Origin of the sequence: Paenibacillus sp. NRS-1760 (genome assembly GCF_050467785.1) — a bacterium.
Classification (GTDB): Bacteria; Bacillota; Bacilli; order Paenibacillales; family Paenibacillaceae; genus Pristimantibacillus.
Genome location: NZ_JBITPK010000014.1, coordinates 575432 through 633102, shown reverse-complemented (window position 1 = coordinate 633102; position 57671 = coordinate 575432). Strand labels below are relative to the sequence as shown.

63 protein-coding genes and 1 other annotated feature (2 of these 64 running past the window's edge) are annotated in these 57671 nt (G+C 43.5%); of the genes, 11 read left to right on the top strand and 52 right to left on the bottom strand.

Features of this window, described 5'->3' with window-relative positions; all coding sequences use genetic code 11:
* The 17 genes from ACIFSR_RS22155 to ACIFSR_RS22075 form a co-directional block, all read right to left on the bottom strand.
* Window positions 1-1063, bottom strand: the 5' portion of a protein-coding gene (locus ACIFSR_RS22155) for a copper amine oxidase N-terminal domain-containing protein (RefSeq protein ID WP_430060005.1). The gene continues 557 nt to the left of window position 1, outside the view; only the first 1063 of its 1620 coding nucleotides appear in the window; its start codon is at window positions 1061-1063; its stop codon lies beyond the left edge, outside the window.
* A gap of 144 nt (window positions 1064-1207) precedes the next feature.
* Window positions 1208-2389 carry a polysaccharide deacetylase family protein gene (locus tag ACIFSR_RS22150; RefSeq protein WP_430060003.1) on the bottom strand — a complete coding sequence of 394 codons (1182 nt, stop codon included), beginning with the start codon at window positions 2387-2389 and terminating at the stop codon, window positions 1208-1210.
* A gap of 96 nt (window positions 2390-2485) precedes the next feature.
* The gene (locus ACIFSR_RS22145) at window positions 2486-3829 is read right to left on the bottom strand and encodes a sensor histidine kinase (protein ID WP_430060001.1); all 1344 of its coding nucleotides are present in this window, start codon (window positions 3827-3829) and stop codon (window positions 2486-2488) included.
* Window positions 3830-3895: 66 nt separating this feature from the next.
* Entirely contained in the window at window positions 3896-4594 is a 699-nt protein-coding gene (locus ACIFSR_RS22140; protein ID WP_339204471.1) for a response regulator transcription factor, read from the bottom strand.
* A 155-nt stretch (window positions 4595-4749) separates the two neighbouring features.
* Entirely contained in the window at window positions 4750-6183 is a 1434-nt protein-coding gene (locus ACIFSR_RS22135; protein WP_430059999.1) for an ABC transporter substrate-binding protein, read from the bottom strand.
* A gap of 222 nt (window positions 6184-6405) precedes the next feature.
* Window positions 6406-8049: a putative polysaccharide biosynthesis protein gene (locus tag ACIFSR_RS22130; RefSeq protein ID WP_339204473.1), complete on the bottom strand. Its 1644-nt coding sequence runs from the start codon at window positions 8047-8049 to the stop codon at window positions 6406-6408.
* Window positions 8050-8069: 20 nt separating this feature from the next.
* Window positions 8070-8795, bottom strand: a complete 726-nt coding sequence (locus ACIFSR_RS22125) for a ThuA domain-containing protein (protein WP_339204474.1) — start codon at window positions 8793-8795, stop codon at window positions 8070-8072.
* Window positions 8796-8822: 27 nt separating this feature from the next.
* Window positions 8823-9305 carry a DUF456 domain-containing protein gene (locus tag ACIFSR_RS22120; RefSeq protein ID WP_076267515.1) on the bottom strand — a complete coding sequence of 161 codons (483 nt, stop codon included), beginning with the start codon at window positions 9303-9305 and terminating at the stop codon, window positions 8823-8825.
* Window positions 9306-9312: 7 nt separating this feature from the next.
* The gene (locus ACIFSR_RS22115) at window positions 9313-10065 is read right to left on the bottom strand and encodes a Cof-type HAD-IIB family hydrolase (protein ID WP_339204476.1); all 753 of its coding nucleotides are present in this window, start codon (window positions 10063-10065) and stop codon (window positions 9313-9315) included.
* Between the two features lie 177 nt (window positions 10066-10242).
* On the bottom strand, window positions 10243-11697 hold the full coding sequence (locus ACIFSR_RS22110; RefSeq protein WP_339204477.1) for an ABC transporter substrate-binding protein: 1455 nt from the start codon (window positions 11695-11697) through the stop codon (window positions 10243-10245).
* 141 nt (window positions 11698-11838) lie between these two features.
* The gene (locus tag ACIFSR_RS22105; RefSeq protein ID WP_339204478.1) at window positions 11839-12708 is read right to left on the bottom strand and encodes a metal ABC transporter permease; all 870 of its coding nucleotides are present in this window, start codon (window positions 12706-12708) and stop codon (window positions 11839-11841) included.
* Window positions 12705-13646 (bottom strand): metal ABC transporter permease, encoded by a 942-nt coding sequence (locus tag ACIFSR_RS22100; RefSeq protein WP_339204479.1) that lies wholly within the window; start codon window positions 13644-13646, stop codon window positions 12705-12707. The genes ACIFSR_RS22105 and ACIFSR_RS22100 overlap by 4 nt, the downstream gene beginning before the upstream one ends.
* Window positions 13647-13649: 3 nt before the next feature.
* A complete protein-coding gene (locus tag ACIFSR_RS22095) occupies window positions 13650-14456 on the bottom strand; it encodes a metal ABC transporter ATP-binding protein (RefSeq protein WP_076267510.1) in 807 nt (268 codons plus the stop codon).
* A 33-nt stretch (window positions 14457-14489) separates the two neighbouring features.
* Window positions 14490-15443, bottom strand: a complete 954-nt coding sequence (locus ACIFSR_RS22090) for a metal ABC transporter solute-binding protein, Zn/Mn family (RefSeq protein ID WP_430059995.1) — start codon at window positions 15441-15443, stop codon at window positions 14490-14492.
* 202 nt (window positions 15444-15645) lie between these two features.
* A complete protein-coding gene (locus ACIFSR_RS22085) occupies window positions 15646-17742 on the bottom strand; it encodes a peptidoglycan D,D-transpeptidase FtsI family protein (RefSeq protein ID WP_430059993.1) in 2097 nt (698 codons plus the stop codon).
* A gap of 32 nt (window positions 17743-17774) precedes the next feature.
* Window positions 17775-18938 carry a transglutaminase domain-containing protein gene (locus ACIFSR_RS22080; RefSeq protein WP_430059991.1) on the bottom strand — a complete coding sequence of 388 codons (1164 nt, stop codon included), beginning with the start codon at window positions 18936-18938 and terminating at the stop codon, window positions 17775-17777.
* On the bottom strand, window positions 18938-19387 hold the full coding sequence (locus ACIFSR_RS22075; RefSeq protein WP_339204484.1) for a hypothetical protein: 450 nt from the start codon (window positions 19385-19387) through the stop codon (window positions 18938-18940). The genes ACIFSR_RS22080 and ACIFSR_RS22075 overlap by 1 nt, the downstream gene beginning before the upstream one ends.
* Before the next feature lie 162 nt (window positions 19388-19549).
* Here ACIFSR_RS22075 and ACIFSR_RS22070 point away from each other — a divergent pair, with 162 nt between their 5' ends.
* Complete coding sequence (locus ACIFSR_RS22070) at window positions 19550-20713, top strand: MFS transporter (RefSeq protein WP_430059989.1); 1164 nt, start codon at window positions 19550-19552, stop codon at window positions 20711-20713.
* A 184-nt stretch (window positions 20714-20897) separates the two neighbouring features.
* On the opposite strand, the gene ACIFSR_RS22065 is transcribed toward ACIFSR_RS22070, so the two are convergent.
* Window positions 20898-21074 (bottom strand): hypothetical protein, encoded by a 177-nt coding sequence (locus ACIFSR_RS22065; protein WP_430059987.1) that lies wholly within the window; start codon window positions 21072-21074, stop codon window positions 20898-20900.
* Between the two features lie 45 nt (window positions 21075-21119).
* On the opposite strand from ACIFSR_RS22065, the gene ACIFSR_RS22060 reads away from it, so the two are divergent.
* Window positions 21120-21491, top strand: a complete 372-nt coding sequence (locus ACIFSR_RS22060; RefSeq protein ID WP_430059985.1) for a toprim domain-containing protein — start codon at window positions 21120-21122, stop codon at window positions 21489-21491.
* Here the strand turns inward: ACIFSR_RS22060 and ACIFSR_RS22055 are convergent.
* The gene (locus ACIFSR_RS22055) at window positions 21488-22093 is read right to left on the bottom strand and encodes an SCO family protein (protein WP_339204487.1); all 606 of its coding nucleotides are present in this window, start codon (window positions 22091-22093) and stop codon (window positions 21488-21490) included. The genes ACIFSR_RS22060 and ACIFSR_RS22055 overlap by 4 nt on opposite strands.
* A 24-nt stretch (window positions 22094-22117) precedes the next feature.
* Window positions 22118-22975: a heme o synthase gene (gene cyoE, locus ACIFSR_RS22050; RefSeq protein WP_339204488.1), complete on the bottom strand. Its 858-nt coding sequence runs from the start codon at window positions 22973-22975 to the stop codon at window positions 22118-22120.
* 261 nt (window positions 22976-23236) lie between these two features.
* On the opposite strand from cyoE, the gene ACIFSR_RS22045 reads away from it, so the two are divergent.
* Both ACIFSR_RS22045 and gerQ read left to right on the top strand, forming a co-directional pair.
* A complete protein-coding gene (locus ACIFSR_RS22045) occupies window positions 23237-23659 on the top strand; it encodes a cell wall hydrolase (RefSeq protein ID WP_076267501.1) in 423 nt (140 codons plus the stop codon).
* 36 nt (window positions 23660-23695) lie between these two features.
* Window positions 23696-24259, top strand: coding sequence for a spore coat protein GerQ (gerQ, locus tag ACIFSR_RS22040; protein ID WP_430059983.1), 564 nt, complete (start codon window positions 23696-23698; stop codon window positions 24257-24259).
* On the opposite strand, the gene ACIFSR_RS22035 is transcribed toward gerQ, so the two are convergent.
* Complete coding sequence (locus ACIFSR_RS22035; RefSeq protein WP_430059981.1) at window positions 24249-24557, bottom strand: hypothetical protein; 309 nt, start codon at window positions 24555-24557, stop codon at window positions 24249-24251. The two genes, gerQ and ACIFSR_RS22035, sit on opposite strands and share 11 nt — an antisense overlap.
* An 87-nt stretch (window positions 24558-24644) precedes the next feature.
* On the opposite strand from ACIFSR_RS22035, the gene ACIFSR_RS22030 reads away from it, so the two are divergent.
* Entirely contained in the window at window positions 24645-25631 is a 987-nt protein-coding gene (locus ACIFSR_RS22030; RefSeq protein ID WP_339204491.1) for a metal-dependent hydrolase, read from the top strand.
* Window positions 25632-25796: 165 nt separating this feature from the next.
* Here the strand turns inward: ACIFSR_RS22030 and ACIFSR_RS22025 are convergent, their stop codons facing one another.
* Window positions 25797-26009: an alpha/beta-type small acid-soluble spore protein gene (locus ACIFSR_RS22025; protein WP_054023438.1), complete on the bottom strand. Its 213-nt coding sequence runs from the start codon at window positions 26007-26009 to the stop codon at window positions 25797-25799.
* A gap of 132 nt (window positions 26010-26141) precedes the next feature.
* Between ACIFSR_RS22025 and ACIFSR_RS22020 the strand changes: the two genes are divergently transcribed.
* Window positions 26142-26318, top strand: coding sequence for a DUF5325 family protein (locus tag ACIFSR_RS22020; RefSeq protein WP_179089778.1), 177 nt, complete (start codon window positions 26142-26144; stop codon window positions 26316-26318).
* Window positions 26319-26354: 36 nt separating this feature from the next.
* Here ACIFSR_RS22020 and trpS read toward each other — a convergent pair whose 3' ends face one another.
* A complete protein-coding gene (gene trpS / locus ACIFSR_RS22015; protein WP_339204492.1) occupies window positions 26355-27344 on the bottom strand; it encodes a tryptophan--tRNA ligase in 990 nt (329 codons plus the stop codon).
* 60 nt (window positions 27345-27404) lie between these two features.
* Window positions 27405-27667, bottom strand: a binding site (T-box leader).
* Between the two features lie 120 nt (window positions 27668-27787).
* On the opposite strand from trpS, the gene ACIFSR_RS22010 reads away from it, so the two are divergent.
* Both ACIFSR_RS22010 and ACIFSR_RS22005 read left to right on the top strand, forming a co-directional pair.
* Window positions 27788-28825 carry a permease gene (locus ACIFSR_RS22010; protein ID WP_430059978.1) on the top strand — a complete coding sequence of 346 codons (1038 nt, stop codon included), beginning with the start codon at window positions 27788-27790 and terminating at the stop codon, window positions 28823-28825.
* Complete coding sequence (locus ACIFSR_RS22005; protein ID WP_339204494.1) at window positions 28822-29652, top strand: TIGR03943 family putative permease subunit; 831 nt, start codon at window positions 28822-28824, stop codon at window positions 29650-29652. The genes ACIFSR_RS22010 and ACIFSR_RS22005 overlap by 4 nt, the downstream gene beginning before the upstream one ends.
* A 56-nt stretch (window positions 29653-29708) precedes the next feature.
* Here the strand turns inward: ACIFSR_RS22005 and ACIFSR_RS22000 are convergent, their stop codons facing one another.
* The 4 genes from ACIFSR_RS22000 to ACIFSR_RS21985 all read right to left on the bottom strand — a co-directional run bounded on the left by ACIFSR_RS22000 (window position 29709) and on the right by ACIFSR_RS21985 (window position 31651).
* Window positions 29709-30113, bottom strand: coding sequence for an O-methyltransferase (locus ACIFSR_RS22000; RefSeq protein ID WP_076267494.1), 405 nt, complete (start codon window positions 30111-30113; stop codon window positions 29709-29711).
* 740 nt (window positions 30114-30853) lie between these two features.
* The gene (locus ACIFSR_RS21995; RefSeq protein ID WP_430060429.1) at window positions 30854-31162 is read right to left on the bottom strand and encodes a YolD-like family protein; all 309 of its coding nucleotides are present in this window, start codon (window positions 31160-31162) and stop codon (window positions 30854-30856) included.
* A 56-nt stretch (window positions 31163-31218) separates the two neighbouring features.
* The gene (locus ACIFSR_RS21990) at window positions 31219-31464 is read right to left on the bottom strand and encodes a hypothetical protein (RefSeq protein WP_430059976.1); all 246 of its coding nucleotides are present in this window, start codon (window positions 31462-31464) and stop codon (window positions 31219-31221) included.
* A complete protein-coding gene (locus ACIFSR_RS21985) occupies window positions 31457-31651 on the bottom strand; it encodes a hypothetical protein (protein WP_430059974.1) in 195 nt (64 codons plus the stop codon). The genes ACIFSR_RS21990 and ACIFSR_RS21985 overlap by 8 nt, the downstream gene beginning before the upstream one ends.
* A 126-nt stretch (window positions 31652-31777) precedes the next feature.
* Here ACIFSR_RS21985 and ACIFSR_RS21980 point away from each other — a divergent pair, with 126 nt between their 5' ends.
* The 3 genes from ACIFSR_RS21980 (at window position 31778) to ACIFSR_RS21970 (ending at window position 34591) form a co-directional block, all read left to right on the top strand.
* The gene (locus ACIFSR_RS21980) at window positions 31778-32662 is read left to right on the top strand and encodes a DNA ligase (protein WP_430059972.1); all 885 of its coding nucleotides are present in this window, start codon (window positions 31778-31780) and stop codon (window positions 32660-32662) included.
* Between the two features lie 248 nt (window positions 32663-32910).
* Entirely contained in the window at window positions 32911-33528 is a 618-nt protein-coding gene (locus tag ACIFSR_RS21975; protein ID WP_430059970.1) for a hypothetical protein, read from the top strand.
* Complete coding sequence (locus ACIFSR_RS21970; protein ID WP_430059968.1) at window positions 33512-34591, top strand: ImmA/IrrE family metallo-endopeptidase; 1080 nt, start codon at window positions 33512-33514, stop codon at window positions 34589-34591. Before ACIFSR_RS21975 ends, ACIFSR_RS21970 begins: the two co-directional genes overlap by 17 nt.
* Window positions 34592-34721: 130 nt before the next feature.
* Here the strand turns inward: ACIFSR_RS21970 and ACIFSR_RS21965 are convergent, their stop codons facing one another.
* From ACIFSR_RS21965 to ACIFSR_RS21845, 25 genes are all read right to left on the bottom strand, one after another.
* Window positions 34722-35411, bottom strand: a complete 690-nt coding sequence (locus ACIFSR_RS21965) for a DNA-methyltransferase (protein WP_430059966.1) — start codon at window positions 35409-35411, stop codon at window positions 34722-34724.
* A 99-nt stretch (window positions 35412-35510) separates the two neighbouring features.
* Complete coding sequence (locus ACIFSR_RS21960) at window positions 35511-36263, bottom strand: peptidoglycan recognition protein family protein (RefSeq protein WP_430059964.1); 753 nt, start codon at window positions 36261-36263, stop codon at window positions 35511-35513.
* Window positions 36253-36744 carry a phage holin family protein gene (locus ACIFSR_RS21955; RefSeq protein ID WP_430059962.1) on the bottom strand — a complete coding sequence of 164 codons (492 nt, stop codon included), beginning with the start codon at window positions 36742-36744 and terminating at the stop codon, window positions 36253-36255. Before ACIFSR_RS21955 ends, ACIFSR_RS21960 begins: the two co-directional genes overlap by 11 nt.
* A gap of 60 nt (window positions 36745-36804) precedes the next feature.
* Entirely contained in the window at window positions 36805-37011 is a 207-nt protein-coding gene (locus ACIFSR_RS21950) for a hypothetical protein (RefSeq protein WP_430059960.1), read from the bottom strand.
* A 68-nt stretch (window positions 37012-37079) separates the two neighbouring features.
* Window positions 37080-37613, bottom strand: coding sequence for a hypothetical protein (locus ACIFSR_RS21945; RefSeq protein WP_430059958.1), 534 nt, complete (start codon window positions 37611-37613; stop codon window positions 37080-37082).
* A gap of 41 nt (window positions 37614-37654) precedes the next feature.
* Complete coding sequence (locus ACIFSR_RS21940; RefSeq protein ID WP_430059956.1) at window positions 37655-39763, bottom strand: prophage endopeptidase tail family protein; 2109 nt, start codon at window positions 39761-39763, stop codon at window positions 37655-37657.
* Window positions 39764-39772: 9 nt separating this feature from the next.
* Window positions 39773-40288 (bottom strand): phage distal tail protein, encoded by a 516-nt coding sequence (locus tag ACIFSR_RS21935; protein WP_430059954.1) that lies wholly within the window; start codon window positions 40286-40288, stop codon window positions 39773-39775.
* Window positions 40289-40298: 10 nt separating this feature from the next.
* Window positions 40299-40430 (bottom strand): XkdX family protein, encoded by a 132-nt coding sequence (locus tag ACIFSR_RS21930; RefSeq protein WP_430059952.1) that lies wholly within the window; start codon window positions 40428-40430, stop codon window positions 40299-40301.
* Entirely contained in the window at window positions 40423-40767 is a 345-nt protein-coding gene (locus tag ACIFSR_RS21925; protein ID WP_430059951.1) for a hypothetical protein, read from the bottom strand. The genes ACIFSR_RS21930 and ACIFSR_RS21925 overlap by 8 nt, the downstream gene beginning before the upstream one ends.
* A gap of 11 nt (window positions 40768-40778) precedes the next feature.
* Window positions 40779-44972 carry a hypothetical protein gene (locus ACIFSR_RS21920; protein WP_430059949.1) on the bottom strand — a complete coding sequence of 1398 codons (4194 nt, stop codon included), beginning with the start codon at window positions 44970-44972 and terminating at the stop codon, window positions 40779-40781.
* 15 nt (window positions 44973-44987) lie between these two features.
* Complete coding sequence (locus ACIFSR_RS21915) at window positions 44988-45380, bottom strand: phage tail fiber protein (RefSeq protein ID WP_430059948.1); 393 nt, start codon at window positions 45378-45380, stop codon at window positions 44988-44990.
* Between the two features lie 14 nt (window positions 45381-45394).
* On the bottom strand, window positions 45395-45949 hold the full coding sequence (locus ACIFSR_RS21910) for a phage tail domain-containing protein (protein ID WP_430059946.1): 555 nt from the start codon (window positions 45947-45949) through the stop codon (window positions 45395-45397).
* Entirely contained in the window at window positions 45946-50721 is a 4776-nt protein-coding gene (locus ACIFSR_RS21905; RefSeq protein ID WP_430059944.1) for a phage tail tape measure protein, read from the bottom strand. The genes ACIFSR_RS21910 and ACIFSR_RS21905 overlap by 4 nt, the downstream gene beginning before the upstream one ends.
* A gap of 334 nt (window positions 50722-51055) precedes the next feature.
* A complete protein-coding gene (locus tag ACIFSR_RS21900) occupies window positions 51056-51367 on the bottom strand; it encodes a hypothetical protein (RefSeq protein WP_430059942.1) in 312 nt (103 codons plus the stop codon).
* 47 nt (window positions 51368-51414) lie between these two features.
* Window positions 51415-52197 (bottom strand): hypothetical protein, encoded by a 783-nt coding sequence (locus ACIFSR_RS21895; protein ID WP_430059940.1) that lies wholly within the window; start codon window positions 52195-52197, stop codon window positions 51415-51417.
* A gap of 28 nt (window positions 52198-52225) precedes the next feature.
* Window positions 52226-52402: a hypothetical protein gene (locus tag ACIFSR_RS21890; protein WP_430059938.1), complete on the bottom strand. Its 177-nt coding sequence runs from the start codon at window positions 52400-52402 to the stop codon at window positions 52226-52228.
* A 5-nt stretch (window positions 52403-52407) separates the two neighbouring features.
* Window positions 52408-52842, bottom strand: a complete 435-nt coding sequence (locus ACIFSR_RS21885) for a hypothetical protein (RefSeq protein WP_430059936.1) — start codon at window positions 52840-52842, stop codon at window positions 52408-52410.
* Window positions 52843-52846: 4 nt separating this feature from the next.
* Window positions 52847-53428, bottom strand: a complete 582-nt coding sequence (locus ACIFSR_RS21880) for a hypothetical protein (protein WP_430059934.1) — start codon at window positions 53426-53428, stop codon at window positions 52847-52849.
* Window positions 53425-53994 carry a hypothetical protein gene (locus tag ACIFSR_RS21875; protein WP_430059932.1) on the bottom strand — a complete coding sequence of 190 codons (570 nt, stop codon included), beginning with the start codon at window positions 53992-53994 and terminating at the stop codon, window positions 53425-53427. The genes ACIFSR_RS21880 and ACIFSR_RS21875 overlap by 4 nt, the downstream gene beginning before the upstream one ends.
* 6 nt (window positions 53995-54000) lie before the next feature.
* Entirely contained in the window at window positions 54001-54387 is a 387-nt protein-coding gene (locus tag ACIFSR_RS21870) for a hypothetical protein (protein ID WP_430059930.1), read from the bottom strand.
* A 43-nt stretch (window positions 54388-54430) separates the two neighbouring features.
* A complete protein-coding gene (locus ACIFSR_RS21865; RefSeq protein ID WP_430059928.1) occupies window positions 54431-54820 on the bottom strand; it encodes a Rho termination factor N-terminal domain-containing protein in 390 nt (129 codons plus the stop codon).
* Window positions 54821-54836: 16 nt separating this feature from the next.
* Window positions 54837-55853 (bottom strand): major capsid protein, encoded by a 1017-nt coding sequence (locus ACIFSR_RS21860; protein WP_430059926.1) that lies wholly within the window; start codon window positions 55851-55853, stop codon window positions 54837-54839.
* Between the two features lie 15 nt (window positions 55854-55868).
* Window positions 55869-56237, bottom strand: a complete 369-nt coding sequence (locus tag ACIFSR_RS21855; RefSeq protein ID WP_430059924.1) for a head decoration protein — start codon at window positions 56235-56237, stop codon at window positions 55869-55871.
* Window position 56238: 1 nt separating this feature from the next.
* Window positions 56239-57513, bottom strand: a complete 1275-nt coding sequence (locus tag ACIFSR_RS21850) for a hypothetical protein (RefSeq protein WP_430059923.1) — start codon at window positions 57511-57513, stop codon at window positions 56239-56241.
* 5 nt (window positions 57514-57518) lie between these two features.
* Window positions 57519-57671, bottom strand: the end of a protein-coding gene (locus ACIFSR_RS21845) for a hypothetical protein (RefSeq protein WP_430059921.1). Its footprint extends 1296 nt past the window's final position; the window shows 153 of its 1449 coding nt (coding positions 1297-1449); the start codon falls outside the window, past its right edge; it ends in the stop codon at window positions 57519-57521.

The window sequence follows — 57671 nt, the reverse complement described above, 5'->3', positions numbered from 1 at the left end:
CCGGCAAAATACCGTATTCTAGATCCACTGTTGGAACATAAGAAAGCTCATAGGCTTGCTTCCGAATATCCAGCTTATTATCGAAATAAACATCTGCTTTGATGGTTAAGTCCTTGCTGAAAATTTCATCTAATGTTTCATCCGGCTCTTCCTCTAGCAGCTTCAGCTCGCCCTGCAGCTCCGTTAAGAGAAGAGCGATAGCGTCCGTTGCTTCCTTGATCGCTTCCTTAGGATCCTGAGCATCTAATCCGCTGCCTTCAAATGGGTTAATCGTACCTGCAGCTGCCCATACATTTGGATTGCTCTGAAGAATCTCAAACACGCCTGTTATCATCTTGTCTAAACCAACACGATCAGCAACAAGTGCATCAACATATTTTTTCACCCATGCCCAAATTTCAGGACCATCGAGGTCAACATGCACTTTCATCAATGAAGTCGGTGAACCATTAATGGATTCATTTACTGGCTTCACTTCAATTCGTTCTGGATTTGGCAGGTTATGTATAACATACGAGCCAATGGTATCCAGCATCTGGTGGCCAAGCGCAGTTAGCGCCGCTTCATCAACAGCCGGAGCTTCAGCAGATGCTGCTCCCGCTGGCAATCCCGTCAAATCTGATACCCCTGTCAAACCAAGCAAGCCCTCGCTCGTCAAATCAAGCACAAAAGGATGCTTTGCTCCCTCAAGCTCCATCACAGCAAGTTTGTCAGACATTTTCAATGAAAATTTAATGCTTGCCGCTTCTCCAAAAACGAGGCTTCCATCCATGGAGATATTTGAGCTGTCCTGCGCTTTAACATGATCCAGCTGAAGCTTCATATTGGAAACCAGCTTCATCATGGCAAGTTCCTCTTCAGGAGCACCTTCATAGGCTTCCTCATCTAGCAAGAGCTTAAATTCTAGCGATTGCTTGCTTTCACTTGAAGTAACTTTAAGTGAATTTTTGAGCGCCGTATTAAAATCAAGATTGGAAACCGCTTGACAACCGGCAACGAAAATAAGTGTTAAAGCTAATAAAAGAATCAATAACTTGCTTGGTCTTGCTAAAAATGATTTCATCCACTCGTCTCCTTTGTTATCGAACATCAATAAGCAGGTTATTGTTATTCACAAACTCTACTCATTGTACAGGAGACTCTATTTGTTGTAAATGTATGGAAAGCACTAGTTTTGTCGAATTTTCAAGCCTTTTACAAGCAGCCATTACGACTGTTTTGTTTGGATTTCCACTTGCTTTGTATCACTACGCCAATAGATTTTCCAATCATAATAATTTGCAATGTCTCGCAACGCAATCATTTGCACCTCAGTACCAGATTTCTCGGAGAAATGGATGTCAGGAAACTCTTTCTCGTCAATAAACAGCTTAGCAGAATGATCGCCCTTCAACTTACGGAAAAGCTCATCTTCGGTTTCACCTGCTCTTGCCCCATTGATTCGGAAGCCATTGTGATGAAACTTAGAGTTAATGCCTTCTTTCGTCGTAAACGTAATAGGTATACCTACCGCTTTGGTCAGCTCCAGAACTGCTTCACTATAAGCACCATATGGAAACGCAAGCGTACTCACCTTATTGCCGAGTTCACTCTTCAGCCGATCCTCAGCCCTAAGCAAATCTTTTTTCAACCGTTCAACGTACTCCGCCTTTGTTTCCATCTTTTTCTTTTGTTTATCATAATTAAGCTTGGACATGACAGGCGCTTCATTTCCGTGTTCATTCACTGCTCCATAACGATGCATATCAAAGGTGTGGCTCATAAAGCTCATTCCCGCTTGCTGCATTTCCCTCATCTGATCCCAAGTCAGCTTGGGCGTTCCCGGCTTCGTACGGTCATCGATCGTCGAGACGATTACAAAATTGACAGCAGGATAACCGTATTCCTTCAGAATCGGATAAGCAAGCTTATAAAAGCTTTCATAGCCGTCGTCAAATGTAATCAACAGCGCATTGTCCGGCACATGGCCTTTTCCTTGCATGAAGTTAATATATTGTTCAATAGTAATAACTTGAAAGCCGTTTTGCTTCACAAGCTGCATTTGTTTTTTAAACCGCTCCACAGCAATTATGCCATCAGACTGAGGTTTTATTGCGATATCATGATACATAAGAACAGCGACCTGCTCTGAATAATAAACACTCTTGTTACTAGAAGACATATTGAATAAATCATACTGCTTGTCAAACGCTTGCTCCAAATATTGCGCCGACACCATCAAGCGGTCGTTTTGAATCATAGCAGGTGCTTGGCCCTCTAGCTTTGTACCATTTACTATCAATTGAACACTGTTTACCTTGTTCTCATTTGAACATCCGGTCAGCAGCCATCCAACCATCATAGCGACAGCAATGACGATTGCTAGCGCTGCTTTTTTCTTTTGATCCATTATGATTTCCCCCTCAACTACCCAACTAATGGATAGTGTAGAGGAGAAATCTTATCGACTGCGTTTATAGCCGCTTAACATATGCTTAAAGAAATCTTAAGTTTCAAGATGCGCCAACGGGAAGCTCATCTCGAATATCGTTTCCTTTGTGGAACTGCTAACCGATATTCGTCCATTTTGCGCTTCGATAATACTTTTGGTAATCGCAAGTCCAAGCCCCGTTCCTCCAGACCCCGACTCAGAAGATCTTGACCTGTCAACACGGTAGAAGCGGTCAAAAATAAATGGAACATCTTGTGCCGGAATTTGCTCGCCGTAATTAATGACTCGAATGACAGCTCGATCCTCTATATTCTCGATCTGCAAATCGATAATTTTGCCTGAGCTGCCATATTGAATGGCGTTGGTCATTAAATTATCGAAAGCGCGCGCCAGCATATTCCCGTCTGCCATAATGAACAATGTATTTTCCTTTGTTTGAATATTGCAGGTCATTTTCGCCTTCTCTAGGCTTGGAACAAACTCCTCGGTAAGCTGAAGTGCGAAGCCGACAATGTCTAGTTCATCAAGCTCCAGCGGCATGCCGTTGTTTAGCTTTGTGTATTCAAACAGATCATCGATCAATCGTTTCAGATGCTTCGATTTCTCATAAGCGATATTTACGAAATATCGAAGCTCTACCTCATCCTGATATCGATCCTGATCAATCAGCTCAAGGAATCCTAAAATGGACGTAAGCGGTGTACGCAGATCATGAGATACACCGGTAATTAAATCATTTTTTGATTTCTCGGCATTTCGCTCATCCTGCAGCAGCTGATTGAACTGCTTGCCTAATCCATTTATGCTGCTTGCTATTTCTCCAAGCTCATCCGACGCTTTGACAGGAATAACATAATCAAGCTCCCCAGCACCCAGCTGCTGCAGGCCAAATCGGATTTCCTTCAAATAGTTAATCATGTTCCTGCTTGTCCAGAAAAATAACGCTAGAAAAAGCAGACATCCAAAAATAGCAATGACAGGGGCAGAACCAATATTGTTTACGATCCAAATTAATGTACGATTATACGATGTGTATTGCATAAGAAAATAGGCAAGCAAATGTCCTGCAATGACGCAGCATAACATAAGACCTAAGCTTTGTAAGAAAGCAATGATAAAGGATAAGCGAATGGTACGGAAAAACTTATAACCCTTCTGATTATCACTCGCCCCGCGCTGGTCAAGCTTCCTGTAGCCAATTACAAAGATCAATAAACCCGCAACAGCTGCGATTGGCTTTGATCCGATGTTCTCAATTGCCCATATAATTGTCTTGTCGTATGGCTTTATATCTAACATAAACCACAGCAGCATCCAGCCAATCACAGCAAACAGCACCGCTGCTCCTAAACTTGCTGCAGCTGCCTTTAAGTTGAATTTTTTCTTTTTCTTCATCATTTCAGCACCTTCATTTGCGAGGTTTGCATCTAAATAGGCAGGTGGAAGACGTGGTTCACACGTTGCCTATAGCGCATCCATTTTATAGCCTATTCCCCAAACGGTTTTGATAAATCTCGGATTTTGGGCGTCCTTCTCAATTTTCTCTCGAATTTTACGGATGTGAACCATAACGGTGTTTTTGGATTCCATAAAAGGCTCATTCCAAGCGCTCTCATATATCTTGTCCATGCTGAGGACGATACCGCGATTGACTGCTAGCAGGGTAAGAATAGAAAACTCACGAGGCGTCAGTTTAATTTCCTGCCGATCAACGGTTACCGTATGCGTGGCTGTATTTATAATGAGATCATCGATGATGATTTCATTGTCATTATGACTCGCTTTCGAATGAAATTGCTTCGCTCTGCGGATATGAGATTTGACGCTGGCGAGCAGTACCAGAGGGCTGAATGGCTTCGTGACATATTCGTCCGCACCGAGGCTAAGACCCGATATTTTATCAATATCCTGCGATTTGGCGGACAGCATAATAATCGGAATATGGTTTTGCTCCCGAATTTTCATGCATGCTTCAAGCCCATCCATAACAGGCATCATCACATCAAGTATAATAAGATCCACCTTATGCGTATTAAGCTTCTCCAGCGCTTCAAGCCCATTGGATGCCTTTAGCATCGTAAACCCTTCATTTTTAAAATAAATTTCCATTAGGCTTAGTATTTCCTTCTCATCATCTACCATAAGTATCGTTTCTCTATTCATGTCTCTGTACTCCCTCCTGCGGTGTGCTACTTATTAAATATAACATGATCTGTATCCATTGGTTCATTTATGCATGTTACAGAGTGGCGCAGCAAATAAAAAAGGAGCAGACTTCGCTTAATGGCGTAAGAAAGCTCCCCTTTATCATTGATTCCTTACTCCGTTTTGGACGATGCCTCGCTGCTTTCACCAGCAGCTGCGCCATCCGCCCGTTCAGCATCTTCTTTAGCAAGCATTTCTTGGCCTTTAACCTGCAATATACTAAGTGCCGAGTTTAAATCCTGTGCGTCTTCCTTCACCTTTTTCATCTCTTCCTTAACCGCCTTTGTGAATTCCTCGTAGAAGGTGTCAGGCAGCTTGTCAAAATTTTTGTAGCCATTAAAAGAACTTGGTTTTAACTCATAGAATGCAGCATAATTATGCCCTTCAACATCCGTAATATATTTGGTGCGAACCGGCAAACCATTGTAATTGTTCGACTTTGATTTTACTCTCGCATAATCATCGCTTGTCACATAGTTAAGAAAATCCCATGCAACCTCCTTGTTTGGAGAGTCTGCTCGAATTGCAAATAAATTATTAAATGACATCATATTCGATTCATCTGGACTTTGCTGTCCGATTGGAGCTGTCGCGATGTCCCAATTTTTTACGATCTTATCTTTTAGGCTTGGATAGTCGCTTGCCTGCTTGATTTGGTTCGTGTAACCAACGTCTTGAATCGTCATCGCCAAACGACCGGACAGGAAAGGATCTGATAACAGGTAATCCTCATAGGACTGTGACATCGCTCCCGCTTGGCTGCTCATACTTTCAAAATAAAGCGCGTTTGAGTCAACTGCATCCAGCGCCTGCTGAAATACATTTTTCCACGAATCCGTATGTATGGTCATTTGCTTTTGCCCAGCATTCACATAGCTAACCTTTTCAGACTCTGCCAGCATGATGGCCAAATCAAACAGCTCCTCGCGATATCCCACTTTCAAACCGTATACCCGCTCCTTCATATCACCGCCCGTAGGGAAACGCCTCGCCAATTGTATCGTTTCATTCCAGCTCATTCGGTTTCGCGGAAGCTCAATTTTGTATTTTTCAAATAAATCCTTGTTGTAGTAAATAACCTGGCTGTAGAAGCTAGGCGCTAAACCGTATAATTTGCCGCCGCCCTGCTCCTTCAAATAGTCAAGCATACCAGGAATCAATCCCTCGGTTTCGTACTTTTCCTTCTCCATAACAGCATCGAGATCATACAGCTTGCCTTCTTGTGACAGCTTTTGGTACCTCTCTGCATCCAGCATTAAAATATCAGGCTGTTTTTCTTCTATAAATTTGTTAAACGCAGTATCGTAATCTGTATTTTCTTCACTATACATCGACTGATTGCTAATGACTTCAATTTCAACATTTGGATATAATGCCGAGAACACCATACCATAATCTTGAAAGAACATGCCTTCATCGTAATACATGACCTTCAGTGACGACTGCTTCATTTTATTACTATCCTTATTGTCTCCTCCAAAGCTGCAGCCAGTTGCCACTAATGCCAAAACAACGACTGATAAAACAAACCTTGACCTTGCTTTCATCTTCCGTTTCTCTCCCTCTCCGCTTATCCCTAATATGTATCCATATCCTACTGATTTATAGTCTAGAGGAAAAAACTTACTAATTCTCTCTGCTATTTCTTAACATTAGCTTAATGAATGCTTAAGTTTTTCAAAGTTTTCGAAGCAGTAAGGGAGCTCTAACGAAAAAAAGGACACATCCCCCTATAAGGGCTGTGTCCTTTCTTCCATAAAAACTTATGATTATACCGCTTTTTTGTAAAATGGCTTTAAAACAATCCCGAGTAATTTGCGGAGCGGCCCTGGGAACGAGCGCACATCCTCTGGTGTGATAACACGAAGCGCAGCGAGCAATATGAGATAAAGTGAACCTACAACAACAGATGCAACAGCTGCTGCCAAGAAATAGGAAAGCTTATCAGCCCATGCTCCCGTAATAGCCAGCACCCCGTACTCAGCTCCCCAGCCTGCGAGGGCAGGTACAGCAATTGCGATCAAATAGGCCATCCATTTGCCGCCTAGCACGTTCAAGTTAACGTCCTTATTAATGCTTCTTAAATTCAAGTACGTAATGACAACGAAACAAATCGTAGATCCAATAATAAATCCATAGACGCCAAGCAAAGGAGCAAGCGCCAGACTGAACACCACTTTAAGCGCCAAACCAATAAACGTATGGTTCATCGGCAGCTTAGGCTTGTTGAGTCCGTATAGGATCGAATTCGAAATCATCATTGTAATTTGGAAGATCGCTCCGGCTGTAAGCATCGCTACCGTCCCGCTTCCGCTTGGAGTCGTAAACAACAGTCCAGTTACGGAATAAGAGGCTACTGCCAGCAGCAGCGCAACCGGTACGCCTGTAAACAACACAATCCGCATGACGAGCGAGGATTGACGCTGCACTTCCTTCATATTATTCAAGGCAAATGCCGAGGAAATGATCGGTATAATAGACGCGCCAAGCGCAATCGCAAGAATCGGAGGTATACCTGCTATCCCCATCGCCTTCGTGGAGTAATCCGCCAACGCTTTTGTTGCTGAATTTTCATTATAAAAGGATTCCGTCAATCGCATAAATATCGTTATATCAAAAAAGTACAATAGCTGTACCGTCATCGCCGTTACGACAGCAGGAATGGAAGTGCCGAATATTTCTTTATAAATGGTCCGATAAGGTAGGTTGGAGCTTGTCTTTGCCGACTTATCCTTCACATTTATAGCGGATTTGGCATGCTCCGATTGATCTTGTTTTTTCAGCTTCCGCCAAAACCACATCATAACCGAAAATGCACCAATACTTCCGAGCACAGAACCAAACGCAATAGCTGCAGCGCCGTACTTATCTCCCCAGCCCCAGCCGAGTACGATCAGGGCTAGTCCAATTCCACCGATAAGCCTTAAAATTTGTTCCATGATTTGAGAAATACCGCCTGCGGACATGATCTGCCGACCTTGGAAGTAACCTCGCATCATCGCAATAATAGGAAATAGCAGCAGCGCAGGCGCTATAGCTTGCAGCGATAAAGCTGCATCCGGCACCTTCGAGAACCGTTCATAAGCTGGTGCAAAAACAAACATCGCAGTGGCAAGCAATATCCCTGTCACTGCTCCAAACATTAATGCCGCTCGATAAATTCGTTTGGCTTCATCGGGGCGGCCAAGCGCATAGCGCTGAGAAATCATACGACTAATCGATAGCGGTATGCCGCCCGTCGCAATCGTTAGCAGTAATAAGTAAATCGTATTCGCTGAGTTGAATGCCGCCTGTCCGGCAGCTCCCAGCATATATTCGAGCGGAATCCGCTGGAACAAGCCGAGAAACCGGACGACCAGCGCTGCGGCTGCCAGTATAATTGTGCCTTTAATTAATGAGTCTTTTTTTAGCATAATGGTCTGTCAAAGTCTCCCTATCCTTTATTTCCAATGGGCTCCAGCGGCTGATGATTGCCGCGTACGGGCACTGCTGCATGAGATGGAGAAGCCCAACGCACACCATTTTGAATCACTTGCAGCACTTGCGGGTTATAGTAGGTTGGATAAGTCTCATGCCCCGGACGGAAGTAAAAGATTTTGCCTTGGCCGCGGTTAAAGGTACAGCCGCTGCGGAACACCTCGCCGCCTTCAAACCAGCTCACAAAAACAAGCTCATCCGGCGCTGGGATGTCAAAATGCTCACCATACATTTCCTCATGCTCCAGCGTAATGTATTCCGGCAAGCCGGCTGCTATCGGATGCGCTGGATTTACGACCCAAATTCTTTCCTTCTCGCCCACTTCACGCCATTTGAGATCACAGCTTGTACCCATCAGCTTTTTGAAAATTTTTGAGAAGTGACCCGAGTGCAGCACGATTAAGCCCATGCCTGTGAGTACGCGCTGTTGAACACGATCTACAATGGCGTCATCCACCTGGTCATGCCCCATATGTCCCCACCATATTAGAACATCCGTATTGGCTAGGCGCTCTTCTGTAAGGCCATGCTCCGGCTCCTCAAGCGTTGCTGTCGATACTTCGATATCTCCACTTGCGACCCCTTTGGCTAAAGCTTGATGAATGCCATCTGGATATACATTTTTGACTTCCTCATGAATCTTCTCATGCAAAAACTCATTCCATACGGTTACTTTAATCATTGAGCTATCCACCTTTTATTCATTTCATTAAAAGACGAGCCATAGGACAAACACCACGATCATCGCCAGCTGCAAAATTACCTTCACGACTACGCTTGAAAACAATCCTACAACTGAACCTAAACCAACCTTGAGCGATTTGTCAAAACGTGTTCCGATAATCATCTCACCAATGACGGCACCCACAAAAGGACCGATAATAAGGCCAAGTGCTGGGATAACGAAAGGACCAAAGATAAGACCAATTGTACTGCCGATCACTGAGGCTCGCGAGCCTCCAAATCGTTTGACGCCCCAGGCGCTAACCGCATAATCGGCGACAAACAGCACGATTAAAGTTACCGTCTGAATGAACCAGAACCAAAAACCAAATTCACTAAACGAGAAAAATAAGCCATAAACAAAAAATGCGCCATAAATGGCAAGAGCTCCCGGAAGAATCGGATAAATAGCTCCTGCCATCCCTACTACAAATAATAGAATAACTAATGTCCAGCCTAAAATATCCATACGTTTCTCATCCCTTCAGAAGGTAACGTCTAATCACTTCTGCAACTCCATGCTCATTATTCGTAAAAGTAATGAAGTCAGCAGCTTCCTTGACCGTTTCCTGCGCATTGCCCATCGCTACGCCTAAGCCAGCTTCGCGAATCGCCGCAATATCGTTCAAGCTATCGCCAACAGCAATAACTTGCGACATCTCGATGTTAAGCAAGCCGCAAAGCTCTTGAAGTGCGCTTGCCTTTGAAACGCCGAGCGGATTAAGCTCCAAATTAAATGGAGATGAATTCGTAATCTCAAGCGCTCCCCAGCTTTGTACTTCAGCCAGCAGCTTCTCCCTGATGCTGTCATCCTCTGTGTAATAGCCGAATTTCAACCAGTGATGTGATGCATAATCATCAGCAGGCGTAATCCATTTCTCTTTATTGTAAATTTCATCAGCTGTATACGCCCAGAACCACGGCTCGCCATGTGCGAGAGCAAGCTCATGCAGCCTTTGCACGTAAACGTGGCTTAGATGAGTACGTTTATGAAGCACATGCGGACGATGCCAAATCTCACTGCCGTTTACTGTGATCATAGGTGTTTCCAGCTTCAATTGCTCAGCGTAAGGCAATGCACTGCGAAAACCTCTACCCGTTGAGAAACTGACAATAACTCCAGCATCAAGTGCTTTTTGAATCCATTCAGCATTTTCTGTACTAATTTCACTCTGTTCATTTAACAATGTTCCGTCCATATCAAGCGCAAGCAATTTATAATCTCCCAATATTGTGCCTCCTCGTAAATGCCGTATCGTTGTTGTACCTAACTAGTAAATTATTTTAGCACATTTACGACAGATTCCAAATGAAAGTCACTCTAAAAAACACGAATTCATCATACTTGCTCAGAAAAAAGGAGCAGCCTCCGCTAATTTGCGTAAGCATGCTCCCCATCTCTTAACTTACTCCGTTGTTTCAATTGTAGTAACAGAACCACTGCTTTCCGAAGTTCCAGCTCCTTCAGCACCTTCAGTAGGTACAGGATCTTCCTTCAACAGCATTTCTTGGCCTTTCACCTGCAAAATGTCAAGCGCCGCATCAAGTTCCTGTTCCTTTTTCTTCACTTTTTCAAGCTCTTGGCTGGCTGCGCCTCTAAATTCTCCCCAGAAGCTTTGTGGCAGCTTGTCAAAATCCTTATAGCTATTAAAGGTACTTGGCTTCAAATCATAAAATGCCGCAAAATTATGCCCTTCTGTATCCGTAATATATTTCGTGCGGACAGGCAATCCATTATAATTGTTCGACTTCGACTTAACTCTTGCAAAGTCCTCACTCGTTACATAGCTAAGGAATTTCCACGCAGCGTCCTTACTCGGTGATTCTGAGCGAATGGAGAAAATATTGTTGAAAGACATCATGCTTGACTGATCAGGATTTTGTTGTCCAACCGGAACTGTTACAATATCCCAGTTTTTCACGATCTTATCTTTTACTTTCTCATTCTCTGCCGCTTGCTTGATTTGATTGATGAAATTAATATCGCCCATCGTCATCGCCAATCGGCCCGCTATGAAGGGATCGCTTAACAAATAGTCCTCATAGGTTTGCGACATCGCTTCGTCGCCACCTTGATTACGCATGCTGTCAAAATAAAGCGCGTTCGAATCCAATGCATCAATGGCTTGCTTAAATGCATTTTTCCATGAATCTGTGTTTATCGTCATTTGTTTTTGCGAAGCATTCACATAATTAACGTTTTCTGAATTAGCAAGAATGCTTGCCATTTCAAATAAATCTTCGCTGTAGCCCATTTTCAGCCCGTATACGCGTTCCTTTTTGTCGCCATCAGTAGGGAAGCGGCGTGCCAATTGTATCGTCTGGTCCCAGCTCATGCGATTGGTCGGCGGCTCGATTTGGTATTTCTCAAACAAATCCTTGTTGTAGAACATAACTTGACTATAAAAGCTTGGCGTCATGCCAAAAACCTGTCCGCCGCCATTTTCTCTCAAATAATCAATCATGCCGGGAATCAAGCCCTCTGTATTATACTTTTCCTTCTCCATAACCGGATCAAGATCATAAAGCTTGCCGTCAAGTGCCAGCTTTTTGTATTGATCGGTATCAAGCATTAAAATATCTGGCTGCTCCTCCGTAATAAACTTGTCGAGTGCAGCATCCATATCCTTGTTTTCGCTTTGATACATTTTCCTATTTTCTACGACTTGAATTTCAATATTTGGATATAATGCCGAGAACACCATGCCATACTCCTGAAAGAAAGAACCTTCATCGTAATACATAATTTTCAGCGTTGACTGTTCATTTTCTTTTTGTTCGTTTTTGCCCCCAAAGCTGCAACCGGTTACCAATAATGTAAAAACTACTAGCGGTATGACGAATTTTGACAACACTTTCATGTTCAATTTTCTCTCCTCTTCAGTTTCCTCCTAATATGTACCAATTACATTACGTTTCTTTTTGGATAAAAGTTGCAGTTATACACCTTTTTTTGAAATAAATATGAAAAAAGCATCCATTAAGGATGCTTTTCGCAATTATTATGCTAACTTTCTTAGACGCAATTTCTTGATTACAATGCCATGTGAGGGCGAGAACAAAAATGCGATAACGAACAATAATGCAGCTGCGCACACCATACAGCCAGCGATTGAAGCATCTAATAAAACAGCTGTACCATACCCGATGAATGTACTAGCTACGCCGGCTGCTACACTCAAAACGATCATAAGGCCGAGCCGATCTGTCAGTAAATAAGCGGTAGATGCCGGGATAATCAGCAGTCCTACAACGAGTATAGCTCCAACGCTTTCAAAGGAGCTGACGGTAGCCATCGATACGAGACCCATTAATAAATAATGAAAGATAGCTACAGGTATGCCGATTGCAGCCGCAAGGGCAGGATCAAACGCGCATAACTTGAATTGTTTATAGAACAAAACGATAACTGACGTTATGATCAGCAGTGTTGTGCCGAGCAGCCAGACGGCTTTCGGGCCCATATTTACGCCGCCAAGCTCCCAAATATTCCAGTGTACATACGCAATCTCACCGTACAAAATCGCATCCTGGTCCAAATGCACCTGACGAGCATACAAGCTTACGAGAACGACGCCAATGGCGAATAATGCTGTAAAGACAACGCCGATCGAAGCATCGGATTGAATGCCGCTTTGCTGAAACATTTGAATAAGAAAGGTCGTCAGCAATCCGCATAATAGTGCTGCGAACATCATTAGCAGCGAATCGCGCGAGCCACTGAGCAAAAACGCGATAACGATACCAGGCATGACGGAGTGGCTAATCGCATCACCGATCATCGCCATTTTGCGCAAAACAAGAAATACACCTAGAATACCGCAGCAGCTTGCTACTAGAGCACCTGTAAGCAAGATCCAGAAGTCGCTCATAATGCCGCCTCCTTCTTCACTTTGCCCTCTAGCAGCATATCGGAGTCACGATTATAGCTTTGCTTCACTCTTTGGCGCACCAGCCTTTTTGCAAGTAATCCGCGCTGTGGACCAAATAGAATGGAAATGCAGAAGAGCAATGTTGCTGCCAGCACCGTAACAGGTCCCGTTGGCAAGTTAGACACCGATGCGCTAATCCAAGTGCCTGCAGCACCGCTAACTGCACCGAATATACCTGATAATACAACCATGAGCCCAAGGCGATCCGTCCAGTATCTAGCCGATACGGCCGGTGTAATAAGCAGCGCAGCTACGAGTACGACACCTACCGCCTGAATGCCCGCTACTACAGCAACGACGATTAGAAGCATGAGCAGCTGCTCAAGAAAGGCTACGGGATAACCGATGCCTCTTGCAAACCCGGGATCAAAAGAAATAATTTTAAACTGTTTAAAGAGCAGCGTGCAAACCGTAATAAGAGACACACATACGACCGTCATCGTAATAACGTCAGATGCAATCATGGATGCCGCCTGCCCAAACAGAAATTTATCCAATCCGGCTTGATTGCCATAGCTGCCATGCTGGATAAGTGTAAGCAGTACGATACCGAGGCCAAAAAATCCTGACAATACGATACCCATCGCTGCATCCTGTTTAAGCTTAGAGTTACGAGTAATATATCCAATACCGAACGTTGCGATAAGACCAGATATGCCTGCTCCTATGAGAAACAGTCCAATCGATTTAACGCCAGTAAGCATGAATGCAATGCATATGCCTGGCAATGCCGCATGGGCTAACGTATCGCCCATTAAGCTTTGTTTCCTAAGATACGAGAAGCAGCCGATCACTCCACTGCTTAAGCCAAGCAGTGTACAGCCTAGAAAAATCCATTGCATATTCGGATCGGTCAGCATCAACCATATTCTATCCATGAATTACTCACCCTTTCCGTCAAAACGTGACGGAGACTGCATGCTGCGATCAAGAAACGCCAGTCTGCCGCCGTAAGTACGCTGTAATTTCTCCTGGGTAAAGGTTTGCTCTGTTTTGCCGAATGCTTGAAGCTCTACATTCAGGAGCAGTACCGAGTCAAAATAATCTTGCACAGTCGCTAGATCATGATGGACAACGATAACCGTTTTCCCTTGCAGCTTCAGCTCCTGCAGCAATGTGATAATGGCTTTCTCTGTCGCCGCATCCACGCCTGCAAATGGTTCATCCATAAAGTACAGCTTCGCGTCCTGCGCTAGCGCACGCGCTAGAAACACCCGCTGCTGCTGTCCGCCAGAGAGCTGACTGATTTGCCTGCCCGCATAATCGGCCATTCCAACCTTGTTCAGGCACTCCAGCGCAATCGCCTTATCCTTCGCGCTTGGGCGGCGGAACCAGCCTAAATGACCATAACGGCCCATAAGTACAACATCAAGCGCATTCGTTGGAAAATCCCAATCCACCGATTCTCGCTGCGGGACATAACCGATCATTTTCCGCTGCTGCTTATAAGGCTTGCCATATACTAACACTTCTCCGCCAATACTCGGTATGAGGCCAAGAGCCGCCTTCATCAGTGTTGACTTACCTGCGCCATTGGGTCCGATTACCCCGACGAGCTCACCTTCACTTACTTCGAACGATACGTTCCGAAGCACTGGCTTCTTCTGATAAGCAACGCTTAGTCCTTTAATCGTAAGCGGTGCAATTTGTTTCGTATTTTGCTTGGCAGCTGTTGTAGATTGGTTCATTTTTATCACTCACTTTCCTTGCCTTTTTATGTGCTATTTCAAAGCGGCTACAATCGTATCCACGTTATGCTTCACCATTCCGATATAAGTGCCTTCAAACGTACCGGCATCTCCCATTGCGTCGGAGTATAGCTCGCCGCCAATTTTCACCTCATGGCCTAAGCTTCTTGCCCCTTCTATGACCGATTCAATTGATTTTTTCGGAACGCTGGATTCGATAAAAACAGCTTTTATTTTTTTCTCAACTAAGTAGTCGCGCAGCTTGCTAACATCCTTTGAGCCGTACTCCGACATCGTATTCATACCTTGCAAACCCGTGACAGTTAGACCATACGCTTCGCCAAAATATCCAAATGCATCGTGTGCTGTTACTAAAATGCGGTCTGCCTCTGGAATACGTGCAATTTGCTCTCTCGCATAATTGTCCAGCTCCTCCAGCTGCTTGATGTAGGCTGCTGCATGCTCTTTGTAGTAATCAGCATGGACCTCATCCTTCTCCATCAGTGTGTCGCGGATCACCTCTGTTGTAGAAATCCAAAGCTTCACATTGAACCAAATATGCGGATCATGCATGCCAGCCCCTTGCCCTGGGGCAGAGTGCAGCTGATCTTCCGTTAAATATTTGGAGACGGCTACCGTCGGCTTGCGCTTCTCCAATTTCTCGAACATCTCGGCCATCTTGCCCTCTAAGTGCAAGCCGTTATAAAAAATAATGTCCGCATTATCCAGCTTCCGCACGTCTCCTTGAGATGCCTTGTAAAGATGGGGGTCAATCCCTGCCCCCATCAATCCGCTAACATCGACATACTCACCGCCTACCTGCTGCACTACGTCCGTGATCATTCCTGTTGTTGTCGTAATTTTCAATTTCCCATCGCTCGTTCCTTGCTGCCCGCAAGCTGAGGTTACCATTGCCGTCATCGCCAGAAAAGCGATAACCATAATAAATCTCCGAAGAGCAGAATTTGTCTTGTACGTTTTACGCATTGTGCTACCTCCTTCATCCCTGTCATTTTTTATATGCTCTAAAGTTTGCCCTTATGAATCTTAGTTTACCTAATGCCTTTTTTTTAATAATACACAAAAATGTTTCACTAGTGCAACATTTATTTTAAAATGGGCGATTTTCACAGCAAAAAAGACAGATCGAAGTTGATGCTCCGACTGCCTTTTTGATGTTTTTACACTATTATTCGTTTGTCCCTGTACCGGTTCCCGTTCCTGTATTAGCATTATCTGTTGTATTATTAGCCGTGTTGCCAGCAGCATCATTTGTAGCTGGCGCCTTCTTCTTCGGCACGCCGTACAAACCAATTTCCTCGTCATAAGCGTCAAAAATCTTACGAGCGATTGGAGAGGCTCCGTAACCTCCGAACCCGCCATCAGGTACTACAACAGCTACAGCAAGCTTCGGCTTATCGGCAGGCGCATAGGCGATAAATACCGCATTTTCTGCAGTCCGGCCTTTTACTTGCTGCTCTGACGTACCTGTCTTACGGTTATAGGTGTAATCCACACCTTCAAAGCCTTGCGAGCTAACCTTCGACATGCCTAGCTCAATTTCTTTCCAATATTCAATCGGGTAATTTACTTCATTCAAAATAACAGGCGTATAGCCTTGAATAATATTTCCGTCTGCATCCTTAATTTCGTTTACAAATTGCGGCTTCATTCGTTTGCCGCGATTGGCAAGCATTGCAGTATATTGCGCGAGCTGCAAGGTTGTATAACGCCCTTGCTGACCGAAGGAGGCTTGAACGAGCGCTGACTGCGAACTGGCATTTTTCGCCTCGTTAAAGTACTCAATAACGCCCTTCGTTTCGTTTGGCAAGCCGCTTTCCGTCAGGACGCCAAGACCGAATTGCTTCATGTATTCGTCCCAAATTTCCACGCCGCTCTTACCATTTTTTAGGTCTCTTCTATAAAGCCTATCCCCAATCATAGCTCCCATAAACGTATTGGAAGAATGTTGAATGGCTTGGGCGCCATCAATGTAGCCGAACTTTTTGCCTTGGGAGTTGCCGATATAAGTCTCATATCCTTTTCTACCATATGAGAACCTCCCAGTGTCCGGGTAGGTATCTGTCGTCTTAAACAATTTCTCATTCAGACCGACTAATACGGATAACGGCTTCATTGTCGAGCCAAGCGGCAGGATGGAAGATGGATGTTGATTGCGCTCCTCTTCGGAATATTTGCCATAGACCGTTCGAATCGTACCGTTCGATAAGATATTCTGGAAGTTCTCGTAATCCTCTTTGCTAATACGGCCGCCTGACCAAATATTAGGATCATAATCCGGCATACTCGCCATCGCCACGATTTTACCTGTATCAACTTCCATCGCTACTGCGAATCCGGTTTGTGCATATTTGGCACGCTCATATTTGTTTGTAGACGTTGATATTTTTTTGAGCTGATCCATAATTGCTGTTTCCGTCGTTAACTGTACGTTTTTGTTAATGGTTAAATAAAGATCCGACCCCTTCGTAGGGTTCGTTATTTCCATAGGCCCGATAATACGCTCCGCGTTGTTAACGGGATAGGTTTTCAAACCATTTTTGCCGCGCAGCACGTCCTGATACATCCGCTCAAGACCGTCGAAGCCAACGTCCTCTTCATCCAAATATCTCAGCGTAGGATCTTCCTCAGTCGTCTTTTCCTTGTAGAAGTCTACGTTCTCTCGAACGGTATTAAACTTCTTCAAATACCCGACAAGCTGCACCGAAATCGAATCTTTATCATAGTTTCGAACGCTTTCCTCCATGATATCTACACCTTTGAACGCCGTGCGATTTTCCATGAAATAAGCCACTTCTTTATTCGTGAGGCCGGATTTAATCCGCCGCGGGGTCGAGATATTATTCCGCTTAAAATCAAGATCCATCTGGCGAATAATATCGTCAACCGTCATCGCCTTGGCAGGATCGCCAAGCTTTGTAAATATTTCATAAAGCTTCTGCGCCATTTCTTTTGCACTTGCAGTCGCTTTCTCCAGCTTAAGCTCGGGCTGAATCGTGAAATAAATAGACTGGGTCGAAGTCGAATACGCAATTGCATGACCCGTAGCGTCGTAAATATTGCCCCTAATCGGCGGAATCTTCACGCTGCGTGTACTTTTGCCGATCCCTTCAGCACTTAGCGTCGGCCCTTCTACAAACTGTAAAATGGCTAGCCTTACAATCAAAACACTAAACAATGCGAACGTAATAAAGAAAAATAAGTTCAATCGAAACGAAAAATGACGTCGATTTATAATTTCCCGTTTCTGCGGATCATCTTGCATGTCTAATCACCTCATAACCTTCTCATTTTAAGCTATGCATCACGTATGTGAGTATCGTCAAATGCCGGCGGATTAAACCAATTCCCGGTATTTGCCCAAGTAGCATCCAGTGGAATCCAGCCATTATCCCCTTCGCTGATTCGCACCTCATTCCAAGCATGTGGACCGAAGCCTCCCTTACCGTTAGCTCCCATTCCAGTTACAACCCGTACCTCTAGACCTGCTGACCTAGCCATTACAGCATATAAACGAGCTATATCTATACATACGCCTTTGCGCGTATCAAATGTTTCGGGAGGTGTCTGTTCCTTCCAAATTCCCTGCTCTTCATAATTCCGAGCTTTGTCCCAATCGTAAGCAATTCTTGTTCCAAGAAAGTCATATAGCTTTCTCGCCTTATCCTCATTCGTTTGCGCATCCTTGGTCACATAAAGAGCAGCTTTCTCAATCTCAGCTGGGATGGCGTAATCAATAATCTCATATTTTCGTTGTAAAATTTGTTTGAACTGCGCTTCAACCGCTTGGGCGAGCACGGGTCCTTGCCCTGCTAGAACGTCTCCGGCAACTGGACTCAGCCACGAAGCCGCTTTGGTATAAACCGTCGATTCGGAAATTTTGTCGACATACCAGCCATTTGGCACAAGGGACACATAAACGAATAAAAGAACGACGAATACAAATGAACGACCCGCTCCGTGAGCTGCACCAATTAAAGCCCCTATGGCACGGCTAGCACTTCGCCTGCCTTGCAAGTGAGCCATAGGCTCTTCCTTGCCGCTCCTCAGAACGCCTTCTACTGCTTTCTCCAGCAAAGGCTCAATAGAAGCTGCCAATGCCCGCAGCAGGAAATAACCCAGCAGGAACAAGACGCCATAGCGCAGCAATGCAAAATCCCTCAAACTCGTAAGCAGCGTGTACCATGCTTGCTCCACCCCGCTGAGGTCATGAAGAGGAACCTTCACCTTGCTAGTCAACCACTTCGCTACAGCTGGTGACAATGTATTCGTAAGCTGTGCTGCCAGTACCAAACATACGATAACTGCTAAACCTTCCCAAACAAAAAAGAAAAGACGCCTCGCAGATCCCGATGCGCCTCTCCTCATCCCCTGTATAAGAGAGCCAATTAGCAATAGAAGCACAATGATAGCAATTGGCTCCGGCTCTCTAAATAATTGATCCCAGCTTGTCATCGGCATTACCCGTTCTGCTTCGCTTGGTCGATGAAGGTTTGTATCGTATTATCGAGCTCCCACTTGCCGAGCGCCGTTCCACGGAATGAAATGGCAACCTCATTCGCACCCGGCTCTCCGGTAAGCTCTACATTTTTAGTTTTCACTGTAAAGGTTCCATCCCCGTTATTCACGAAAGTAGCATCCTTTGCTTCGCCTACCATTGCATTAACGGCTTCCTGTTTTACTGTATCTGCAACCTTAGTGCCAATCTCTTTCAAATCATCCATAGTGTAGCCGCTATATACGACAATACCAAGCACGATTGCCACCACAAGTGCCCATTTAACTACAGTTTTCACGATGCGGATAATAATTAATAACAAAATAAGCGCAATAACCAGCACAAGCCAATGTTCTTTAAAAAAAGCTGTCCAAGTGTCCCAATCATAGGTCGAAAAATTCAAAAAATCCAATTGCGATCCCCTCCATTATACCTCGTACAAAATCCCATTACAAAATATTATAACCTACGGAATATAGGGCGTAAACGCTCGTTTCCTTTTTATGCAGACATATCCTGTCCCAATTAGACGTACAAGTATATAAGAATGTAATTGGCAAGGAGGGTCAGCTCTGTGAAAACCGCGGTTTGGCTGTACTTATTTTTGTTTATAGCCTTTTTTGATTTGCATGCGCAATACCCCATTTTAACACCTTTTGCCATCTCTTTAGGTGCAGCGCCTTCCTTCATCGGACTCATGATGGGCATGTACTCCATTACGCATTTGCCTGGAAATCTCATTGCAGGCTTTGGCGTTGACCGTTATGGCAGCAGATTGTTTATCGTGTTCAGCCTTATGGCAGCCGGAATTGTTCTCCTGTTTCAATCACATGTAACTAATCCTTGGCAGCTGCTCGCGCTCCGCTCCATTAGCGGTTTTGTGCTTGCATTTCTGTCTCCGGCTTGCTTGTCCCTGCTTGCAAGAATAACGAGCGATCGAACGGAGCAAGGAAAGCTTATGGCTGGCAATGGACTCGTTCATACACTAGCATCAGTCGTATCTCCAGCAGCAGGAGCGTATCTCGTTGCAAAAATTGGATTTTCAACCGCTTTTACGCTGCTTGGATGGGTTCTGATCGTAACATCTGTCTGCGCTCTGTTCTTTATTAAAGAAGTTCGCCAGAAAGTAGAGCAAACGGAAGCTGAAAGCAACGACGGGAAAAAGAAAACGAAGCTGCCGCTTGAACCTGCAGTGCCTATTCCTTGGCTCGTCTACCTGCTGCCTGTTGCAATAAGCTGCGCGCAGGGTATCCTATCGTTCGAGCTGCCGCTGCTTGCCAAAACGCAGGAAGCGATGATGACGACTGGACTTTTATTTTCCGTTATCAGTATCGGCGCACTCGTCACATTAAGCATGCTGTTTCTGAACCGCGTATCCGCGTATTTGCGAACGTTGTGGGGCTCGCTCATTCTTGCCATTATTTACTTTGGCATTGCATCCGATATACCGGCACCTCTAACATTGATGCTGCTTTTTGTCGGTATGGCGAAAGGAGTCATTTTGCCCGCGCTGTCCACCTTATTAATTGAGCTTAGCGGCGGAGCACGTTACGGCCGTACTTTTTCCGTATTATCCATCGCCTTCTCCATCGGAGCGTTTATCGGACCGATGGCGGCAGGACAGCTTCGCAACTATATATCGCCTTACTACATAGCGTTTATTGCATTGATGATAGCAGTCGCTCTGCTCCCGCTGCGTATTTCCCGTTCACTTTCTTCCCGCACCCATTTTTCGTAGGCATAGGTAAATGCACAGGGCTAATTCCCCATCATGTCATATGCTGTACTATGACAGGTGACTAGTTAGAACAGCTAAGCTCAGCTGTTTGCATTCATCCTTCTAACACTACGGAAACGAGGTGACCCCATATATGTCTGCAAATGTAAGTTCAGAAAATCGTGGTTATGGCCACGGCGGTTTCTCAAACCTTGGCATTATCCTTGTATTGTTTATCCTGCTCGTAATCATAGCTTGCACTTGCCTCTACTAGTAAAATAATAAACGGTCTGCAAACTGCAGACCGTTTATTCATTTTCAAACGAAAAAACCGATCATTCCCGTTCTCGGTAAAATCGATGTTTGGTGGTAAACTATACATATGCTTCATGACCCTGCTCTACATTCACTACGCGAGGTGAGTTCCATGGATATAGCCATTATCGTAGAAGGAAAAAATGACAAGGCAAGACTTAAGCGCGTCCTTCATCAAGATGTACCGATTTTCTGCACCTTCGGCACTCCCGGTTCGGAGCAATTGGACAAGCTTAGAAAACAAATTGGCAAAAGCCAAGCTTATATTTTCACCGACAATGATTCCTCTGGAAAACGGATTCGCTTCTTATTGCGCGACGTATTTCCAGATGCTGAGCATATTTATACCCGCAGAGGTTATTCAGGCGTAGAGCATACGCCAGAGGAATACTTAATTGAGCAATTAGAAAAAGCGGGCCTCGATGCGCATATCCTGTACCCTGCGCAGAGTCCCGCTTCTATTTGGAGCAAAGATGAATTTTAAAGCACCTTGTTTAATTGATTTACAATTTCCTCAGCCGTCAAATCTTCTTTGCTGCCATCAATCCACTTGCGAATTTGCCCGTCCTTATCCACAATCGTAATGACATTGGAGTGAGAGAAGGAGCCATCCTCATTTTTAATGACGCCAATGCCAAAATCTCTAGCAATTTGCATCGTGTTAGATTCATCGCCCCGCAGGAAACGCCAACCATTAAGATCAGCAAAATTCCGCTTTGCAAAATCACGAATGACTTCAGGTGTATCCCGTACTGGATCAAACGTAATCGAGATGAGCTCTGCTTTAGTGCCGAGCTTGCCTTCCTCTTTAAGCTGCTCCTGTACCTGCGACAGCAAGAAGGTAGTAGGCGGACAAACATCTGGACAATTTGCGAAATAGAAATATACAATTCGCGCCTTACCATTTGTTGAAGCGAGTGTTACCTTCTGATCATCCAGATCTGTCAGCTCAAACGCTGGCGCAGCCTTCTCGATTGGAAGAGTCTGCTTCTCCGGCATGCCGTACGTAATAAATAAATAAATTCCCATTGCTGCGCAAAGCGCAAGTACCGCAATTTTGAAGCTATGCTTTTTGACAAAATCCACGCCAGTCACTCCTTAAGACGATAATTATGATCCCGTCGTATTAAGAATCATAACGATAAATATAACCATTAAATAATTGACCGAGATAAGAAAATTGGTTTTCGCCCATTTGTCGGTATCCTTGGCTTTTGGCCCACGCAACGTATGGATAAGCCAGATTAAGCCGCCTGCAACGGATATGACCAAGAAGAAAATACCAACGTAACCGTAGGAATAAAACAATATGCCCGTTGGCAAAAGCAATACGATGTATGGAATCATTTGAAACTTCGTACGTTTGATTCCTTTCACGACAGGCAGCAATGGAAAACCTGCTGCGCGATATTCTTCTACCCTTCTAATGGCAAGCGACCAGAAATGAGCAGGCTGCCACAGAAACATCAGAGCAAACAATATCCAAGCACCCGCATCGATTTCACCTGTTACCGCGCAATAACCGATAACCGGCGGCATCGCGCCAGAGATGCCTCCAACCGATGTACTCCAAGTTGAAGTACGCTTGAGCCACATCGTGTAAACCACAATATAAACACCCCAGCCTAGCAGTCCGAGCCAACCCGATAATGGGTTAACGAGCAGGAAGAGAACAGCTAGTCCAACAACCCCCAAAATAATACCATAAGCCAGAACAGAGCCTGGCGTCATTCGACCGGTAGGAAGCGCGCGATCCTTCGTACGTTCCATTTTCAAATCAAGTTCCCGATCCCAATAATTATTAATCACGGTTGCTGACGCTATCGTCAACGTTGAGCCGATAATCGCCCATATAAGCAATAGAACGTTAATGTCCCATTTGGAAGCAACCATGAAACCACCTATCGCAGCGAATACATTAAGTCGAAGTAGCCGCGGTTTTGTCAATGCAATCCAGTCTTTAAGCACGAAGCTAGCCTCCCAAGTTATGCGACAAGACGCTGATGGCGTCTATCATCCATTGATGAATCGTTTTTAATCATACCGAAAAAAGAACACGATGACAACGTTCGACGGTTTTGTTCATCATTTTGCCACGTAAATTGTGACAAATCATTTAGTAACCAAATGGGCGGGTGCACAATACAATAACTATGTAGTTTGATGCCTATGCCGAACAGCACATTAAACCGTCCTAAAGTCTACGAAAGGAAGTGATCTGTCAATTCCATGGCTGTCATCAAAACCAATTCCGAAGATACGAAGATGCTCGCTAGGCTCATGCGAGCGGAAGCAGAGGGCGAGGGCGAGCTCGGCATGCTTATGGTAGGCAACGTTGGCGTAAACCGTGTACTAGGAAATTGTATCGACTTTAGAAATCTTCGGTCCATCCCAGACATGGTCTATCAAAGTCCTGGCGGTTTCGAAGCAATCACCAAAAGCTACTTTTATCAAAGCGCTCGTGATAAAGATATTCGATTAGCAAAGCGGGTCATTAACGGCGAACGTCAACACCCGGCTTCTAATGCATTATGGTTTTTCCGTCCAGCAGGCAGCTGCCCTGATACGTGGTGGGATCAGGCTAACAGCGGAAGGTATAAGAAACATTGCTTCTTCGTTCCAACGCCAGAGGATTGTCCGGCCGTTTATTAAAACTATTCCTAATGTATGAAAGTGAGGAAATTCTAAATGTCTAATGGTTATGGTTACAAAAATCAAGTAAGCCCCGCAAATACAGGTCCTGTTCAAGGATTCGGCTACGGCGGATATGGTCAATATCAATATCCAATGGGCATGGGAATGCAGCAGCCGATGGGCATGCAACAGCCAACTACGCTCCCAGCCAACTTTCAAACCCAACAAGCACAAGTCATTCCTCCAAATGTGCCAAGCGGATCGTTTATTACGCCACAAGGCGGCACCATCGTTTCGATGCCTTCCGTTGAAGAATCCTATGTAGAAAACATTTTGCGTCTGAACCGCGGCAAAATGGCAACTTTTTATATGACTTACGAAAACAATCGTGAGTGGAACGCCAAGATTTTTAAAGGAATCATCGAAGCTGCTGGACGTGATCATATCGTTATTAGCGATCCAACGACTGGTATGCGCTACTTACTTTTGACGCTTAATCTTGATTATGTAACATTCGATGAGCCGATTGCTTATGAATATCCGTTCCAAGGCGGAGTAGTAAGCTCTTCCACTCCACTTGGCATGGCTACTCTCGGAACAGCAAATTCTAGCCGTTAATCGCTGCTTCGCCCTTTAGATGTGCTGGCTTAAACGTCCAAATGTGCATTTTCGCAGCTCCCCCAACAATAAAGTTCGAAATATGCATCCAAGAGGAACGCTCACTGCAGCGTTCTTTTTTGATTTGCTCTGCTTGCTCGCAGGTAGCTGCGTTCCATACCTCTACAAATAAACCCGGCTGATCTGTTCCTTCATATAATTGTACATCGTGTCCTTCCTTTAGCAGCGAAGCTGTGTAGTCAAGATATTGTGCCCGAAATTCTGGTGAAACACGATATTCTGCAAAACAAATGTACATTTGCCTTCAGTCTCCTTTAGATTATATTGATAAAGTTGCTCCCTTCCGCCGATACTACATCTAATTATCGATTGGGGAGGACTTGTCATGGACACAGGCACACATCTTATCATGGGCATCGGTTTAGGGGGACTTGCCGCAATTGATCCCGTGGTAGCAGCAAATCCAGCCATTCACACCGCTGTATTGCTCGGCACAGTTATCGGATCGCAAGCGCCCGATTTAGATGGCCTACTTCGTTTAAAAGGCAATGCGATTTATATTCGCAATCATCGCGGCATTTCTCACTCCTTGCCGGCTATCGCCATTTGGACTGCGCTAATTACCGGCCTCCTCCAATTGTTTTACCGCGGCTCGCTCCCTTGGCTGCATATTGGGGGCTGGGTGCTGCTCGCCGTATGCGTGCATGTATTCACCGATTTATTTAATACTTACGGCACTCAAGCGATGCGGCCCTTCACGGACAAATGGATCTCTTGGAACATTATACACATATTTGATCCCATCATTTTCACAACGCATGTCATAGCTATTTTACTGTGGGCAGGCGGATTCGTAAATCCAGCTTCAATATTCCCGCTTATGTACTTGTTTCTAGCCATTTATTTTGTATGGCGGACAGTTACCTCCAGAAGTACGCTGCAACGGATGAAGACGCTGGACACTGAATATCATGAAGGCGATGCTTATATCGTCATTCCAACGATTTCTCTAACGATATGGAATGTAGTCAAGCAAGTTAAAAATGGCGGATTCGCGATTGGAAATTTACGCAATAACAATTTAGTATGGATTGATTATGTGGAATGCTCTGATCACCCGGCAGTCGCCAAATCCAAAAACGATCCCGCCATTCGATCCTTTTTATATTTCACCAGCTTTGCCTGCGCAGACGTTCGGGAGCATTCATGGGGATATGAGGTCAGATGGTGCGACGTACGATATCGCCATCGCAAGCAATACCCATTCGTTGGCGTTCTGCTTATGAATAAAAAGGATGAGACCATTGGCTCTTATGTCGGCTGGCTTAGCGATGAACGTTTATTGAAAAGATTGCGCATGGATACTTTTTAGTATTGACGTTAGAAAGCCCTTTGCTTCAAAATAGAGGGGGCTTTCTTTTTTTGTTTTATATTATAGAAGAAAGTCGATCAGCCCTGTGCTAAAATGATGGTTACCATAATAAAAAGCCCAAGGATTACCCTTGGGCTTCATTTCATCACTGTGTATTAGAAGCGATTAACGGGAGCCGCCTGACAATTGTTGTTCAGCAATTTGAACAAGCTTTTTCGTAATATAACCACCTAGGGAGCCTGCATCACGAGTTGAAACATTACCGTAGTAGCCATCTTGAGGAATTTGTACGCCCAGTTCTTGCGCTGCCTCAAGTTTCATTTGTTGTAATGCTGCAGTTGCTTGTGGAACAACAAGTTGATTTCTGCTTCCTGCCATAATGTATTTCTCCTTTCGTCCTCTGCACTTTGATGTGTGTTGCAAGCTTGCAAGCTTATTATGCGCACCATCAAAGAATCTATTCTTAAACCATTAAAATATATTGACGATTTATTAAGGAGAGAAAACAAGATGTCCAAACCGCTTTCTTTGTTCTTTTCCGTACTAGCTATCGTATTTATGAGCGCTATGGCTATCTCCATCAGCTATAATGGCTGGTTTGTATTATTGTTTGGTTTGTTGAGCCTTTTCACAATAGGAGCCGGCTTTATTACAAAAGCTCGCTTGCGCAGAAAAAAACAAGGCTGACGCTATGGGGCGTCAGCCTTGTAAGTACCTAAAAGATTAGCCGCGAGGCGGCAGAAAACCCATAAGCTCTTTCACGTCTGCAAGTGTACGATCTGCGACCAAGGAAGCCTTTTCTGCGCCTTGCTTCAAGATTTGATGAATCTCGCCTGAACTGCGAATTTCATTATATCTAGCTTGCAGCGGTTCTATAACCGCAACCACCTGCTCCGCAAGATCCTTCTTGAAAGGTCCATAACCTTGCCCCTCATAACGAGCCTCGATATCTTCAATGCTCATATTTGCACAATGAGCATAAATACTCATTAGATTGCTAATCTCAGGTTTATTTGCTGGATCGTATTTCACTTCGCGGCCTGAATCTGTTGTCGCTCTGCTAATTTTTTTGCGAATCACATCTGGAGAATCAAGCAGCGCAATGAAGCTTCCTACATTTGGATTGCTTTTGCTCATTTTTTTGCTGGCATCATCAAGCGACATTACCCTAGCGCCTACTTTCGGAATATAAGGCTCCGGTATCGTAAAGTATTTGCCAAACCTTGTATTGAAGCGATGCGCCAAATCACGAGTAAGCTCCAAATGCTGCTTCTGATCGTCGCCAACTGGTACAAGATCCGCATTATAAACCAATATATCGGCAGCCATCAGCGTCGGATAGACGAACAGCCCCGCCCCAACAGAATCTTTGCCTGCAGATTTATCTTTGAACTGCGTCATTCTTTCCAGCTCGCCCATGTTGGCAAGCGTTGTAAACAACCATCCAAGCTCAGCATGCGCGCGAACATGCGATTGTACAAATACATTCGCTTTGAGCGGATCTATGCCTGCAGCAATAAATAATGCGGCTACCGCTTCCGTTTGTTCTCTTAAGGCAGCCGGCTCCTGTGGAACCGAAATCGCATGCAAATCAACGATCATAAAAAAGCATTCTTCTGTATGCTGCAGCTTTACGAAGTTTTGCATGGCGCCAATGTAGTTTCCAAGTGTAAGCTGACCGCTTGGCTGAATACCGGAGAGTACTTTTTTCATAATGCTTCGACCTCTTTCTTGTCAATTTTAGTCTAAAAAAAACGCAAAAAATCCCCCGCCGCAAGGGACGAGGGACCGTGGTGCCACCCTAATTCGCTTATGGTACGCTTTGTTATACAATCGAAGCGCATTAAAAATCCCATAAGCCTTGTTGCTCCGTAACGGGGAGCGTCCGTACAAACATCTTCGGCTGCTCGTGCAGCCAGTTTCCGTTCATAGGCTCCGGGGCCCATTCAGCATCGTTGTTTGCACCGGTTCGCAGCAACCACCGGCTCTCTGTACGCAATCCAATCGAGCTTACTTATTCCCATCATTGCATTTAAAACGATTATACATCTGTAATCGTTAATGTCAAGCGATACGAAAGTTGTCCTATCCCGCATCGATACCGCATAAGCTATAGTCATAATCGTAATCCTTACATAAAGAAAGGATATTGGACTATGGCAAAATTTCTATACCGCATCTGTACGCCATTGCTTGGATTAGGCTGCTTGATCATGCTCGCCCTTATCGTAACCAATCGAGAGCTTCCTACACATCTTTTTAGTATCGCTAATTTGCAATCCTTCAAAATATTATTTATAAGCATTATTTTAGAAGCATTTCCATTTATCCTGCTCGGGGTGATCTTTTCTGCAATTCTGCAAGTCTTCGTTTCGGACGAGCTCATTCAAAAATTCATGCCCAAAAACCCAGTAATGGGAGTTCTCTTTGGGGCGCTGCTAGGCATTTTATTCCCATTATGTGAATGCGGAATGATACCGGTTGTCAGGCGGCTTATTCGCAAAGGCATGCCTGCTTATATCGGAATCGTTTATTTATTGGCAGGCCCCGTCGTTAATCCAATCGTTTTTGCATCAACCTTTGCTGCTTTTCGAACGACGCCAGAAATGGCTTACGCACGAATGATATTAGCCTTTGTCATTGCCGTTATCATCGGCTTGCTCCTTTATAAATTTATGCGCAGCAGTCCGCTCAAATTAGCTCAACCGTTTCATTTAATCAAGCAGGGTCATACACATAGCCACAATCACACCCATATTCATGAGCATGGGACAAGCGGTACTGGATTCCGTGGAAGAGCCGCCTCAACCCTATCACATGCTTCAAACGAGTTTTTTGAAATGGGCAAATATTTTATTTTCGGAGCAATGTTGACCGCCATTATTCAAACGGTTATTGATCGCAGCACCTTTGAGGCATTTGCTGATCAGCCTTTATTTTCATATCTTTTCATGATGGGCTTTGCTTTTATATTATCAATCTGCTCCACTTCAGATGCTTTCATTGCTTCATCGTTCAGCGGCATGTTTGATTTTGGACCGCTGCTTGCTTTTCTTGTATTCGGCCCAATGATCGATCTTAAAAATACATTAATGCTGCTAACGACATTCCGTATTAAATTCGTATTTATTCTCATTGTACTAACCGCGGCGCTAACCTTCATCGGCGCTTGGATAATGGAGGCGCTGCTATGATTCATCATCTTTTACGTGCCGCCATTCTTACAGGTTTTGCTCTGTTTATTCTCTACTTGGATCAAACGGGTGAAATGGCCCTTTATATCGCTCCAAAAATGGAGGTATACGTAAAGCTGTCAGCGTTAGGCCTCTATGCAGCAGCTATTTATCAAGTCTATGCCGCTTTACAGAAACGTATCGGAAATCAAACGCCAAGCTGTGATTGCGAGCACGAGCCATCTCCATCCGTGTTCAAAAACATCATCATTTATGGGTTGTTTATTTTTCCGCTGCTGCTCGGTTTTCTCGTTCCGACCGGGACGCTTGGGAGCGATATTGCTTCAAAAAAAGGGATCAGCTTATCTGGAATTTCAACAGCTGAAGAGAATGGTGCCGGAATCGATGCCTTTTATCCTTTCGATGGCTATATGGAAGCACATACAGCATACGCGAAGAAGCTGTACAGCCAACCACTTATCCGTGTACCGGATACTCAATTTATTGAGACGTTGACGACATTTGATCTCTTTCGAGAGAAACTTATCGGTAAAGAAGTTGAAATTTCGGGGTTTATTTACCACGAGGACGAGATGGGCAAGGAGCGATTTGCGGTCAGTAGATTTGCAATGAATTGTTGTTCAGCCGACGCTATGCCTTATGGACTTATGGTATCTTGGCCAAAAGCGATGGATTACGCCGACGATGAATGGGTGACGGTGACAGGAAGGTTAACGACATCAACTTATATGAATCATGTTGTCATGACTTTAGAAGCCCAGCGGCTTGAACGAATCAAGGTTCCAGAGTCACCTTATGTGTATCCTGATCTTGATTTCGGACAATAAAATGAGGAGCTGACGGATGCCCGTCAGCTCTTTTTTTCTTCTATACGTAATTTTGTTTATTGTGAATCCCATAAATCATTTCTTTTCGGATAATAGCGAGAATTCCAATTGGCCATATTGTAATTAGATTCAAAAAGTATGCTTGCCGACCAAGAATTAGCGCTTGAACGAACGGAAAAATCATATAAAATTTCGCCATGCGACCAGTCTTTCCTAAACTTAAGCGATTCAATGGCCATTTGTTTAAATGCCTGTACCTGAACAGCTGTCAGTCCTTTATCAACACTCTCGAACTTTCCATTTTTGCATTCGATTGGATGGTGCCTAACCCCAAATTTACCCACCGCATTGTTCCGAATATGTATTAATACTGTACCAGCCGTAGCGTTTGTCAGTTCACTTTCAAGCTGACGAAACACGAATTCAACTTGACGAGCGAGAGCTGCAGATTCCGTTTGCATACTTATTATCCTCCTTTATGATTTATTAGGCATGAGTTTCCATTTAGGTCTCAACGCATATTATATAGTCCATTTCTATCATTATCAATATACTAAACAACATTATTTTTGTTTATTTGATATTATTCGACTCTCATTTAATGACTATATAACTTATTTTTACATAATTAAAGAAAGATCATTTCGATTCATCTAAATAAAATGAACCTTGCGAACTAAAATATTTTTTTAATTTAATTTTTCAATTCTAGTTTCTAGATGCTTTTCTTTCTTACTTAGGAGTTATGTACCATGCTATCTAAACCATCAATTAATAATAAAAACGATTTCTAATTACCGATAATGGTATCATTTTCTATTTATTGTTACACCGAAAACGTATTTAGTATTTTCCGAAGTGCCGCATGCGGTCATTATTTATCTATTTTTTATGAATCGACAATTATAGACCAATTTCGCAGCTGGTGCTATAATATGGATACTCCATTTGTTTTCGTGATTTTTCATATTTCATCGTATGAGCAATGGAAAAGATATATTTTTAATTTATTATCGTAAACACTTTCGCCACCTTTCGCATGCAACCGCCGTAATCGTGACTTTTTACGTGACTTTTTGTTGTCGAGTGGTTCTTAGCATATTCGACTCTGAAATCATGTGACCGAAATAACAAAGCCCGCTAACCATCAGGTTGGCGGGCTTTTATTATATTGAGTATTAATACATCGACTAGCCTCTTGCTAATCCGAATTCTGTACTTTCATAATATCTAGGAAGTGAACTTTCGTTGTCTCGCCTTTAAACTCAATATGAACTGACTTTGTTCGAGAGTCCATCTTTGTTATTTTCCCAATAACGGGCTGATCCCAATTCCAAACAATCAGCTTGATCATTAATTCTTCCTGCTGAGCTTCGACCAGGCGTTCTCCTAATTCTTCTAATTCGAACTCATCCCTAGTTGGTCTTTTCGGTCCCTTTGCTCTTGCCATGTCTAGATCCTCCAATTCTATACGCTGCTTATTTATTGCTACAACATGCTCAGGTAACATCATGCGGCTACTAGACCACATTTTATTGCTCTCTGGATCTAATCGATTAACCTTCTTCATTTAATCCATCCTCGAGGCATTACCGGCTTAGCTGCTTCGCGGTTATATAGCACTTTAAATGTATTAGCTTTTCTATCCCACAATACAAAACCTTCTTTGACCAAGATATTAATAGCATCTTTCACCTGATCTTCTGTCCGTTGAGTTTTTTGAATTAAATAATCCACATCTATAATAGAAGGATCGTTACGGTACACGTTCCACATGACTGTTAAAACCTTGCGTGCTGCATCATCAAGCATGCTGTTTAATCAACTCCACATCAATTATGCTTTCTACATTAAATACACGTGGCGCATTTGCACTTAGGCAAAAGGCTCTGACCTTTCCATTGCGCACGGATAATACCTGAATTGATCGAATTGATATATTCTTTTTTCGGTCGTTATAGATGATTTGTACTGTCTGGCCGATATATTTTTCAATCATGACCATCACTCCAATACGAATACTTGTTCTTATAATATACACGAACGCACGTTCTTTGTTCAAGTTGTTAGAATTATTTTTTCTTATGTGTCAATCATAATTGAAAATCAAGGAAAAGGTGATTTTATGAATCTCATGACTTTGCCAAAAGTCCCAATGGCTCCGATCACTTCCTCTGAAATACCTGTTGGACCCGAATGGGGATACCAAATAAAATGGGACGGTGTTCGAACGCTAGTCAGGCTTGATGGCAACGGCGGAGTAGAGATATTTTCGAAAAGGGTTGAACCTAGAAACGATCGTTTTCCCGAGATTGTTGAATTGTTAAGTCCGCTGCGGATAGGAGCCTGTGTGCTAGATGGCGAGATTGCATACTTTGACGGTAGTCGACCTAAATTCCAGCGGGTTCTAGTGGGTGTCAATCGCAAAAAATACGATGAGAATATGATATTTGTGGCATTCGATATGTTATACGATGAAGGCGAGGATATCCGGCCACTCCCATTTAAAGAAAGATACGCTCGTCTTGCTGCTAAATTTCCAGAAAAGCAACCGAGGGTCTTTGTCACTGACCTAGTATACGACGGCCCAGCTCTCTGGGAATGGGTAAACACTCGGGAATGGGAAGGAATCATCTCTAAGAAACTGGATAGTCCTTATGTCGAAGCAAAGAAACATAAATATTGGTTCAAGAAGAGAAAAGAAGTTCGAATTATCGCGGACGTTGTGGGTATTAAGCTGAAAGAAGGTTATGTATCTAGCCTTGTACTGCGTTACAAAGATAAATATGTTGGTCATGTCTCTGGGATTGATTCCGCATCTAAAAAAGTCCTTCGACAGTTCATGACTGATCACCCAGGAGAATGTCCCTTTCCTTCCCTGTCATCCGGTATAAAGAAATCTGATGTTGTTTGGCTTGCTGTGCCGTTTCCTTGTAGAGTAACAGCTCTCGAATTCACTGACACGGGGATTTTAAGGCAACCAAAATTAATTGGATTTGGCGGAGAATAAAATCCAAAATCCCAATCAGTTGGGATTTTGGAAAAAAGAGCCCAACACCAAAAATCGTCTAGCCCCAATAATGTATAGGTCAGTGGATTTTGTTTATTAAATGGTTCACCCTCTTGGCGCTGCAAACAGATTTCATGTATGTTTTCTAATTTAGGAATATTTTTAGGAATATTATACATTGATTTTGCCAAAGATTGAGTGTACAATTAATAATTATAGTTAAGAACAACTGAAATGAGGTTGAAACAATGGAGCCAATGAGTAAGGAACAGGCTAATGATATACTAGAACCTTATCTTATAAGATTAAGGAAATGTATTTTCGATGCCGTAAATGGTTATTATACAGGTCCAGATTACATAAATGTAAGACACAAGCATTCCCCTAGGTCTTCAGCTTCATTGTGCCACGATCACATTACAGAAGCTATAAGAAGTGAATTTGAAAATGAGACTGGGTTTCATGCTTCAAAAAAACGCGGTATATTCACTTTATCTGTGAAAGGTATCGTTGTACTCCGATTCAAAAAGTTTAATAATAACCTTTTGTCATCCGGCATTAACACGAAACAACTGAGAGCTTTTAACCTCCAAGATACTGTTCAATTAGAAATAGAAAATCTTGTTCCAAACGGATTATTGCATGTAGGTTATGTTATGAACGCTTTAGGGACCGAAGTCAAGGATGTATATATTACTTACCGATACGGAAACGTTAATGTTTGGAGTATACCATTGACCGGGGTCGACATCGCAGAACCTGAATTGTTCCCTGTTTCTGCAACTATTTCCACAACAAGAAAAAGAACAGTTAAAGCGAAAGGAATTACTGCAACAGTGGGTGATGAAAATGCAATCAATTCTTAACAACGAGTATAATCCACAACTATTTATCATTGGTAGGGAATCGCGTGGAATTAGTCAGAATGAAATGTCAAAACAATTGGGTATTTCTCAAGGTAAGTTATCTAAAATTGAGAATGGATTGTTACCTGTAAACGAAGAGGAGATTAATTTATTTTCTCAACTTCTAAATTACCCCATCTCTTTCTTCTCCAGAAATGAAAAGACATATGGTGTAGGTTTGAGTGAATTTTTCCACAGAAAAAAACAAGCCGTGCCTCAAAAGGTTCTTTCAAAAATATATGCTCGATTAGAAATAAGAAGGATGGAAATATTCAATCTTTTACGCTCGGTGGAAATTGGTGGAGATGATTTCCCTTATATGGACCCCGATCAATATAACGGTAATGTCGAACAAATCGCACAAACCATGAGAGCTTCTTGGAAATTACAAAGAGGACCTATACAAAATATTGTGGATATCATCGAAGAAGCCGGAGGCATTGTTATTCCATTTGATTTCGAAGGTGCAAATGTTGATGCCATATGCTTATCACATCCCGGATCTCCACCGTTGGTATTCACGAATTTTGATAGGCCGATGGACCGAATTAGGTTTACCCTAGCGCATGAAATTGGACATTTAGTTATGCATAGAAAACCACCTAGTGAAGATACAGATATCGAGGAACAGGCAGATAGGTTCGCATCTGAGTTCTTAATGCCAAAATCAGAAATTTCTTCTCAGTTAGTTGATATCAACTTAAAAAAGCTTGCCACATTAAAGCCTTACTGGAAAGTATCAATGGCTGCTCTTTTAGTTCGTTCACGTGATCTAGGAAAATTAGCTGATAGACAATACCGCCATTTTTGGATGCAGATGGGTCAGGCTGGATATCGCACAAGAGAGCCTGTCGAGCTTGATGTTCCTTTAGAAACTCCTTTAACACTGGAAGAAGTAATCGGCGTTTATCAAAATGATTTTAAATATACTCAAAAAGACATTTGTGAGGTCTTAAAGTTGAATGAGGTTGAAGCATCATATTACTATCCTATCTCGTCCTCTCACTTGCGAAGAGTTAAATAATACAGATAAAGCCGCTAACCTTCTGGAAAGCGGCTCTTCTTTTTTTCGAGGTTTATCCACTCTAAGTGGCTACTGATTAACATAGCCCCATTGTGCTTACAATAGAAGATAGCTTTGGTAGGAACTTGTTTTACTCAGAAAGATAAACTTTATCTAATCTCGCATTTGTAATTTCGAAATATGCTTGGTCTAGTTCAAATCCAATTACTTCACGTCCCAACTGTTTAGCAGCAACAGGCACCGGACCTGAGCCCACAAAGAAATCGGCAATTGTCTCTCCTTCAAAACTACTGTTCAAAATAATATCATCCATTAGCAAAGCTGGCTTTTCAGTTGGATGAACGGTTTTATTCCCAGAAATCCTTGGAATGCTCCAAATGTCTGTAGTTGAACGTGTTGGAATCCTTCTTGCCTTACCGTCACCCTTTACAGCAAATATAATAAACTCATGGCGGAAACGATATTGATGCCCCATTCCCATATGCACTTTGTCCCAAACAATGCAGTTTTTTATAACAAATCCACAACGCCTCATCCACAATGCCAATTGAGGGTACATACGCCAATCAATAAAAACGTAAATATGATGCCCTGGCTTTAAGATTCGATGAGCTTCACGCAGCCATTGAAAAGTAAATCTTTGATAGTTACGATCTGACAAGTTATCGTTTGCAATAATTGAAAAACGTGGTTTTTTTGATTTTGTTTGAGTCGTGCCTCCAAAACCCAAATTATAAGGCGGGTCAGTAACAATCAAATCTATACTCTCATCTTTAATGTACTTCTTTGAACCTTCTATACAATCCATATTATAAATCATTTCTCTTCTCCTATCGAACGTATGTTCTTTTTATGGGTAAAAAAAAACACCAGCCGAATGCTGATGTTTTAATTTTTAAATCTTAGTATAGGTATCTACCTACTTATTTTTATGAATAGCACGCAATGATACTGCTAGAGTGCGCCAGCCTTCAGCAGTGAATTTAGGATCGTGAATAATACTGCCTAAATCAATATACATGAACTCTTCACCAAACCATGGAGGAGCTGGCACAAGGCGCTTTGATTCCACAAGTTCCTCAAGGTGTTTTTCTTGCTCTTTAACTAATTTCGCCAAATCCTCATATGCCTTTTTTTCTGATGCTGTCATTGGTTGATCCTCCTCTTTAATAGGCTGCAGTTTTGCCGCAACTCTTGATTTAAACTCCGTCCACCCTGCCCATGTACCGTTGCTATACATTAGTCGAGGACAAATCTTACCGCTCCAGTCATAATGCCGACGTAGCCGATCCACGCCCCAACCGTACTGCTTCAGCAGTTTCGCAGCCAACTCTACTGCGTTACTCAGAGATTTGGAATAGTCTCCACTCTCACAAATCTCAATGCTAATCGACGTTCTGTTGCCACTTGCAGCGTTGCTCCCATCGCCCGCATGCCAAGCATTCTCATTCAGCGGCAAACACTCAATGACCTCACGCTCGTCCACAACAAGATGATAAGATGCGGTCCGGGTATTGGTCGGGTTCGTGAGCCACGACCTTTCATTTCTCGCTGTGCTTGTCGGATTCCCTGTGTTGTGAATAGTTATAGAGGTTGCTGCCATCAAAAGCGCTGGACGGCGGTTATTAGCCGTCCCTTTGGGTATGTGATCTTTTACGTAATTAATTGACATTCTCATTTCCTCCTTTGAATTCAGATTTGTTTTTGCTAGCACGATCCACTTTATTTTTAAGCTCCGACTCAATATGAGACATGACAGATTGTGGTATCCATTTACCCCAACCGGCACGATAAGCGTTCGCCGTTAACGATTGCCAAGTATGATATATGATACCGAGCGTAATCGCATAAAACAGTAAACCAGGTACGCCAAGCATTGCATCCAAAAGATTAGCGAGCGCTGGCAGTGCGAAAAGAAACAGGGTACGCGGTACACCCTGCCGTAATCCATACTCGCTTGAAAATGTTTTATCTTTTAGTGCCGCCGAAATGCCTGTTATCCAGTCCAAAGCGATGACAACAATTAAGAGCACAATCGGTATTAACCGACCATTCCCATAGATCAAAGAGACCCATGGAGCAATTGCAGCTCCTATTATTGCTGCAATTGCTCTACCTTCCGTTACATCTACTGATAGCCATTGTTTAAACATTGATGTTCATCCCCTTAATTTTCTGTTTATTTATCTTACCAAGATAAGAAAAGGACCTGATTACTCAGGTCCTTGTGAAGATTCTTGATTTTGTTTTTTGGATTCTGCGCCCTCAATAGTTTTGCCGAGCCACATTTCAATTTCCCTTAAAATGTTTACTTGTTGAGAACCATGGAACATTGAAATGGCGATGATACATTCCTTGATTTCTTCAACCGGATTATCTACATCTACAACCAATTCAAGCTTCTTTTTAATATCAGCCATTTGATACGACTCCTTTAATTAAAATAACCCCCGATGAGTATCGAGGGTAAGTTTTAAGTAATATTAATTCACTTTTCTAATTCATTAATTTGTTTATTTATACTTACAAGTTTTATTTTAAGTTCATTTAACTCCACTTTCATTTTTTCCGCACTTGCCTTTAATTCATTAATAACTATTAGAGAATCAGGCCGTAATTCACCAGTAACACTATCAATGCCACGTTCTTCTCGGAATGGGATGGTCTCAGTTTCAAGTGTGCGGATACTAAGTTCTAATTCCGCTATTTTCTTTTCTGTATATGATTTATCTACCTTCAACGCCCTTAACTTCTCAACTTGTCCATCATCCGGCAACGATGTTTCAATATTAATCACACCTTTTTTGTATGTTGCTTTCGCGCCTAGTGCTTCGGATATATCTCGTACAGGCGCATAACTTTTCCCTTCAGATATCACAGCACTACTCAGTTTTTGTCCATTAACTACAACAAGCGCTTCACCTTCAATTTTTTTACCAATTTTCGAAATACTATCAGCCAACACTTGTCCTGATGCCATAAGTAGCGCCCCTGCTACAAAGGATATAACAACTTTTTTCATTATTCGACCTCTTCTCCCAATTTTTGAGTTTAGTATAACACTCAGTTTTGGGCATGGCTATGACTAGCTGCTACAGACCAAAAAACACTTCCAGTGACTTCACCTTGACTATTAACAATTGCAAGCCTTGTTCCATCAGGGATACCGTGATTGTGTCCACCTGATAAACCTGTAGAAATACCTGATATCGCTTTAGCATTGAGGTCTTGCTGAAGTGTGCGATTTGTTTCCATGTTATTCAGCTGTGACCAATTATTTAAGTTCGTTTTATTGGAAAGATAGATACCACCACTTGCCTGTATTTCAAAATCGCTATTTGCCAAAATCCCCATTCCTGCCAGTGAAGCTACTCCGTGACCAATAGCTAAATTCGCATTACCCTGATTCATCACTAACGCTGGAGCAGGATTTGAACCAAAACCCCTTACCGAAGTAAACAATGCATAATTGCTAGCATTTTGATAAACTCCAAACAAATTACCTGTATTCGACATCTCGCTTCTTGGGTAAATGCCTGAATCCCTCGTTTGTATCTTTGCCCCTGTCATCGTTCCACCAGTTATAGTTCCATATGCTGATATATTCCCTGAAAACGATCCACTTGTTGCATGGATATCACCGGCTATTGTAGCTTTACTAGCTAACAATTCCCCTGCCATATTTACCCGAAATGGAGAGCTGCCGAAATCTTGATGACCTAGATGAATGCCTGCTTGGTTCGCTTTAAAGACATTGTTACCGATCCCGATTTCCATATCCACAAAATTACCTAGCGTCCCTATTACCTTCGGCGCCATAATTCCCGCTGCAGTTATCGCCGCTTCCGCAGTCTTACCGCCGTCACGGGTAACATATAACCCCTTAGATGAAATGACAACCTGGTCATTCGGAATAAACTTACTTCGTAGAACGATTCCTCGTTCATCATAAATGACTTCTGACTTGCTATTGTTAATATCATATACGGCTTGAGCTGCGAAGTTTTCAAACACTTCCGTCCTTACTTTTCCTCCGCTCATGATATTGTCTACAATCTTTTTCGAATCATTTAAGTCTGCAAGAATATCCTCATAGTCCCGTAAGAGATAGTTGGCTAGTACCATATCGGGTTGTTTGGCAGGATTAAACAATGGTTCCTTTAATTCAATTACCCTTGCTTCAATTCCGTTTACTTGCATTTCTGCATCAAACGTTTTAATTGTATCTCCTAAAAAAACCTCCGGCTCCTCCTGATCGATTCTGTGCAAGTCAGCTACATTAATAGGAACATCAATAGCGGGAACCTCTCGTTCTCTCATCGACTTACGTACAGCCTTAAGAAGCTCGATCGGGTCCTCGATTTCCTGATTAATATACTCCCCATCGAAATAGGTATTAGTGGTGTTGGACCAATAAGCTGCATAAGGAGAAATTAGGTAGTTCACCTTAATCACTCCACCAACAATCGCGCCTGGCACTGCATTTAATAAGGCGTACTCTTCACTCGTTAGATTTGATGCTGGAAGACCGATGAACGTCCTGCCGTCTTTCATCTCACTAAATAAGCGCGTTACAAGCGTACTTGCGCTGTCCTTAAAGTTAATGTTGATAATGTTCTTCTTCAGACGCGCTTGATAACCCCGATTCATACCGATTTGTTTTTTTATGTGAATCACAAAATTATCCGGTTCGATCTCGCAGCCATATGTGTTGATGATCTTATTAAGCGCCTGCAGGCAATCCCCCCTTCCAAAATCTTTAATATCTTTTAGGTCAAATGTGTCATCAATAACAAATGTGAATTTACCACCTGTAGCAGCTGAAACAGCGTTTAACAGGGTTGAGATATTAACGCCGAACGCTTCAGCGATATAAGACGAATAAGGGAATTTGAAATCAGCGAGCTTGAACATGATATGCGAACAAACATATTCAACCATACGTTTTACGCCTTCCCTTTTTCTAGCCCGCTCGTTAATGACATAATATTGCCCGCGATCATCTTTGACGTGTCCTTTTATCGGGATGATATCAAAATCCTCGCTGGACATGGGCAAAAGGAAAGATAGCTCATAATCACTATTGATACGGCGGCGGCGTTCAATTTCTGTTGCATCAGCAACCGCCCCTAAGTGATTTAGGTTTTTGTCGTATAGAGCCAGTCTTTTCAAGCCATCACCTCAATATAAATATTTATCTCGGAATGTTAACCTCATTTGAACCGATCGACCCGATGCCGGATCGGTGTATGTGATTTTATTACTCTCTGGGTGAAAGTCGAAGAAATCACCGTTATACCCGGTAATCACTCCGTTTTTCGTTACCTTAAGTTTTTGAGCATCGATAACTATTCGGTCACCAGGAGCAAACGCTCCAGCAATCTCGATATATTCCACGTGGTACCTGCTACCTGCTGCAATCATTTCTGATATGGCAGACATAACAGCACCGCCGCTTATGATGTTACGTATGAACGATGATTCAAACTCTGTAATGATTTTCATCTCAGCAGCTGCAGTAATAGCCCGCAAAAAAGACGCCTCCATTGCGGACAGCGTCTCCATCGTTGTACTCGTTTTTATCTGCCGGATTAAGCTTGCTGACATTTCGGTTGAAGACTCCATGATTGATCGACCATATACATTAACGGAGATCGATCGATTAAATGGAGTGCGGTTAAATGCTCCTCCGAACATAGATTACCTCCTACTCATAGTCCTTGCCGGATATTTCTTTGTATTGCTCTTGCGAGATCCAACCTTTCACGGCCACAGCTTTTCGCAATGCAGGCTCGTCTATTTTTTGAGTATCCCATAATCGCTTAATGGATTCAAACACTGCTTACACCCCCTAGTGCATCCATAACCAGTGTGTCGATTGCTGTTTGCTGTGCTGCTATCTGATTTAATAATTGTTCAATAAGTAACTGTTCATCAGTCTTAGGAAGAGGCGCATTCGCAGCTGCCTCTTCCTCTGGAGTCGCGCTCCTAGCAATGACGTCTATCAAAACACCGTCCTCAGCTACAAGCGTGAGATACGGCGCGTGTTCATTTAACTTTTGAAAGATTATTGCGCCATCTGGCGTTTTTTCATCGATTTTATAGCTGTTTGGATACATATCTTCTGTTATCCAATCAGCTAAATCGTAACTTCCATTTCTATGAACTGCTAACATGTTCATCCTCCTTATCTGTATGCAATATAAAAATAGACTTTGCCGGACTCATTAGTTTTTGGATACCCTAGCGTACTTACGTATGAAACACTAAACTTTGGTGATAGGTTGAACACTGAAAGAGGTGAACCACCCGAAATACTCGATGCTGTATAACTGTTTGATGCCATATGAATGGCTAGTTGTTCGATAGTGGGAGCAGCGCTTCTAGCAAACACAGTTACATAGCTCGCTTTAAAAGGAAGTTCTACATCGCGACCCATTGTCCCATCACCCATATATGTTCCTACAATGAATGGCATGTATCCAGCATGGTACACTTGTTGACTCCCAAGCGCTAAGAACATTTCTCCATCGTCGCGAAGAGTGGCTACGACTGTACCGTCTTTACGCTTAAATGGATATCGCCAGCCGGTTCCGTCTCCAAATCTTATTCCAGCAGCATGAGGAGATGTTCCGTTTTCGAATGTTATATCTCCAGTCATCGAACCGCCAGCCAAAGCGAGTTTTAAGTCTGCATAAGCTTTATTAACTACATCATCATTGGCGCTCGGAGCTGCTGTTTTAGTACGTCCGTTTGCGTCACGTTGCATAAGGGCATTTGCAGTTGCTGCGCTCGTTGCTCCATGTATACCAGTTGATGCCGCGATATGCAGGCTTGTTGCTTCTAGCGTTGTTGCTGGCCGCGTGAACCAATTGTCTTTCCCTGTTATGGCCTTGACCATATTTGCGAGTTTACTCCATAATCTTGTAGGCGTATCAGGCCCTGCGGCAGCTGCTACCATATCGTCAATCGTTCGATTACCTATTTTTGCATCAGTAACTGAACCGTCTGGATGATCTAGCGTTTCAGCTGTTCGATGTGTATTCAAATCATAGCGTGTATTGGCAGCGTAGGCTTCATCAAGCATAAGACGCCAGTCTTGTACGCTATCTTTTGTTTTAATATCCGTAATGTCCTGAGTGTTTTTAGCAACCGTACCACCTAAAGTGCTTTGGTAGGTTAGGGTTGTATCAATGATGTTTGTTGTCATTTTGTACTTATCTAGCGGCAGATAGGTGACGGTGTATTCTGCGGTAGCATCAAAATCCGCCTCTAAAATTTGTATTTGAGCAGTTACATTGCCGTATCCACCGCTCGGATTCGGGTACTTTGCTTTGCTATCGACAACTCCATTTTTATAAACACTCATGATCATTTCAGCTTTATTTTTAAACCACGAAGCCGGAAAAGCATTCGCATTTATATAATAAACTCCGCTGTTTAAGATTGGATTTGCTTTCTCTCGAATAACAACTCCCTCAAGCAGCACGATTTGATTACCTCCAGCTTGCAGCCCGATTGAACCCTCAGCTACAATCGTTTCTTCTACCGACGTCGCAAGCTGATAATCTAACATGTACGGTGTGTACGATAGTGATTTTGCAGTAGGTAGAACGCCAACATTTAGTTCAACGTCAAGCTCGAAATAGTCTGTATTGATCGTTGATGGAACAACTAAATTGTTATCGGATGGTCTACCTATCGTAGCGACTAAAGCAACTGTTTGTGTATAAGCCCCTGTAATATTGTTTGTATAACCTTGTTGCGCTCCTATGTTTGCGCTAGTACCTATGTGTACGGTCGTGCCAGTAACCCCCTTATCTAGAGGGGTTGCAGGTGTTGTTACGTTTATTTGTTGTCCCGCGGTAATAGTTATAGGAACCTCAGAGGAACATAACGTGCTACCTGCCGCATTCACCCATCTATAGGATACATAATAAGTCCCAGCTGCTAGTTGGCTCCCGCTACCCGTCGCCGTGACTATAGGCGCAACGGTTGGGTTCAGCAGAAGCCCCGCTGCGTCGGCGTAGGCCACAAAATGAATGAATCCATTCGCATCAATGTGCGAACCATTCGTCTGGATGCTCGTTTTAGTCGAAATGCTGCCTGTATTAGTATTAGCTGTACCCCAACCCGGCGTTCCATTGCCCGCTTGCCACAGCGCGAAATACGCTTTATTCCCTGCTGGACCACTACCAAAAATATAAGCATTTGCAAGTAACTTGGACACATTAGCTTTAAGCCACGCCACGCGCTCGGAAACCGTTACGGCTGAACCAAACAACCATGAACCATGTTTACGAATTACATGCTCGATTAGGTTTTTCGAAAACTTCATTTGCGCTATATTTGTATTTCCATTAGAAGGGTTATATACAATCCCGTCTAACGATTTAACTTTATCCAAATTAGCTTGAATCTCCGCGCTCCAGGATGAAGAGTTAGGAGGCAATAATGTAGGACTATAACCGTGTACTACGCTGTGCGGATTTTCCACAGTGCTTCCCGCGATTTTTCCCTCGAAGTCCGCTTTCGGACTAACCAAAGGTGTCCACTTTCTAGGCCCCACTAAATATTTAGTACCTACATTTCCGTTATTGATCTGCCAGCCGTTGAAGAAGGCTTGTATCTCCTGTGTAGTCGGCGTATATGCGTCATCAAATCCTGTTTCATTGTCTGAAATTATGAGGTCGTATCTATCATTGGCTACCGATCCGTATGTGTCCACTACGGGCGCATTAAACAATGTTGCAGCGTCGGCGTATGACAATATCTTGCCGTCGTACTTCGTCAGCGAGCTATTCTTTGATAACGATGCGCCGGGCGCGACGTATCTTTTCAATCCGCTACCATCGACATAAGTCCACGATAACGAGCCATCTAATACAACGCCTGTTCTCCATCTCCGCGTAACTGTCCCTAATGCGTCGTTGTACGTATCCTTAACGCTACCGTCAATGTTAGAAGCAAGGACGGTCGGCAAGTATAAGTAATCGTCGTTCTGTGGTTCGAATTGGGTTGCGACGTTGCCTAGTTCTAGTTGCGGGTTTGCAAATGTGAACGTACCTAAACTGCTAGACGCAATCTGTACATCCAAGAAAGCTGTAGTCGCCGATGTGGTAAATGTTCTGTTTGTTGTAGCTGGGTTACCTTGAAAAAACGTGATAGTCGCTAATGCTGCGTTTCGCTCTACAATATTGTTAAATTGACCCGCAACGTTACCTAGATTAATCGTGTACGTAGTAAGCGGCAATACAGGAATAAATATGGTGCTGTATTGGTAGTTAGCTGTAGCATTCAACGTCAACTTGTAAGGCTCCGTCACAACCGAATTTGCATGCACGATCCATTGCGTAAGCGGCGGCAATAGGTTCTTACCCTTCTTCCGAATAGCCGGATTGCGCAAATGTTTCACGCTGTCCACATAAGGGAATTTCTCTGCAAGCTTCTCACCTGTGTATTCTGGATCTACGTCGATTTTCGCGTACTCCGCTGCTGAAATTTCGTATAGTCGCAACCCGTCATATTGAACCCATCCCACCACCCCATTTGCGGCATTATTGTACAAGTTCACCCACAAATCAGCTGTCACGGTAGTTTTCACTTTTACATACAAGGTCTTAGACGTACTAGACTGTGCATTGCTCTGTATCCCGCTATGTTGTACGCGTAGTTCGCCCGGAGCACCATTTACAGTAAGATCAACTAGTGCTAGAAAATTCGTTCCTGCCGGTGCGCTTTTCACTGTGTTGTAATCCGAACTCCTAGATAACGCCCTATAGGTTGTGTCAGATGATTGCGATGTTATCCTTTGTGATTTAGTACCATAATTACTGGTAGGTTCTAAAGTAAATATCCCCACCCCGACTTTAGCCCATCCATCAGCCACACCGTCGCCGTTCGTGTCGTTCTCAAAATTACCATCACGACCAAGTAAATTAACTAGAGTTCGACCATTAATTGAAATATTTGCCCCACTTGCTTGAGACGTATTGATAACATTAGACCCTCGTTTAATTGTCTCAGGGATGGATGCAGCTTCAGACTGCATGGCATTTAGTGTATCTATATTCTGTCTTGCAGCATCCCAATCTGCTGCTGTAAACATGCGAGCTACCTTTGCCCCTGTCGGCCAACTTCTCGCTGTTGTGCCGTTGTACCCCCGCGTTACACCTGTAAGGGAATTTCCGGTTTTACCTGTATAAAGAATTGTCTCCGCTGTCTCATCCACACCAATAACTGCAATGTTCGGTGCATCAGGAAGGATCGAAACTGCTACGCTCTGCAAAGGTATTGTTGTTACGCTGGCATTGATAGCAGCTGACAGCTCCGTTTGATAACTATTTGCAACGCCTGGATACATCGGAAGTAAATTTGGCATTTTGTGTCCTCCTCTCTATTGCGCATATCTAATTAAAATCTTGTTAGCCTCGGCAATAAATCGATCGTTAGTTTGTATGGTCCTTGGATCAATTTCATTAAAATGTAACAAGTTACCTCCTGTTGCCGCGTCCAGTACGCCGACATGTGTAACTAGCCCCCAATTCGCTGTAGCTACAGGGTAAGGCGCATCTGCCATCAGTTTAACCGTCATCTTGCCGCCGTCTAAAGCAGCTGCTGACAAGGTGATAAGCTGCCTTGCATATGCTCCTCCATTTACCTCTGCACCTGTATTTGCTGCTGTGGGACTTGATGTATAGAGTGCGAGATACAATGCGTTGGGAGGCGTAAAAGAAACGCCCCGCAATGCATTAAGATTTCGTGCTGCTTGATAATTGGATATAGCCATGGTGGGTTCAGCTCCTATTCAAGTTTGTATTCGTTTTTGATCATGAATCCGTTAATGGTATTACTACCGATATTCGTTAAAACAAAAATCGGACTAGCGCTTAGATCGCCGTCCGATTCAATGGTTATCGTATGAGGTGATTGTGAAATCAGAAGCTCCTCTATATTTTCCTCGTCACTTTCTGGAAAGGGATTGTGCATCTTAAGCGGCAGTTGGAACATGCCATCATAGATTATTTTCTCTATGGATAATGTTCCGGCGTATCGCGCTCGATATCTTTTACCTGGTAGGTCGCTATACGTTATGGTGCGATCTCCGCGCTTAGCATCAAATATGCGAGCAATTTCTCTGACCTTCGCTTGATAATCCAGCGTCGCATCATCGGCCATCAATATACATTCATGTTCAATGATCCTTGAACCGTATTCCGATCCAAAATCCACATCACCATCTCTGCCGGCTATTTGTACCGTGTAATCCCTTGTTTCAGGTAGAGGAGGTATATCCCTCCTCTTAATCCCAATGCCAAGAGATGACCACGGGATGCCATCAACATATGCTTCAATCATCTTGATTTGCCTCCTCGCGACTGAAATCTCCGAACCACATTGTCCCGCTCCGTCCAGTACGTCTTAGCTGTGGAAGAATCATCAATGTTAACATCGCCCGTATGGGAAACGGTGTAGTAATTATGGTTCACAACGGATTCAGATGAACCAGAAGCCATTGAAAAGCTTGGCATGCTGTAGGAAAGGTTCGGCATCGCAAAATTCAAAAGTTTGAATAAATTGCTTTGTTGCCTTTCATTAAAGATAAGCTCGCCTGCATGTGCGATTACTGGAACAGCTGCTCCGCGATTACCAAGCACGGCGCCACCTTCTGAGAAGTGTTGAAGCTTGCCTGTATCTTGCTTGACGTTATACAAATCACGTATCTCTTTGTTGCGAGCTGCTAGGCTAGCCATTTTTGATTTATCACCGCTGGCTTTGGCAGCATCCCACAAGTCTTTATTGTTGTTGTATTCTTGTAGGTCTCGTTCTTCTTGTGACATGGAGATGCTGCTTATCTTACTCATTTTTGATTGATAGGCCGTAATAAAGGCGTCAAGCTGGGTTAGGATCTCGGCATTCTTTTCAGATTCTTTTAAAATCTGTATTTGTTTCAAAGTATCCGATTGCTTTATGGTATCGTCCGAGAAATCCTTAAAGGCACTAATCAAAGCATCATAATGTGTTTCAAGCGTTTTAACTTGATCCTCATACGCTGCAACTTTAATGGCCTTCTCTTCCTCTAACTTCTTCTTGTCCGCTTCTAAGCTTCGTATGGCTAGTTCGCGACCGCGATCCAGCTCCATCTTTGCGATTTCCTTGATTAAATCCTCGCGCTCTTTGATTCCTTCAGGACCAACAGCCGACTGCAGCAATAATAGCCTAGCTCGCTTTTCGGCTAACTGGGCTTCATAATCGTCATCGGCGTTCTGCTCTTTCATGGAGGCAATAACGGCATCGATCGTTTTAATCTTTTCATCTTGAGCTGCTATGAAAGCGTCCTTCTCATCGTTGATCCGCTGTATATTGTCCTTCTTAGCCTTTTCAAGCGCTTTGTCTTGGATTCCTATGAGCTTTGTGGTATCAGCGGTTTCTTTATCAATAAGCTGTTTCTTAAGGGCATAGACTTGCTCGTCAGACCGCTTCCGCTCCTCTGTGCCTTTCAGGTAACGTGCTTGCACCCGCTCCCATGCTTTCAGCTCCTCTTCAAGAGATAGCCTACCCATAGCCTTTTCATGTGCAATAAAGGACTCTGACAAAGCCATTGTCTCACGCATCGCGGCTTTCTTTGCTGCGTAAACCTGTTCGTCCAATCTCAGCCGAATTTCAGAACCTTTTTTATAGTGACTCTGTACGCGCTCCAGCCATGCCAACTCTTCCTTAGCTGATACTTCACGAATTCCCTTCTGATGGGAAATCCAATTTGATGACGCATTGTAAGAATCTTGCTCTTTCTTTTTAGCTTCCTCGATTAGTTGCAATTTGAGGGCGTATACTTTTTCGTCGGCAGCCATACGTTGATCGGAGCCTTTAATATATTGGGACTGCACTCGCTCCCACGCTGATAGCTCCGCCTGAGTAGATAAGCGTCCCATAGCCTTTTGATGCTCAATATATTTCTGAGAAGCTGCAAAAGCTTTAGCGAGTGGATCTTCTTCTTTTTTGCTACTCGATGGCGCTTTCTCTTTCGTTGACTGGACTCCATAGCTCGGATCAGCACTTAATTTGCTGAATTTTTCTCGGATAGCAACGATTTTAGCTAATTGGGTAACACTTTCTGGCACATATAGTGAGTGTACCCCGATGCCTTTTGTCATTTGTTCCATCGCAGATTGCGCTTCTGCAAGGCTACTGATTGAATCTAGTTCGATACCATAATACTCAAGCCTCGATTGAAGTCCGCTATACATAGAAGCAGTAATTCCAGCCTGTGCAAACCTTGACGTTTCAAGCAATTCCAGTTTTGCTTGTCTGACAGATTTAACAGCACTCTCTTCAAAGGACCAACCATCTACTGTTTGATAGATTTTGTCAGCCAATTGTGGGTACTGAGTGATTAAATCAGCTGCACTCTGAGCATTGAGCGACTGCCCACTAGCTAGATCAGCTAATAACTGGTTTAAATCCGCTATAGCAGTTCCGCTGTTATCAATCGCTTTCTGTAAATCTTCCATCGCACTACCAACATCAACAATGGCATCTTCGGCCATTTCTGTTTCATTTGCAGATTCAGTCATAGCTAGTCTAAATTCATCCGTTGCATCCGCTGTGTTGTTCAACTTACCATTCAGAACGTCTAGCGATTGCTGGCTGTTTTTTATTCTTTCGTCTAGTACGCCAATCTGCTCGCTTACTTCAACAATTTCCTTGGCCACTTTAGGATTAATTTTATTTGCATTAATAATACGGCCAGTTATATCGGCAACATCACCAGCAAGAGATTTTGCAAGTTCTTTATTCCCTGCTTTTTGAGCATCCATAAATGCGATCAAAATATCCAAATCGTTTTTAAGTGTTTCTCTTGACTTTTTAGACTTTCTTAACTCTTCCTCCTCTACCATTCGAAGAGCATCTGCATACTCTTTCCCAAATGATTTTATTTTTTCGGTGTTAATATCGATTGCCTTCCCGTTCTCATCCCATTGTGAGATCATGTCCGGCATGACTTTGCTCATTCGTTCAATGACATTCGCCAATTCCGCTTTGGCAGCAGTTATTTCCTTGTCCGATTGCGTGTTATCATCGATTACTGTTTTAAGTTCTTTGTATTTTTCAGTCAGAGTATAAGCATCTCTCTCCGCTTGTTTCGTTGTGTCAACTGCTTCATTTTGAACACCATTAAAAGCACTCCATGCAACAGTTGCCGCGCCTAATGCAAGCGATATGCCAGTCAATACTATACCTATAGGTGTAGCAATGAATCCACGTTGTGCAACAGTAGCTGCATTTGTAGCTGCCGACATACCAAGCATTGCTCTTGCTCCACTCGCAAGCCCAGTAACCATGGATACAATGGACTGACCTGTCATAAGGCGCATGCCAGTGTTTAAGGTCATGATTCCAGCGCCAAGCAACAATGTAGCTGTTAACGTATTACGGATCGGACCAGGAATAGAATTAAAACCATTAATCAAGAGTTTAGAGGTATCTACAACTGCTTTTAGCACCCCAAGCAAGCCGCTATCGCCAATTGTCACGATAAGTTGATCCCAATTTGCCTTAAGTTGTTGGGACTTCTTTTCTAATGTTTCCATAGCCAGTGCATTCTCGCGCTGAGCAGATCCAAATGAGTTCTCAGCCGTTTCAGCAATCTCCATCACTTTGCTGTAGTTGTTCATCAACGCAATAAATTTAGACGCCTGGTCACCGCGGGCTATCGCTTGTGTAATTTCATGACGCTGTGAATCTGCAAGTGTGTCCCATTTAACGGAAATGCGACTTAAGATCTCGCTGAACGGCATCATTTCGCCATTTGCTTGTTTAATGACACCTACGTACTTTTCGAGCTTATCTATTGCAATGTCACGACTCGAAAATGATATAAATGATTTAATGGCGTTACCAGCATTAGCTCCACTAAAACCCGCTTGATTTAGAACAGTGAGATAACCAATAAGCTCGTTAATAGGTACCTTTGCATTTTTAGCTGCTGCACCAACCCGGTTCATACCTTCGAGAATCTTTTTTGAAGTCGTCGGGTAATTATTAGATACCTCATTGATTCGATCCAATAGCCTCGCTGAATCCTCAGCTGCCAAACCGTAGTTAAGTACGGCTCCTGTCATTAACTCTTGCGCTTGCGCGGCGCTTTGAAATGACTGCTCTACGTTCTTCGCCATGAGAGCTGTCGTTGTTAGAGCTTCTGTTTCTCGTTCGTTAAATCCGCTTTGAGCGATAAGAGTGTAGACGCTTGATGCTTCTTTCAACGCGTAACCATATTCCTTTGCTGAATTGATCATAGACTCCTTAACAAAAGCAACGTCTGCTGTGTCGCCCATAACCCTTTTCACATTTACAAGCTCATACTCAAAGTTCTTTAAGACAGCAATTGCTTCATTCCCACCTCTAACGACTGCTGAGTACATCGTCTGTGACAACATATATTGAGATGATCGATTGAGCATTCCTTGGTTATTTAGACGTCTAAGTTGTTCAGCTTGCATGACTTCTTGCCGTGCTATTTCCCTTCGTACACGTTGCTCATATTGCAAAGATCGTTCTCGATCAGAGGTAACTCGTTGCACATTCGATCGTTCTTCAATTTCGAGCTGCCGGCGCATGCGGTGCTCAGCCTGCAGCACTCGTTCCCTTGTTGTATCATCTGTTCCCGTTGATTTAGCAGATGTAGCACTGGTTGATATCACTCTGTTTTGCAATACTTGCATTCGCTTTTGGTGTTCGAGCTCTTGCTGTTCGATTGCATCACTTCGCTTTTTCACTATGGCTTGTTGCGCCTTAAGCTTTTCGTCAACGATTTGGTTTGTTTTGTTAAGAGCTGCTGTTTTGGCAGCTAATAGTTCCGCTTGCGCTTTACGCTGAGCAACAAGGGCATTTGATTCTGCAATCATCTTCTGTCGGCGTTCATCAGAGTTCATTGCGATTTTGTCGGCTGCTTTCGCTAAACTTACATAACTTTTTTCCGTTTGGGCTAGTTCTGTATTTAGGACCTTAAACGACTCTGCATTTTTTCTTGCGCCGCCGTCAATGACTTTAAAGGCTGGCGTCATCTTGGTTATGTCTAGTTTTAAACTAGCGCCTACAACATCCTTATTTAAAGCTTCTATTTCTTTCACCGCCCTCTCACATATCTCTCAAAAATAAAACAAGCACACCATGAGCATGATGTGCTTGTTTTATTTGGTAAGGGTTTTTCCTTACCGATTAAAATAACCAAGAATCTCTGAAATCCCTGATTTGGATAGTTTTTTAGGTTCTTCGATTGTGCCACCATGAAGACGAATTTGTTCTTTCATTTCTTCGTTTAAATCGTCGAAGATGGCTGTTATTTCATACCAATTGTGATCATACCAAGCCTTGATTAGCTTGCGGCGCGATAATCGCCCATAAAGCTCTTGCGTAGTTAATGGCTTACCATCACCGGATGAAGCTGGCTTATCCGGTCCCTTACTAACCGAGTAGAAATCGTTCCACAGCGGATTCCATTAATTCGGGAATGCTGTTTTCGAATTCCTCCTTTGTGAAGCCTTCGATGCAAATGATGTTTAGAATCTCAATCCATTTTCCTGCTGCTGCTTCATTTTCTTCAGGGGTTCCAATTGCAATAGAGTATTTAATTTTAATTAGTCCATCATTATGCAATTCGTTTACTTCTTTGATTTGTTTAACCGTACCAACCCGTACCCGCTTCTTGATATCTGATGAGAATTGTACTTCTGGACCAATTCCCATAATTAAATTCATTTGTTCTTCTTGTTCCACCTTTATATCCCCCTTAAGGAGGGGCTACAAGAGCCCCATTTATTTTACTAAGTAGCGATAATGTCAATGACTTTGCCGTCTGCTCGCCCCGCATCCAGAATCGCTAGATCGATGGAATTGGCTGTTGCGGATTTCCGTTGCTGGTCGATGGTGAATGTACCAAGCATTTGCGCCTTATAGATGACAATAATGCAATCAAACCATTCATTGGTTTCATCATCGAGGGCTTTACCATAAGCTACAAACTTATATGCTTTGTTTCTCGATGTTGTTTTTAACGATGCAACAGACGCAGTAGTTGAGTTGTAATCATAAAACACCCGAATATCCTTACCTACCAACGCAGCATCACCAAGCGTAATGACTCCAGCTGCAGTAATGCTATATTGCAAAGCAGTTGGTGCAGAAGCAACACGAGTTAATTGCGCCCCGGAGTTAGTTAATCCTTTTGTTGCGACAATAATTTTATCTGATCCCGCGACAAGTGACGCTCCTTTGGAGAGCGTTACTGTCGAACCGGTTAATACAGTCAACTTCTCCACATGCGGAACAATTGTTGCCGCTGTTGTTAACGTCGCTCCTGTTGCTGCTAGCAACTGGTTGTAATCCAACAATGCATTTTCGATTTGGATGCCCGATTCCGCATCTTGCTCCGTAAGGTGAAATGAATATTTACTTGTACCGCCGTAGACCCTTTGCTGCTTGGCGTCGATGTTGAGCGTCAGTTTATTCAATCGTTCGAAATACGCTGACGGATCGCCATTTACGATATCAAATAGTGCGGCATTTGAAATATCATCGACAACCCATTGCTTTGCTGACAGTGACATGCTTATTTCCTCCTTTAAATAAAAAAGCCTAACCGTTAATGATTTCGGCTAGGCGTTTGTCGATCTCTTCTATTCGCTTGAATTCCTTCTTGGTCTCATAACCGTCAATTGGGTTAAAAGATTCCCAAATCCCCAGCTTCTTAGCGAGTGAAATTTTTTCTTGCGTCAGTTTTTCTTCCTCACTCTGCTCTGCTTGCTCTTTCAACGTCCTCACCTCCTGACATAATCAACATCATAAATAGCCATATACCCTTTAACACCTGTGATGCCTGTAGTCATATCGTCGTCAAAGGCTAAGTGGCATTTAAACGATTTAAACGACTCATGAGAAATGTATTTGTCATGCAGGAGTTCAAAAGCGCGCTGCGCAATGTTTCGCACTTGAACAGCTGTTGGTGCGTAGAAATCCAAACAAAACTTACCCTGAAATACAAGATGGTTGCGGCTGCTGTATTGCCCCGGTTTCACATACATCATGATTTGAGGTACGTTTTTACTTGTTATTGCCTGGTCGGGTTCCTTGCTTTTTATAAGTCTCAAGCTAGCATCTTTTGGAGGAGAAAGCGGCGTAAGACCAAAGAACGCCATAAATGCTTCATCACGCTTTAAAATGCTGTATAGTCCATCTATTAGCGATTGGCTCATGCCGTCACCTCATCCTAAAATATCTATGATATGGAAAGTCATCAATCACTCGCTGTAATCCATCAAGAATTCGTTGCCGATTTGACTGCAAAGCAATCCGTAAGAAGAATGTCGGCGGTGTAGGTCCAAAACTACGATCTATTTCACCGCGAGCTGCCAGCTCCTCCAAATCCACGCCAGCATATGAACCGCCTGACTCTCGCATCGTGCCATCAATCGCTTTATACTTCCCTTTGCCGCGTCCCGCAACAGCACGATTCGATTTAGATCGGTACCTATTCCATAACTCTGAATTCATGTACCGACTTAAACCTGGATTGTCGCTTTGTCCTGCCATTAGTGACCCCTTACCGAACTGCTCCAGCCACGCTTGCCAGTAATCCGCCGTAATATCCAAGCTAAACATGTTTGAAGCAAGCACTTCAAGTTCTTGTCTGACATGATTTCGCACTTCCGGATAGTAACGTACATTACCCTTGGCTGTCTCAGCCACTAAATCTGCAAGTTTGATGATCTCTGACAACATAGCATTTTTTAAATCTCGTTCAGCAGCCACCGAATCATAACCTGTGTACCCGTTACTCATCGTATATCCTCCGATACTTGGATATTCAATAAGTTCGGGTACTTCATACCATCTACAACGTCCACCTGAAAGGGACTTCCATCTATAATCAATCTGTCGGGCGAAGGTAATTCTTGCGGTCGCATTACATCGACAGAGGTTTGAAAAATGACTACGTATTTAGTTGTCGGGAGCAATCCTTGATCCTGTTGCCTTAAATCAGCTGTGACATATTGAACAAAGCTAACAACTCCCTCTTGCACTGTAATAAAGTCCGGCGCGCCTACAGGGTTATCGTTTACATCAAACTCTTGTCCATAACGCTGAACATCAATAGCTGCGTTTGATTTGAGCAATGAGCAATATTTATCCCGCTCAACTATCTGCCGCATAGTTAGGACCATATAGGACGCATCTACTTCCACGATATCGCCCAGCGCAATGATAGATTTCGGAGCAAACAAACCATTATAGACGTATTCTTTGCCCATTACCGTCGTTGCTTTAGTTTCACGGGATAGAATTACCTTTTCTGACGTCCCGTTGATTAGACAAGCAATTTGGCGCTCTGGGAATTCATTGAACACATTCCCTCACCTCGCCCTGTGTGAATCTATCAAACGTGTTGGTCCCGAAACGCCGAAAACAGGGATAGTCGATTGTGCACTACCCCCGTCTTCAATTAAACCAATATGCTCAAATGCTTCATCGACCAGTGCAATTGAGACCACTTGCCAATCTACTATCTGGTTTTCGATAGACCAATCAAAATCTTTTTTTGACTTTTTGATTCTCGCTGCCATGGAAGGAGCTAGCATCGCGGCCACCATACAAATAGCCGCAGCATAGAGGTAATTGGCATCATCGTCTACTAACTCTGAGTATTGCGGCACGTTTTTAATTACTTTGGCTTCTGCGATCGGTAACACAGAAGGAGCGTCAATGCTGGCGTTGGATAATATTTCTTCACCAACGCCCAAGCGCCACCTAATTTCGTCGTGATAGGTTTCGGTTGTCAGAATCCTATTCGGCAACCGAACCACCACCAGCAGCCGCAATTGCTGCCATCAGCTCATCGGCGCTCATCTTGGTATAACCCGAAATTTTCAATTCTTTAGCGTTTGCCTTAAGGTCTCTAAGAGTATTCTCCGCTATAAGTGCGTCCAATTGCTCTTGCAATACCTCTTCGCGCTCCTTGGACTGTTGAAGCTCTGACTGAAGCTCCAGCTCCCGATTTGAAGGGTTTTCGCTAATCACTTCATCGCTTTCAATAATCACGGCTAGCAATTCACCCGATGCTGCATTACATATTTTTTTCTTTGCGATCTCAACCAAGCCGTCAGGGGCATCAGTTACGATATCCCCAGCGTTGTATTCGCCAACAGCATCCACTAGCACTTTTACAATTGTCACGGTAGATTCCTCCCTCTTACGCTACTGTAGCGAAGATATGCCAGTTTACATATTTCAGTTTTGGTAGTACCGTTGCGCCGTTGATGACTTGCCATTGGTCAGGATCGCCTTTAATTAGCTTTGGCAGCGCAAACTTGCCCGGGTGACCAGTGAAAATGTCCTCGTAGTTGTTCGGGCTGGTTACAAGATCCATCATCGAACCAGTAACGCCTTGTCCGACGATGATAACTGCATTGTCCGGGATAAACGGAAGGAATGTCCCTGTATCATCGATATATCCACCATCATAGACCTCGTATTGCAGCCCGTTGAGGTTCTGATCGATGATCGTTGCCAGTGAGTCCGCAGTCACGATGTTTTTACCGTGCGTATTTTTCAATAGATCACGAATTTTTTCGTTTTGCTTAAGGTACGTATCGACCTTTTTATTCGCAATGACTTTAACAGCTCTTGCACCGCTTCCACGGAATCGAAGAACCCAGTCATCTAGATCCTTAAGCGGATCGGCAGTTGCCGTATTGCTCCACAGAACGGATGCAGTAGGCTTATTGTTTGCTGGAACACCATAATCGATCGTAAAAGAGGGCTTAGTAGCCGTCGCTGGAATGACTAACTTCCCAGTCAGTGGCTGCCAACGCATCCATTCGAACCTCGTTTCAAGTCGAGCGTTAAGGTTAATCATGCGCTCGATCATGTACTCCTCTGCCCATAGCTGATCCAGCTTCGAACCCGGTTGGCGCAAGACTGCCATTTTTTCGCGATCAATAATAACTTTTTCCCGCCATTCCTGATTCGTGAAGCTCATTGACTTGACGAGTGGAGGCGTGTGAATTGGTGATGGATCGTTAAGGCCGGTTGGCGGCGTCATGCCTGTATCGTCATACGTGATATCGTATTCGATCGTAAGTCCGCGCTCCGTTTTCAGATCCACGCCTCCAGTGAGCAATTGGGCACCTCGGAATGAGTTGATATCCGTACGGATATTTTGAACGACTTCAGTTAGAAAATATGGATCTAGTACGTTAACTGCCATTATTGTTTATCCCCCTTATGCGAAGTAGCATAGACGCAACGCTGTTTTAGCAGCTGCATCAATGCCCGTCAGTTTTGATTCTGTAAAAATGCCTGCGATCCATGCGGAAGCTCCAATATCTGAAGTGGATGTATCCTGATCATTATCCAAAATACAAACAGCAACCTGAGAACCGTCAGTAGCTGCAGGCTTGTAAGGGATGAACTTTTTGGATGCCGTTATTTTCCCAAGCACCGTCCCTTTCTTCACAACGCCATTTCCTTGAGCCAGCAAAACGCCACCCGGAATCTTAGCTTGAAGATCGGTTGATGCAAGCACCTCAGTGAATTCTTGCGTATAAATCGGTCCCGGACCCGGAGCGCCATTGTACTGAGCATGATTCATATTATTTGTCCTCCTTAACTAGATGACCATTACCTGAGCTTTTAAGAGCTGCCCTAGCCTCATCACGAGCCAATGCTCTGATCTCATCAGGGGTCTTTTCTACTCCAGTGTTTTGCGAATTACTTGGTGCAGCTCCACTCAAAGCACCAGCTGGCAAATCAATATTAGCTCCCTGTGTATGTTGGCCGCCCCCGCCCAGCGCCGCTTGTGCATGCGCTTCATACGAAGCATTGATTTTTTCAATTTCCGAGACAGGCAAATGAGATAGCGCCGTCTTCATTGCTTCAACGTTAAATGCTGCACCCAGCGCACGAATGCCTGCGCTACATGCCTGATCAGTAACTTTCATTTTATACGCTTCGCCATCTGCCGCTTGTGCGCTTAATGATGCGATCTTGCCAACAATGTCCGAGTCATTCGTTACACCTAACGCTGTACGAATCTGACCAAGTAAACCGCCTGTTGCTGCAAGAGCAGCTTTTTGTTCATCTGTCACTGTTCCATCTCCTTCGGCCAATGCGTTGGCCTGTTCTTTATTTTGATGTTTCTTTGATACGAAAGCAGACATACCGCCTTTGTTCCCGAAAAAATAAAATACGCGACCATCGCCATCGAGCGACTTCGCATCTAAGGATAGAGGCTCATATTCGGTTTTTGATTGCTGAATGTCCTCTTCTTGCGAATGCTCCGACAGAGACCCGCGAGTAATGCCTGCGCCTTCATACCCTCCGTCGAATACAATGGAGTTTTCCATGATATAACCATCATCCGCTAATACCAGGCATTCTTTACCGTCATATTGCTGACCGCGCATATGGGAGCAATCTGCACTTCTGAAGTAATCCCCTCCGCATATGCTGCATGTATGCTTGGTGGATACGAAACCCGCTGAAGTATCAAATATCGTGCCGGAATCAATACCTATGGCTAATTGATCAGCTGAAATCCCGTTTGCTTCCAAGCCCTTAGCCATATAATGATCACCATAAAGCTCCAGCTCACCATTTTCCTCAACGATACGACTATCGAATGTCCTGCCATAAGGGAACGATAAAGCTTCCCATTTCTGCCAAGGATGATCCACCAACAAGGCGATGCCTTCTCTGACTTGATCCCCCATTTTTCGAAGAAAGTTAGGCGTAATCTTCATTTTGTACTTTTCAATCCGTTTGGTCCCGATGATTTTAGCTTGAAACACATGCACCTGCTCGTCGGTTAATTGAACCAATGCCTTTTGATTAATCTTTGATAGCTGTTCCGTTGTCGGTTTTGCCATTTTTGTTATTCACCTCCTTCCTCTGGCTCTTTTGCCTCGATTCGTTTATGCTGCAACATTTCTACCAACTCAGCAGGAATCTTGGCGTTCAAACCAAGTGTCCAACGCACTTCCTCTGCTGCCTCTTGTGGTGTGATATAAAGTTCCTTCTCAGCCAA

Bases quoted from the DNA above. Each gene is read 5' to 3' on its own strand.
- ACIFSR_RS22125 (WP_339204474.1), bottom strand. From the start codon at position 8,795: ATGATTAAAGTAACCGTATGGAATGAGTTTTTGCATGAGAAGATTCAT.
- ACIFSR_RS22135 (WP_430059999.1), bottom strand. From the start codon at position 6,183: ATGAAAGCAAGGTCAAGGTTTGTTTTATCAGTCGTTGTTTTGGCATTA.
- ACIFSR_RS22080 (WP_430059991.1), bottom strand. From the start codon at position 18,938: ATGCCGATGACAAGCTGGGATCAATTATTTAGAGAGCCGGAGCCAATT.
- ACIFSR_RS22060 (WP_430059985.1), top strand. From the start codon at position 21,120: ATGGATATAGCCATTATCGTAGAAGGAAAAAATGACAAGGCAAGACTT.
- ACIFSR_RS22010 (WP_430059978.1), top strand. From the start codon at position 27,788: ATGGCAAAATTTCTATACCGCATCTGTACGCCATTGCTTGGATTAGGC.
- ACIFSR_RS22035 (WP_430059981.1), bottom strand. From the start codon at position 24,557: ATGTACATTTGTTTTGCAGAATATCGTGTTTCACCAGAATTTCGGGCA.
- ACIFSR_RS22130 (WP_339204473.1), bottom strand. From the start codon at position 8,049: ATGCTAAAAAAAGACTCATTAATTAAAGGCACAATTATACTGGCAGCC.
- ACIFSR_RS21855 (WP_430059924.1), bottom strand. From the start codon at position 56,237: ATGAATCATGCTCAGTACAATGGCGCTCCGGGTCCGGGACCGATTTAT.
- ACIFSR_RS22020 (WP_179089778.1), top strand. From the start codon at position 26,142: ATGTCCAAACCGCTTTCTTTGTTCTTTTCCGTACTAGCTATCGTATTT.
- ACIFSR_RS21880 (WP_430059934.1), bottom strand. From the start codon at position 53,428: ATGAGTAACGGGTACACAGGTTATGATTCGGTGGCTGCTGAACGAGAT.
- ACIFSR_RS22005 (WP_339204494.1), top strand. From the start codon at position 28,822: ATGATTCATCATCTTTTACGTGCCGCCATTCTTACAGGTTTTGCTCTG.
- ACIFSR_RS21955 (WP_430059962.1), bottom strand. From the start codon at position 36,744: ATGTTTAAACAATGGCTATCAGTAGATGTAACGGAAGGTAGAGCAATT.
- ACIFSR_RS21915 (WP_430059948.1), bottom strand. From the start codon at position 45,380: ATGGCTATATCCAATTATCAAGCAGCACGAAATCTTAATGCATTGCGG.
- ACIFSR_RS21910 (WP_430059946.1), bottom strand. From the start codon at position 45,949: ATGATTGAAGCATATGTTGATGGCATCCCGTGGTCATCTCTTGGCATT.
- ACIFSR_RS22095 (WP_076267510.1), bottom strand. From the start codon at position 14,456: ATGAACCAATCTACAACAGCTGCCAAGCAAAATACGAAACAAATTGCA.
- ACIFSR_RS21975 (WP_430059970.1), top strand. From the start codon at position 32,911: ATGGAGCCAATGAGTAAGGAACAGGCTAATGATATACTAGAACCTTAT.
- ACIFSR_RS21895 (WP_430059940.1), bottom strand. From the start codon at position 52,197: ATGTCACTGTCAGCAAAGCAATGGGTTGTCGATGATATTTCAAATGCC.
- ACIFSR_RS21985 (WP_430059974.1), bottom strand. From the start codon at position 31,651: ATGATTGAAAAATATATCGGCCAGACAGTACAAATCATCTATAACGAC.
- gerQ (WP_430059983.1), top strand. From the start codon at position 23,696: ATGTCTAATGGTTATGGTTACAAAAATCAAGTAAGCCCCGCAAATACA.
- ACIFSR_RS22025 (WP_054023438.1), bottom strand. From the start codon at position 26,009: ATGGCAGGAAGCAGAAATCAACTTGTTGTTCCACAAGCAACTGCAGCA.
- ACIFSR_RS21920 (WP_430059949.1), bottom strand. From the start codon at position 44,972: ATGCCAAATTTACTTCCGATGTATCCAGGCGTTGCAAATAGTTATCAA.
- ACIFSR_RS22090 (WP_430059995.1), bottom strand. From the start codon at position 15,443: ATGCGTAAAACGTACAAGACAAATTCTGCTCTTCGGAGATTTATTATG.
- ACIFSR_RS21960 (WP_430059964.1), bottom strand. From the start codon at position 36,263: ATGTCAATTAATTACGTAAAAGATCACATACCCAAAGGGACGGCTAAT.
- trpS (WP_339204492.1), bottom strand. From the start codon at position 27,344: ATGAAAAAAGTACTCTCCGGTATTCAGCCAAGCGGTCAGCTTACACTT.
- ACIFSR_RS22030 (WP_339204491.1), top strand. From the start codon at position 24,645: ATGGACACAGGCACACATCTTATCATGGGCATCGGTTTAGGGGGACTT.
- ACIFSR_RS22000 (WP_076267494.1), bottom strand. From the start codon at position 30,113: ATGCAAACGGAATCTGCAGCTCTCGCTCGTCAAGTTGAATTCGTGTTT.
- ACIFSR_RS22045 (WP_076267501.1), top strand. From the start codon at position 23,237: ATGGCTGTCATCAAAACCAATTCCGAAGATACGAAGATGCTCGCTAGG.
- ACIFSR_RS22105 (WP_339204478.1), bottom strand. From the start codon at position 12,708: ATGAGCGACTTCTGGATCTTGCTTACAGGTGCTCTAGTAGCAAGCTGC.
- ACIFSR_RS21860 (WP_430059926.1), bottom strand. From the start codon at position 55,853: ATGGCAGTTAACGTACTAGATCCATATTTTCTAACTGAAGTCGTTCAA.
- ACIFSR_RS21935 (WP_430059954.1), bottom strand. From the start codon at position 40,288: ATGTTCGGAGGAGCATTTAACCGCACTCCATTTAATCGATCGATCTCC.
- ACIFSR_RS21995 (WP_430060429.1), bottom strand. From the start codon at position 31,162: ATGTTACCTGAGCATGTTGTAGCAATAAATAAGCAGCGTATAGAATTG.
- ACIFSR_RS21925 (WP_430059951.1), bottom strand. From the start codon at position 40,767: ATGTTAGCAGTTCATAGAAATGGAAGTTACGATTTAGCTGATTGGATA.
- ACIFSR_RS21970 (WP_430059968.1), top strand. From the start codon at position 33,512: ATGCAATCAATTCTTAACAACGAGTATAATCCACAACTATTTATCATT.
- ACIFSR_RS22140 (WP_339204471.1), bottom strand. From the start codon at position 4,594: ATGAATAGAGAAACGATACTTATGGTAGATGATGAGAAGGAAATACTA.
- ACIFSR_RS22150 (WP_430060003.1), bottom strand. From the start codon at position 2,389: ATGGATCAAAAGAAAAAAGCAGCGCTAGCAATCGTCATTGCTGTCGCT.
- ACIFSR_RS22145 (WP_430060001.1), bottom strand. From the start codon at position 3,829: ATGATGAAGAAAAAGAAAAAATTCAACTTAAAGGCAGCTGCAGCAAGT.
- ACIFSR_RS21965 (WP_430059966.1), bottom strand. From the start codon at position 35,411: ATGATTTATAATATGGATTGTATAGAAGGTTCAAAGAAGTACATTAAA.
- ACIFSR_RS21850 (WP_430059923.1), bottom strand. From the start codon at position 57,513: ATGGCAAAACCGACAACGGAACAGCTATCAAAGATTAATCAAAAGGCA.
- ACIFSR_RS22120 (WP_076267515.1), bottom strand. From the start codon at position 9,305: ATGGATATTTTAGGCTGGACATTAGTTATTCTATTATTTGTAGTAGGG.
- ACIFSR_RS22085 (WP_430059993.1), bottom strand. From the start codon at position 17,742: ATGCAAGATGATCCGCAGAAACGGGAAATTATAAATCGACGTCATTTT.
- ACIFSR_RS22110 (WP_339204477.1), bottom strand. From the start codon at position 11,697: ATGAAAGTGTTGTCAAAATTCGTCATACCGCTAGTAGTTTTTACATTA.
- ACIFSR_RS22065 (WP_430059987.1), bottom strand. From the start codon at position 21,074: ATGTATAGTTTACCACCAAACATCGATTTTACCGAGAACGGGAATGAT.
- ACIFSR_RS21990 (WP_430059976.1), bottom strand. From the start codon at position 31,464: ATGCTTGATGATGCAGCACGCAAGGTTTTAACAGTCATGTGGAACGTG.
- ACIFSR_RS21980 (WP_430059972.1), top strand. From the start codon at position 31,778: ATGAATCTCATGACTTTGCCAAAAGTCCCAATGGCTCCGATCACTTCC.
- ACIFSR_RS21950 (WP_430059960.1), bottom strand. From the start codon at position 37,011: ATGGCTGATATTAAAAAGAAGCTTGAATTGGTTGTAGATGTAGATAAT.
- ACIFSR_RS22100 (WP_339204479.1), bottom strand. From the start codon at position 13,646: ATGGATAGAATATGGTTGATGCTGACCGATCCGAATATGCAATGGATT.
- ACIFSR_RS21945 (WP_430059958.1), bottom strand. From the start codon at position 37,613: ATGAAAAAAGTTGTTATATCCTTTGTAGCAGGGGCGCTACTTATGGCA.
- ACIFSR_RS21885 (WP_430059936.1), bottom strand. From the start codon at position 52,842: ATGAGCCAATCGCTAATAGATGGACTATACAGCATTTTAAAGCGTGAT.